This is a genomic window from Sphingomonas sp. (genome assembly GCF_042095875.1).
GTDB lineage: Bacteria > Pseudomonadota > Alphaproteobacteria > Sphingomonadales > Sphingomonadaceae > Sphingomonas.
Genome location: NZ_JBELMJ010000026.1, coordinates 1 through 42,983 on the forward strand (window position 1 = coordinate 1; position 42,983 = coordinate 42,983).

The following is a 42,983-nucleotide window of genomic DNA, read 5'->3' on the forward strand; positions in this document are numbered from 1 at the left end:
CATAGTCGGTGCCGTCGAGCGCGATCCTGGCAAGCTTGTTCTTCGAGACCTTGTATACCGCGCCGGCATCCCGCATCCGGTTGCGCAAGTCGGTCGACTGCGCAACCGTCATGCCGAGGTTGCGGGTGACAACCACCACGCCGACCTCGGAGAAGGTGCTGTTCAGCTCGGCAACGGCTGCGCTTTTCTGCGCACGATCCATGCCATTCTCCACGTTCATGAGCGCGCCGCCGAAGCGCCGCGCCCGGTTGCTTGTCCCGCCCGCGCCGAGCGGCGCGAACGGTGTGTCCGACGATGGGGAAGGGAATGCCCGCTGGGAGCGGCACGACGGCGGCGGGTTGCGCGAACCGAGGTGCGTTGAAATCCTGTTTCCCCGTCTCGGCGGGAAATTAAGCCACGGCAGATCCGCGGCACCCACTGTCTTGGACGGATGAGCCGAGCGGGGCGAGCCCGACCGGTTCGAGCGCGCCTTTAGCAGATTTGGCGTGGCACACAATAGCGCCGTCCGGTGTCGCGGAAGTGCAACGCGCGCGTCACCGATCCATCACCGAACTGCCACCGCCGTGTCGCGTGAACCCGTCACAGGGACGCGACGGCGTCGTGGGAGCGGCGCGCACCGGGGGATTTCACATGACCGAGCTCAGCCTCACCACGATCGGCTACGACGACGGCGACGTCGACACCAACGCTAGCCGCAACCCGCACCTGAACCAGATCGTCCAGCAGCGCTACTCGCGCCGCCAGACGCTATTCGGCGGCCTGTCGGCGATGACCACCGCGGCGTTCGGCTCCGTGCTGCTGTCGGCGTGCGGCGGCGACGAGCTCGACGATCCGGGCGTGGTGGTGAGCGCGGGCGATTCGATCACGACCTCGGCCGGCAAGACGGTGACGCTGAACGGCCTCGCGGGCAACAACGCGACCACGTCGGGCTACACGCAGGTGAGCGGGCCGACGGTGACGCTCAGCACCGCGGGCGGGGTCACCACCTTCGTCGCGCCCGCGGTGGCGGCGGCGACCGCGCTCGTCTTCCGCTTCTCCGCGTCGGGCGCGAGCGGGCAGACCAGCAGCGCGGACACGACCGTCACGGTCAACCCCGCGACGCTCGGCTTCACCGCGGTGGCGAAGAATTTGAACGACGTCGTGACCGTGCCCGAGGGTTACTCGGTCGCGGTGCTCTACCGCCTGGGCGATCCGATCGCGTCGGGCGTCAGCGTCTACGGCAACGACGGGCAGGACACCAATTTCGCGCAGCGCGCGGGCGATCATCACGACGGGATGAGCTTCTTCGGGCTGGGCGCGACCGCCGGCGCGCCCGACGCGGCGAACAACACGCGCGGCATGCTGGTGCTCAACCACGAGAACATCACGCAAGCCTATCTCCACCCCGCCGGTCCGACCACGGTCGGCGGCCGCCGCCCCGAGGCGGAGGCGATCAAGGAGATCGAGGCGCACGGCGTGTCCGCGATCGAGGTGACCCGCGCGAGCGGTGGAGCGTGGAGCTACGTGCAGGCGTCCGCGCTCAACCGCCGCGTCACCCCCAACACGCCGACCGTCATCAACGGACCCGTGCGCGGCAACGCGCAGCTGCGAACGCTCTACTCGCCCGACGCGACCGCGGGGCGCGGCACGATCAACAATTGCGCCAACGGCCAGATGCCGTGGAACACCTACCTGACCAACGAGGAGAATTGGGCGGGCTATTTCCGCCGCACCGCGGGCGACGCCGCGGTCCGCACCGCCGCGGGTCTCGCCAAGCAGAACGTCTCGCTCGCGCGCTACGGCGTGCGCGAGGGGGCGAGCGGAAATTACGGCTGGTCGACCGTCCAGCCCTCCACCGCGGGCGACACGCGCTTCGCCAAGTGGAACGCGACCGCGACCGCCGGCCTGGCGGCGGACGGCAGCGCCGATTTCCGCAACGAGCCGTTTCAGTACGGCTGGGTGGTCGAGATCGATCCGTTCAACCCCGCGGCCCCGCCGCGCAAGCGAACCGCGCTCGGCCGGATGAACCACGAGGGGTGCTGGCCCGGCCGCACGATCGCGGGCACGCGCCCGGCGTTCTACATGGGCGACGATGCGCAGAACGAATATATCTACAAGTTCGTGTCGAACGTGGCCTGGGCCGAGGCGGACGCGGGCAACGCCGACCGGCTGGCGATCGGCGACAAGTACCTCGACGCGGGCACGCTCTACGTCGCGCGCTTCAACGCCGACGGCACGGGGCAGTGGCTGCCGCTCGTCTTCGGGCAGAACGGACTGACCGCGGCGAACACCACCTATCCCTTCGCCGACCAGGCCGACGTGCTGATCAACACCCGGCTCGCCGCCGACGTGCTGGGCGCTACCCGGATGGACCGGCCCGAGTGGACCGCAGTCAACCCGGTCAACGGCGAGATGTACTGCACGCTGACCAACAATTCGTCGCGCACGCCGGCGACGACCGACGCGCCCAACCCGCGCGCCTACGTCGACCCGAAGCTGCCGCAGGGTGACGTCGTCAACGCCGATCCGCCCACGTCAGCCCAAGCGACGCGCGGCAACGCCAACGGCCACGTCATCCGCGTGCGCGAGAGCGGCGACACGACCGAGGCGACCGCGTTCAGCTGGGACGTCTACGCCTTCGGATCGGGCGCCGACCTCGACCGCGCCAACATCAACCTGTCGGGGCTCGACGCCAGCAACGACTTCTCCTCACCCGACGGGCTGTGGTTCGGGCGCAACACCAACGTGACCGGGCAGGTCGCGCCGGTGCTGTGGATCCAGACCGACGACGGCGCCTATACCGACGTCACCAACTGCATGATGCTCGCCGCGCTGCCGGGCCGCGTCGGCGACGGCGGCACGCGCACCGTCAACAACACGCTGACGACCGCCGCGGGCGTGACCACCACCAGCACGACGACGACGCGGATCGGTGCGGCGCCGGGCGCGAACCTCAAGCGCTTCCTGGTCGGGCCGAAGGAGTGCGAGATCACCGGTATCACCTCGACGCCCGACGGCCGCTCGCTGTTCGTCAATATCCAGCACCCCGGCGAGAATGGCAACGCCGGCAACATCACGTCGAGCTGGCCCGCGTCGCAAGCGGGGCAGGCGGGCACCAGCCGCCCGCGCTCTGCGACGATCGTCATCACCAAGAACGACGGCGGGATCGTCGGTATCTGATCGCGCGAAGGGAGGGCTGATCGCCAGAAGGGGGAGGGCGCCGCCGCGGCGTCCTCCCACCCGTGTTTGTGGCAGTTCCGTGACGATAGTGGCCGGACCGGTCATGCTATGGACTCGGCCGTTCATGTGGCGTACAAATGTGAGACGGACCGGGAGACCCCGGACAGGTGGCCCCGGCTCCATTTAGGAGAGGACGCCACATGAGTACCATCAAGCAAGTCGGACACACGGGCGGGATCGCCGCCGCCGCACTCGGCCTGTCCGCCGCCGCCATCATCTTCGCGCAGGCGACCGCCTCCGCGATGGTGTCGCTGGGCGAATTGCTGCTGCGATGAGGCGCGCGGGCCGGGCGGCGCCTCGCAGCGCTCGCCCGGCCGGCCTCAGTTCCGCTCGATCCACCAGCGCTGCCGCCAGCCGCGCCGCTCGCTGACCGCGACGCCGTTCGCGTCGCGTGCGGGCGCGTAGCGGAAGCGCGCCTCGACCAGCCGGCAGGTGGTGGCATCGAGCGCCGCGTTCCCGCTCGACTGCGCCACGGTGCAGCCGTGCACCCGGCCGTCCGCCGCGACGACGAAGCCGACGGTCACGCTGCCGCTGATTCCTTCTCTCCGCTCTGGCTTGGGATAGTCGCGCGGGCCGATCGTGCCCGACACCAATCGCGCGCGCGTGCCGCCGCCGGCACCGCTGCCGTCTCCGCGCACCCCGCTTCCGCTGCCCGTACCGGTCGACCCGACTCCCGTGCCCGTGCCCAGCGCCGCGGTTCCGCCGACGGGCGCCGCGCGATCGTCGGGAACGAGCGGCGCGGTGATCGTGGGCAGCGGCGGCGCGACGATCGGCAGCGGCGCGACTACCGCGCTGCGCGTCGCGGTCGCACCTGCCCGCCCGCTGGCGGCCGCCGGTCGAGCCGTGCGCTGCCTCGCGGGTGCGGGTGCGGCTGGGGTTGGCAGCGGAGGCGGAACGACGTCGAACGTGGCGAGCGGCGCGGCCGACGTGGGGAGCGGGCGCGGCGGCCGGGCGTGCAGCACCAGCAGCAGGACCGCGGCGTGAAGCGCGATCACGCCGCCGGCACTGATCGCTCGTTCACGTCCGCTCGCCGCCATGCCGCACCATAGCGCAGGCGGACGTCGGAACGTAGCCGGTCATGTCCCGTTGCCGATGTGACCGCACCGCGGCTCCATTCGAAAAGGACGTTTCCATGCCGCTGCCCGCCGATCCCGTCTGGCTGATCACCGGTTGCTCGACCGGCTTCGGGCGCGCGCTCGCCGAGCGCGTGCTGGCGCGCGGCTGGCGCGTCGTCGCGACCGCGCGCGGCGCCGAACGTGTCGCCGACCTGATCGAACCGGCGCCCGACCGCGCGCTGGCGGTCGACCTGGACGTCACCGACGCGGCGCAGGTGTTCGCCGCCGTCCATGCCGCGACCGAGCGGTTCGGCCGCGTCGACGTGCTCGTCAACAACGCGGGCTACGGGTACCAGTCGAGCATCGAGGAGGGCGAGGAGGCGGCGATCCGCGCGCAGTTCGACGCCAACGTCTTCGGGCTGTTCGCGATGACGCGCGCGGTGCTACCGGACATGCGCGCGCGGCGCGGCGGCGCGATCGTCAACGTAACCTCGGTCGCGGGGCTCGTCGGCTTTCCCGCCTCGGGCTATTACGCGGCGTCGAAGCACGCGGTCGAGGGCTTCTCCGACTCGCTCGCCGCCGAGGTCGCGCCGCTCGGCATCGCGGTCACCTGCGTCGAGCCGGGGCCGTTCCGCACCGACTGGGCGGGGCGCTCGCTCAAGCAGACCGAAAGCCGTATCGCCGATTATGCCGACACCGCGGCGGCGCGAATGGCGCAGACCAGCGGCTACTCGGGCCAGCAGCCCGGCGATCCGATCCGCGCCGCCGAGGCGATGATCGACGCGGTCGCGCGCGACCAGCCGCCGCGCCACTTCGTGCTGGGCAAGTTCGGCATCGACGCGGTGACCGACCGGCTGCGCGCGCGCGTCGAGGAGATCGAGGCGCAGCGCGCGGCGAGCCTCGCGACCGACTTCCCTGACGGCGAGGGCTGAGCCCTAGCGATCGGTCCGCGTCGCCCCCGCGGCGCGAACCGCCTCCAGTGACGGCAGGCCGTTGACCGCCATCAGCAGGTCGGCCTCCGCCAGGATCGCGCGCAGCACGTGCGCGCAGCCGTCCGCGCCGCCCAGTGCCAAGCCGTAGCTGTACGGCCGGCCGACCCCGACCAGGTCGGCGCCGAGCGCGATCGCCTTGACCACGTCGGTGCCCGAGCGAATGCCGCTGTCGAACAGCACGGGCACGCGCCCCGCCACCGCCTCCGCGACGGGGCTCAGCATGTCGATCGCGGCGATCCCGCCGTTCGCCTGCCGCCCGCCGTGGTTGGACACGTAGATGCCGTCCGCGCCCGCGTCGATCGCGCGGCGCGCGTCGTCGGGGTGGCAGATGCCCTTCAGCACGATCGGCAGCGTCGTCAGCGACTTCAGCCACGCCATGTCGTCCCACGTCAGCACCTTGCCGAAGGTCGCGCCCCAGGTACCGATCGCGGCGCGCAGATCCTCCTCGGGCGGTTTGGCGAGCAGCCGGCGAAACGCGGGATCGCTGAAGTAGTTCTGCAGCACGTGGCCGCGCAGCTGCGGGAAGTTCGACACGTTCAGGTCGCGCGGGCGCCAGCCGGTCACCCAGGTGTCGAGCGTGACGACGATCGCCTTGTACCCCGCGGCCTCCGCGCGCGCGACCAGGCTGGCGGCGACGTCCGGGTCGCGCGGGGTGTAGAGCTGGAACATCGCGGGCGTGTCCCCGCACGCGGCGTGGACGTCCTCCAGCGTGTCGTTCGACAGCGTCGACGCGGTCAACGGCACGCCGGCCGCCGCACTCGCGCGCGCGGCGGCGAGATCGCCGTGGCCGTCCTGCGCGCAGATGCCGGTCACCCCGATCGGCGCCATGAACAAGGGCGAGGCGAGCCGCATCCCGAATGCCTCCACCGACATGTCGCGCTGCGTGCAATCGACCATCATGCGCGGCACCATGCCCCAGTGGCGGAACGCGCGCGCATTCTCATCCTGCGTCCACTCGTCGCCGCAGCCGCCCTGGACATAGTTGAGCACCGACGGCGGCATCGCCGCCTCCGCGCGTGCCTTCAGCGTCGCGTAATCGACCGGCCATGTCGGCTGCACGCCCGACAGGCCGGCGTAGTAGATCGCGTTCTGGAAATCGCCGAAATGCGCCATGCGCGCCTCTCCTGTTTATCGAGCGGCAGCATGGCGCATCGGTGGCGGTGTTGTCGAGGCGGGTCGCCCGCTCGCGTCAGAAGGTTAAGCGTCCCCCGAGCGACAGCACGACCGCGTGCGCGTCCTCCAGGCGACCGTCGGTCAGGATCGGCGTCTGCGCCGCCGTGCCGGCATAGGCCGCGGTGACGCGGTCGATCGTCTCGTCCTTGAAGTCGACGTAATTGGCTGCGGCGTCGATGCCGAAGCGCGGGGAGAGCTGGAAGGATAGCCCGCCGCCGTAGTTCCAGCGGTTCGCGTCGGGCACGCGCGGGTCGCGCTCGCCGTCGCGCGTCGGGGTGATCGCGCGCTGCACGCCCGCGCGCAGCGTCAGCTTGGGCGAGACCGCGTAATCGAGCCCGCCCGCGTAGCTCCAGCTGTTCCGGTAATTCTCCGGGATCGCGGTGTTGAGCGGCGCGCCGAGGCGGATCGCGTCGAACTTGTCCCAGGTAAAGCGCACCACCTGCGCGTTGAGCGTCAGCGCGGACCCGGCGCGCTGGCGCAGGCCCAGGATGATCTGCGCCGGCGTGTAGAAGCGCGCCTTGACTCCCGACAGCTCGACGTTCGAGCCCGCGAGCGGCCCGACCAGCCCGCTGATCGTCAGCTCACCCTTCAGCGTGTGCTTGATCGCCGACTTGTAGCTGAACCCGACCGTGGTGTTGTCGTTGTGCATCTGGAAACCCGCGCTCCAGCCCAGGTCCCAGCCGTCACCCTCCAGCTTCTGGCGACCGTCGGGCAACGCGGCGAGCACGTTGGGCAGCGCGTTGCTGAGGCTCGCGTCGGTGTACTCGACGTTGGCCGCGCCGCCGACGCGCAGCCAGTCGGTCACCGCCACCGCGATGCCGGGCTGGATGTCGATCGTCAGCAGGTGCGTGCGGTCGGCGCCGTAGCGCGCCCAGCTGTCCGTCTCGTAATTGGTGGTGAAGCTGTACGGCGAGGAGACCGCCACGCCCAGCGCGACGCTGTCGTTCAGCGGCAGCGCGAACGCGCCCGACGGCAGCACGCCGTTGTTAATCGGATCGCGCGACACCGCGTTGCCGCCCACGGGTGCGAACGGCTGACCGGGGCGCTGGATCAGGGTGCGGTTGTCGATCACCTTGCCCTTGGGCAGGATCGCGGCGGCGTTGGCGGTCGCCTCCGCATCGGTGCTGCCCGCGATCGCGGCGGGGTTCCACCACAGCGATTGCGCGCCGGTATCGGCGACCTCCCCCGAGAAGGCGCGTCCGGCGCCGCGCGCCGACTGTTCCTGCAGGTAGAAGGCCTGCGCGTGCGCCGCGCCGGCGACGGTGGACGAGGCGAGGATGGCCGCGGCGGCGGCGGAAACACGATAACGCGAGAACATGCGCGCTTACTCTCCAGATTATGCGGCGCGACGCGGTCGCTGCCGGGGCTGGTCGGCTAGCGAGAAAGGGTCAGTGTTACAAACCTTTTCCGCGCGTGAGCGTGGCGGGTGAGGTCGGTTGCCGTACGATCGGTGGCGCATTGTGACGCGCGGACCACAGGCGAGGAGTCTCGATGCGTTTCTCTCTCGTACGTCACCCCGGACTTGATCCGAAGTCCCGCTCCTTTGCACGCGCCGACAGGAAGCGGGATCCCGGCTCGAGGCCGGGATGACGGAGTGTAGAGGACCGGGCGCATGACGCCGCTGCGGCAGCCAGCTCGAGCGCTGCGTCGACATCATCACCCATGAGAAAGGGGCCGGAAGCGCGTGCCTCCGACCCCTCTCGTCGTCTCGGTGGTGCGTCGTGCTTACGCGCCCGCGATCTCGGCCACGTCGACCTTGATCCCCGGGCCCATCGACGAGCTGACCGCGACCTTGCGGACGTACTTGCCCTTGGCGCCCGACGGCTTCGCGCGCACCACGGCCTCGACCAGCGCGTCGAAGTTGCGGCGCAGGTCTTCCTGCGCGAACGACGCCTTGCCGATGCCCGAGTGGATGATGCCGGCCTTCTCGACGCGGTACTCGACCTGGCCGCCCTTGGCCGCCTTGACGGCTTCCGCGACGTTCATGGTGACGGTGCCCAGCTTCGGGTTCGGCATCAGGCCCTTGGGACCCAGCACCTTGCCCAGGCGACCGACGACGCCCATCATGTCGGGGGTCGCGATGCAGCGATCGAACTCGATCTTGCCGCCCTGGATCTCCTCCATCAGGTCCTCGGCACCGACGACGTCCGCGCCCGCGGCACGCGCCTCGTCAGCCTTGGGCCCGCGCGCGAACACGCCGACGCGCACCGTCTTGCCGGTGCCCGCGGGCAGGGTCACGACACCGCGCACCATCTGGTCGGCGTGACGCGGGTCGACGCCCAGGTTCAGCGCGACCTCGATCGTCTCGTCGAACTTCGACGTGGCGTTGGTCTTGGCCAGGCCGATCGCCTCGTCGACGCCGTGCAGCTTCTCGGCGTCGATCGTCCAGGTCTTCTGCTTCTTGGTCAGCTTGGTCACGTGCTCAGCCCTCCACCACTTCGAGGCCCATCGCGCGGGCCGAGCCTTCGATGATCTTGGTCGCCGCCTCGATGTCGTTGGCGTTCAGATCCTTCATCTTGGTCTGCGCGACCTCGACCAGCGCCGAGCGCTTGATCTGTCCCGCCGACACCTTGCCCGGCTCCTTCGAGCCCGACTTCAGGTTCGCCGCCTTCTTGATCAGGAAGGTCGCCGGCGGCGTCTTCGTGATGAACGAGAACGAGCGGTCGGCGTAAACGGTGATGACGGTGGGGAGGGGCGAGCCCTTCTCCATGTCGCCGGTCTGCGCGTTGAACGCCTTGCAGAATTCCATGATGTTGACGCCGCGCTGACCCAGCGCCGGGCCGATCGGCGGCGACGGGTTCGCGGAGCCCGCGGGCACCTGCAGCTTGATGTATCCTGTGATCTTTTTCGCCATGTCACTCTCTTCAGTTTAGCGGTGATAGCGGCGCCTGAAAGGTGCCTCCCGCGGCTTGTCACTGGCCGACTGGGTCGACCGGGTGATTTCTTGGTGGCCTCCCAGATGTGGGAAGCCGACACGTGAGTTAATCCCGTGTCGTCAGTCCTCGGCGGTGCCGAGGCTGGCCGGTCGAGCGCTGATCGCGAGCAAGCCTTGGCTTACTTGCTGCGCTCGACCTGATCAAACTCCAGCTCGACCGGCGTGGATCGACCGAAGATCGACACCGACACCTTGACGCGGCTGCGGTCGAAATCGAGTTCCTCGACCGTGCCGTTGAAGCTCGCGAACGGGCCTTCCAGCACCTTGACCGCGTCGCCGATCTCGTAATCGACCTTGACCTTCTGCTTCGGCGCGGCGGCTGCCTCCTCCTTAGAGTTGAGCATGCGCGCGGCCTCCGCCTCGGAGATCGCCTGCGGCTTGCCCGACGAACCCAGGAAGCCGGTCACCTTGGGCGTGTTGCGCACCAAGTGATAGACGTCGTCGGTCATCGCCAGCTTGGCGAGCACGTAGCCGGGCATGAACTTGCGCTCGACCGCGATCTTCTTGCCGCGGCGCGCCTCGGTCACCGTCTCGGTCGGTACCTCGATCTGCTCGACAAGTTGCTCCAGGCCGAGGCGCTGCGCCTCCGCCATGATCGAGTCGCGAACCTTGCCCTCGAAGCCCGAGTAAGCGTGGATGATGTACCAGCGTGACATCGTGTTGTGTGTTCCGCCCTTTACTTGGCCAGGCTCAACAGCGCTTTGACGACCGCGTTGAACACCGAATCCACCGCGAGGAAGAAGAGCGCCAGGATCGTGGTCATGATGACGACCATGACGCCGGTCATCACCGTTTCACGCCCCGTGGGCCAGACCACCTTCGCGGTCTCGGCGCGAACCTGGTTGATGAATTCGATCGGGGTCGTCTTCGCCACGCGTGTTGAACCTTCGATAACGCCCGGCATAAGCTTTCCATCGCTACCCTCGTTCAAGGTAGCGATGCAGGCCGTCCGTGCTGTCGGATGGGTGCGGGACTTAGCGAATGGCCCGCGCGAACACAAGGGTTGCGTGACAGGCGGCAGGCTAGGCGAACGTCGCGCGGCCGCGGCCGCGGCCGCGGCCGATAAGATTGGCTATCCCCCGGCGCGCACCTATATGTAACGCGTGACGAACGCCGCCCCCCATCGCTTCCCGGTCGGCATCGATCCGGCCGACATCGACTTCATGGGGCACGTCAACAACGCCAGCTACCTAAAATGGGTACAGGCGGCGGTGATCGACCATTGGCGCGCGCTCGCGCCGGCCGAGGCGGTGGCGCAGCACCTGTGGGTCGCGCTCAAGCACGAGATCACCTACCTCAAACCGACCTTCCTCGGCGACGATGTGGTCGCTACCGTGCTGCTGGAAAAGGTGCAGGGCGCGCGCGCCTTCTACGAGACGGTGATCCGCCGCGGCGAGGACGTGCTGGCGGAGGTCAAGTCGAGCTGGTGCTGCCTCGACGCCGATACCCTGCGCCCGGCACGGCTGGCGCGCGAGATCGTGCAGCACTTCTTTCCTGCCGACAACAGAAGCTGACCCTGGGGCTGACGCCAGCGGCTGACGGCACCATCGCAGGCCGCGAACGTTACGCCTCCAGATCATTCAGGAGGTCGCCGTGCACGTCATCCGCCTGCCACGAGGGACATCGGCGCCGCCCGAGGCCGATTGCATCACGATCGAGCGCCGCGGCGACGGCAAGTTCGTGCTGAACGCCACCGCACTGATGACGTGCGGCGACACCGACGAGGCCGAGTCGATCTCGATGATTGGCAGCCAGCCCTACGACAGCTACGACGAAGCGGAGGCAGCCGGGCTCGCCTGGGCCTCGGAGCATTGCGCGGGCGAGGTCCACGTCAGCACGACCGTCTAGTCGCGCGCGAGCCGTGAAGGATGGCGATGAGGCTGGCAGGGGAGCTCGGACTCGAACCGAGGGCCTTCGGTTTTGGAGACCGACGCTCTAACCAACTGAGCTACACCCCTGTGCGGCTGCGGCTATTGTCGCAAGGGTGATGGTTCGTCAAGCGGTTGATCGCCGCGCCGCGCGCTCCGTCACGCCGCGCGCGCGCTGTCGCGGCTGCGGCGGATGATCTCGCGCGCTTCGCCGACGGGCAGGGGGCGGCCGAAATAATAGCCCTGGATGTTGGTGCAGCCGAGCTCGCGCACCATCGCGAGTTCCGCCTCGGTCTCGACGCCTTCCGCGGTGGTCGCCATGCCCAGGCTGCGCGCGAGCGCGACGACCGCGTGGATGATCGCGAGCGACTCCGCCACGCCCCTCGCCGCCGACATAACGAAGCTGCGGTCGATCTTGATCGAGGAGAAGCGCGTGCGGCTGAGATAGCCGAGCGAGGAATAGCCGGTGCCGAAATCGTCGAGGCTCAGGCGGACGCCGAGGTCGAGCACCTGTTCGAGCACGCGCGTGGCGCCGGTGCCCTCCCGCATGAACACGCCCTCGGTCACCTCCAGCTCCAGCCGCTCCGCAGGGAGCCGACTCTGCGCCAGGGCGGACGCGATCACCGTCACGAAATTGGGGTTGGTGAGCTGCTCGGGCGAGACGTTGACCGCGACCCGAAGGTCGCCAGGCCAGCGCGACGCTTCCTCGCAGGCGGTGCGCGCGACCCACTCGCCGATCGGGGAGATCAGGCGCGTTTCCTCGGCGATGGCGACGAACCTGTCGGGTCCGATCGGCCCAAGCCGCGGATGATTCCAGCGCAGCAGGGCCTCGAAACCGCGCAGCGCACCGGTCGCCGCCTCTACGACGGGCTGGTAATGCAGCGCCAGCTGCCCCCGCTCGAGCGCCTGCCGCAACTCGAGTTCGAGCACGCGGCGCTCCTCCGCGTCGGCGTGGAGCTGCGGTTCGTAAGCATGAAACACACCGCCGCCGCGGTCCTTTGAGCGGTACAGCGCGAGATCGGCGGAGCGGATCAGCGTTTCGGCGGTACGCCCGTCGCGCGGGCTGGTGGCGACACCGACCGAGGCACCGATGTAGAGTGTGTGCTGGTCGACCTCGTAGGGGCGCGACAGCGTGTCGATGATGGTGCGGGCGAGCCGCTCGACGCGCTGCGGGTCGGACGCGTCGCGCACCACGACGGCGAACTCGTCGCCGCCGAGCCGGCCGATCAGCTCGTTGTCGCTCATCAACTGGCTCAACCGCTCGGACACACGACCGAGCAGGCGGTCGCCGATCGGGTGGCCGAGCGTGTCGTTCACCGCCTTGAAGCGGTCGAGGTCGATCATCATGAACGCCGCGCGCGAACGCCAGCGCTCGGCATCGCTCAGCGCGCGCGACAGCGCCTCGTTGACGTGGAGACGGTTCGGCAGGCCGGTCAGTGTGTCGAAACGTGCCATGCGGTTGATGCGGTCGGCAGAGGCGCGCTGCTCGGTCACGTCCGAGCCGACGCCGCGGAAACCGAGAAAGGTGCCGGCGGGATCGTAGCGCGGGCTGGCGGCGATTTCCCACCAGCGCTCCTCCCCATCGACCACGATCGGGAGCGCGAGGTCGCGGAAGCTCTCGCGCTGCTTCAGCTTCTCGGCGAGCTGGCGCAGCCCGGCGGCGAAGTTGCCCGCTTCCCAGGTCGGCCCGGCGAGCACCTGGAGGAACGGCATGCCGTTGATCGCCGCGGGCGACAGGCGACAGGCGTTTGCGAACCGGCTGCTGGCGCGCACGATGCGGCGCGCGGCGTCGATCTCCCACAGCCAGTCGGCGCGTGATTCCTCGAACTCGCGCAGCAGCAGGCTGACGGTCTCGTCGCGCTCGGTCAGCGTCAGCGCCGACAGGTGCAGCGCCGCGAAGCCGCGCGCGCGGATGGCCGAGGCGTAGATCAGCAGCCCCGCGAACATCGTGGTTGCCGCCGCGGCGACGTAGGCGTGCGAGAAGATCAGCGGGATGGCGACCGCGACGGCGAGCAGGCCGATGAAGGCGAGCGTCGCGAGCATCAGCGGCGCGAGCGCCAGCGCAGCGGCGGTCATCAGGACCGACAGGACCATCCATAACCCTAGCTCGGTCGGCGGCGCGGTGTAGCGCGCGAACAGCAGCGGTGCGGCGCCCCAGGCCATTGCGAGCGCGAGTCCGTCGAACAAGGTGGTGCGGACGTCGCCGAGCGTCGCGGTGCCGCCCGCGCGCTCGGGGATCCGCAACCGTCGGAAGGCGACACCCACCGCCGCTGCGGCGAGAAAGGCGGCCCAGGCCAGCAGCTGCCACAAGGCGACCGCGGGTGAGAGCATCATCACCACGAGCGCGGCGCCGATCAGATTGGCGGCGAGCAGGAACAGCGCGAGTTCACGGCCGGCGAACAGCTGCGCCGCACGGATTCGGCCCCAAACCTGCGCATCCTCGCCCTCACGCAGCGCGAGCAGGGTGGCGACCGGGATCGGCGGCAGCGAGGATGGGATCGGCGGCGTCACCCTTTCGGATTAAGCCGTCGCAGGTTGATTAATGGTTTAACCGGCCGCCGATTGTACGAATGCTGCGACGCGCGGCGGGGTCAGGCCGCGATATCGTACGGCTTGATCTCTCCGGCGAGATAAAGATTGCGTGCCTTCGCGCGGCTGAGCTTGCCCGAGCTGGTGCGCGGCAGGGTACGCGGCGGGATCAGTTCAACGACGCAGTTCATGCCGGTGACCGAGCGGACACGGTCGCGGATCTCGTCGCGCAGCCGCGTCCGCTCGCCGTCGTCGGAGCTGCGGCACTGCACCAGAACCGCGGGCGTTTCCTCGCCACCGGGCGTCGTGATCGCGAAGGCGGCGATGTCGCCGGCCTTGAAACCGGGAAGCTGTTCCACCGCCCATTCAATGTCTTGCGGCCAATGGTTACGACCATTAATGATGATCATGTCCTTGGCGCGGCCGACGATGTAGATGTAGCCGTCCGACATGTACGCCATGTCGCCGGTGTCGAGCCAACCGTCGACCATGCACGCGGCGGTCGCCTCGGGATCGCGGAAATAGCCGACCATGACGGAAGGGCCGCGGCACCACAATTTGCCGATCGCGCCGTCGGGCAGCGGCGTGCCGTCCTCCTCGCGCACCTCGACCTCCATGTCGCGCACCGGCTTGCCGCAATTGACGATCGCGCGGTAGCGTTGCGGGCGATCCTCGCCGTGGCTCATGCCCGACAGCTCGGTTTCCTCGACCAGCTCGACGCGGATGCCCTCGCCCGGCGGCATCAGCGACACCGCGAGCGTCGCCTCGGCGAGGCCGTAGCTCGGCAGGAACGCGCTCGCCTTGAACCCGGCGCTGTCGAAGGCGTCGACGAACGCCTGCATGACGTCGGGGCGGATCATGTCCGCGCCGTTGCCCGCGATCCGCCAGCGCGACAGGTCGAAGCGGTCGGACGCCTTGGTCTGGCTGGAGATCCGGCGCGCGCAGATGTCGTAGCCGAACGTCGGCGAGTAGGAGAGGGTGGTACCCGTGTTGCGGCTGATGAGGTCGAGCCACGACAGCGGGCGGCGCGCGAAATCCTCGGTCTTCAGGTAATCGGTCGAGACCTGGTTCGCCATCGGCGACAGGAAGCAGCCGACCAGACCCATGTCGTGGTACCACGGCAACCAGGAGATGCAGCGATCGTCTGCCGCGATCTGCATCCCGTGCGCGTGCGCGGCGAGATTGCTCAACAGCGCGCGGTGGGTGATCGCGACGCCGTGCGGGAACCGCGTCGAACCGCTGGAATATTGCAGGTAGCAGATGTCGTCCGCGCGCATCGTCGGAAGCGGGACCGCCGGGGCGGGCCGTGCGAGCAGCTCGCTCCAGTCGACCGCCGCGACGCCCTGCGCCTGCGCCGCGGCGCCGGCCATCTGATCGAGCTCGCTCGGGTAGATCAGCATGCGCGGATCGCAGCTCGACAGCTGGTTGCGCAGCTGGTCGATGTACGAGTCGCGCCCGCCGAACGAGGTCGGCAGCGGCAGCGGTACCGGCCACGCGCCCGCGAGCACCGTGCCGAAGAACAATTGCGCGAATTCCGCGCTCGTCTCCGCGACCAACGCGACGCGATCGCCAGGTTCGATCCCGGCGGCGATCAGGCGATGGGCAGCGGCGCGCGCGTCGTCGCGGAGCTGCGCATAGGGGTAGACGCGGACCAGGGTCGCGCGCGCGTCGTGGAAGTTCAGGCCGCGCTCGCCGCTCGCCGCATAGTCGAGCGCTTCGCCCAGTGTGCCGAAATCGGAGAAGCGGCGCGGCAAGGCGTCGGTCGTCGGCGTCGGCAGGAGCGGGGCGGGGTCACTGGTCATTCACATTGGTCCTGTCGCGGCGCATGGGCGCACGTGCATGGATCATGAGCGGGGTTCATGAGCGGGCGGCTAAACCCAGGCGTTCAAAATCCTTCTTTACTGTGGCACAAACAAGGCGTGGACAGGTCATCGCGAGTCAGCCGGGCACGCGGCGCCGGGGCAAAAGACGGCGAGGCCGCGCGCGGTCGCGCACCGCGTGAGCGCCGCGTCGTGCCGCCGCTGAACGCGGTCGCGCTGGAGGGGCTGGCGCTACGCTACGTCGAGCGGTTCGCGACCACGCGCGGGAAGTTGGCCGATTACCTGAGGCGCAAGATTCGCGAGCGGGGATGGGAGGGCGAGCCCGCCGACGTGGCGGCGCTCGCGGAGCGGTTCGCCGAGAAGGGCTACGTCGACGATCGCGGCTTCGCGGAGATGAAGGCGGCCTCGCTCGCGCGGCGCGGCTACGGCGAGCGCCGCATCAGCGCCGCGCTGCACGCCGCGCACGTCGGGGCGGACGATGCCGCCGAGGTCGTGGAGCAGGCCCGCGACGGCGCGCACGAGCAGGCGATGGCGTTCGCGCGGCGCAAGCGGATCGGCCCCTTCGCGCGCCAACCCGCCGACGAGAACCAGCGGCGCAAGCAATTGGCGGCCATGATGCGCGCGGGGCATTCTTTCGCGCTGTCATCGCAAATCGTACGATCTTGTGTCACGGGTGACGGGAACGACGATTGACGCGAGCAGTATAACGCGAAATCATTGTGCGGCGCATGATTGTCGCTGCGCGCGCGAACGGGAGCTTGGATAAACGGTGCCGGAACGGACGCCCTTGGCCGATGGCAGGGACGAGCACGCACGCGTCCACGACGATGCGGGCCAGGCTGTTGCCGTGTCGGGCGCGCTGAAATGGTTCGACGCGACGCGCGGTTTCGGTTTCCTGGTCGCGGACGAGCGCGCGATCGGCGACGTGCTGATCCACTTCTCCGTGTTGCAGCAGCATGGTCGGCGTACCCTGCCCGAGGGAACGCGGATGAACGTCTCGGCGGTGCAGCGCGCGCGCGGGTATCAGGCGGTCGCGGTCCACGACATCGACGTCGACGCGGCGGCGAGCGTGGTGCGCGACCGCGACCGCGACCGGATCGATCCGCAGATCGCGCTCGACGAGGCGGGCGACTGGCAGGACGTGCTGGTCAAGTGGTTTAACCGTTTGAAGGGGTACGGGTTTCTCGTGCGCTCCGACGCGCCGGGCGACATCTTCGTCCACATGGAGACATTGCGCCGGGCCGGCGTGGCGGAGGTCGAGCCCGAACAGCCGTTGCGCGCGCGGATCATCGACGGTCGCAAGGGGCCGCTGGCGGTCGCCGTGGCGGCGATCGGTCCCGACCAGCCGGTTTACCCCGTTGAAGCGGAGCGGCGTGGGGGGTAAGCGGGCGAACGATGGGTATCAATCTCAATCCGTTCACCTGGTGGAACGGCGCAACGATCGGCACGATGATCTACGGCCTGCGCGGCAAGCGCCAGGTCGGCGAGGACGCGCTGGGCAACACCTATTGGGAAGGCGGCACGACGCCGCAGGGTACGACGCGCCGCTGGGTGATCTACGAGGGTGCGAACGACACCAGCCGCGTCCCGCCCGACTGGTTCAGCTGGCTGCACCACCAGATCGCCGACGTGCCCGACCAGTCGCTGCCAGCGCCGCGCCAGTGGCAGAAGCCCGCGGTGCCCAACATGACGGGTACGGCGCTCGCCTATCGCCCATCGGGCGCGCTGGAGAAGGGTGGCAATCGCGCGTCCGCCACCGGCGACTATGAAGCGTGGAGCCCGGACGCGTGAAGCGCGCGGCCGCGATCGGCGGCCTGGTTCTGCTGGCAGGCGGGGTCGGCGCGACGTGGTACGGCATCGATCGTGGCATGATCGGTGCGCCCCAGAGCGCGCGGGCGACGGTGACCCGCGCGGTGCCCAGCGCAGCGCGCGCGACGCGGGACCAGCCTGCGATCGCCGGGTCCGAGGTCGTCGACGCGACGCAGGACACCGCGGTCGACGCGGGCACCACGCCGATGAAGCAGCGCGTTGCCGTGCTGGGCCTGCTCAACAAGCGCAACGGGGTCAGCCGCGACCTGACGCTCAAGCCCGGTCAGGCGGTGCGCGTCGGCGACGTGGTGGTGCGCCTGTCGGCGTGCGAGCAGACCGCGCCGTGGGAGCAGCAGAGGCTGACGGGCGCGTTCGTCCAGCTCGACGTGCAGAACGTGGAGCGCCGCTGGCAACGCGTCTTCTCGGGCTGGTTGTACAAGGAACGGCCGCAGCTGAACGTCGTGCTGCACCCGATCTACGACGTGTGGACCAAGAGCTGCGCGATGAGCTTTCCGGGCGGCGAGCCTGCCGCCGCGCCATCGCCCACCGCCAAGCGGTCGAACGCGCCGAAGTCGGTGGCGGTGGCCGCGCCGGACGCGTCCGCCCCCGATGAGTCCGATGACGCGCCAAGCGCCGCGGCCAACAACGCCATATAGGCGCCCCGGCTGATCTCCACCGCGCCCAAGGTGGCGAGGTGGTCGGTCATGAACTGGCAGTCGAGCAAGGCGTAGCCGCCCACGCGCAGTCGCGCGACCAGCGCGGCGATCGAGACCTTGGACGCGTTGGTCGCGCGGCTCACCATGCTCTCACCGAAGAAGGCGCGACCGATCGACAAGCCGTAGAGGCCGCCGACGAGCTCGTCGCCCAGCCAGCACTCGATCGAGTGCGCGTGTCCCATGGTGTGCAATTGCTCGAACACCTGCTCGATCGAGGCGTTGATCCACGTCTCGGGTCGGTCGGCGGCGCTCTCGGCGCACAAGCGCACGATCTGCCCGAAGGCGCGGTCGTGCGTCACGCGGAAGCGATCGGCGATGATGACCTTGCGCAGCGAGCGCGAGAGATGGAAACGGTCGAGCGGCAGGATCGCGCGACGGCGCGGCTCGACCCAGTAGACACCCTCAGCATCGCGGCTGTCCGCCATCGGAAACACGCCCACCGAATAGGCGCCGAGCAGCACGGCGGGGTCGAGCCGCTGCGCCATCAGGCGAGCCGCCGCTCGATGGCGGTCCACAAATCGGCGAAGGCGAGCGCGGCCGTCGAGCGCGGCGCGACCTGACCCAGGCAGCGGCGGTCGGTCGCCGCGCGCTCAACCACGCTCGCCATCGGGATCACCGGCCAGTCGGGATGGCGCGCGAGCGCATCGGCGTGGAGCGCGCGGCGGCGATCGACCATGACGTGGACCGGCAAGGTGCGGGTCCGACCGCCCAGGTGCCGGTCGACCTCGCCCCAGGCGCGCTCCGAGAGGGCGGACGGCACGACGGGCACGACGATCAGGTCGGCGGCGCGCGCGACCTGGTCCGCGGTCTCGGTCAGCCCGGGCGGGCAGTCGAGCAGCACGCGGTCGTGATCGCCCAGCTCGCCGAGCAGACGTTGCAGCCGACGCTTCTTGGCCAAGGTGCGGAAGAGATGGTCGAGATCGCGCAGCGAGGCGTCGGCGGGGAGGAGGTCGAGTCGCTCGACCGGCGTGACGCGGATCAGCCGCGCGGGCGGCACGCGGCGCGCGAAAACGGCGTAGGCGAGGTCCCCGCCGCCATCCTCGCCCAGCATCCAGCTGGAGGCGGCCTGCGGATCGAGGTCCCACAGCAGGGTGCGCCGCGACGACAGCGTCGCGGCGCACCAGGCCAGATTGACGGCGAGCGTCGACTTGCCGACGCCGCCCTTCAGGCTGTAGATCGCGACCGTCGCCATCGGAGCGGCAGGCTAGGCCGTGCGCCCCGTGAATACAAGGTCCGGGGCGGTCCTAGTTACGCGTGGCAGGTGAGCGCCGCCTTGCCGGGCTGGTTGAGCGTCACCTCGGTGGTGTTGCCGGTCATCGACCAGCCGCCCTCGGCGGTCAGCGGCTTGCCGGCCTCGTCGCTCTTCAGCAGGGTCGGGGAGCCATCCTTGGCGGTGCGCACGACGGCCTGCTTGTCGCCTTCGAAGAAGGTGACGTAGACGAGGCTGCCGTCCTTGCAGCGCATCGTCTTGTCCGCCTTGATCGCGGGCGGCAGCTCGACCGGGGCCGCGTTGGCGAGGTTGGCGGCGAGCGGATCGGGGTTGGAATCGACCACTTCGGGGCTCGACTGCGAATTGCATGCCGCGAGCGCTAACAATGCGGTGGCGGCGAGCGGGGGGAGGAGGCGGGTTACCATAGCGCGGCGGCGCTTCGCGCATGCGCAAAACCACGTCAAGTCTCTGCTGCGCTGCGATACGACGAGTTGCGCGTCGACGGGGTCCGTCACGATCGTGGCGGGGATGATCGAACTGGGCATGATCGCGCGCGTTGGGCGCCGCGAAGCCGCACTTGCTTGCGGGCGGCGGGGGGGACCCACTATGTCGTCGCGATGGATACCACCCGCGACACGCTCTCGCTCATCGGCAACACGCCGCTCGTTCGCCTGAAGGGGCCGAGCGAGGCGACCGGCTGCGACATCTTCGGCAAGTGCGAGTTCGCCAATCCGGGCGCCAGCGTGAAGGACCGGGCTGCGCTGTCGATCGTCGAGGACGCGGAGGAGCGCGGGTTGCTGACGCCGGGCGGCACGATCGTCGAGGGGACGGCGGGCAATACCGGGATCGGGCTGGCGCTGGTCGCCAACGCCAAGGGATATCGCACGATCATCGTGATGCCCGACACCCAGTCGAAGGAGAAGATGGACACGCTGCGCGCACTGGGCGCGGAGCTGGTCACGGTGCCCGCAGCGCCCTACTCGTCGCCGTGCCATTTCGTGCACACCTCGCGGCGGATCGCGGAGGAAACGCCGGGTGCGATCTGGGCCAACCAATTCGACAATATCGCCAACCGCCGTGCGCACATCACCGGCACCGCGGAGGAGATCTGGGCGCAGATGCACGGCCGGGTCGACGGGTTTACCTGCGCGGCGGGCACCGGCGGCACGATCGCGGGCGTCGGGCTGGGGTTGAAGGCGAAGGACGAGCGCGTGTGCATCGCGCTCAGCGACCCGCACGGCGCGGCGCTGTACGAATATTACGCGCACGGCGAGCTCCGCTCAGAAGGCTCGTCGGTCGCGGAAGGGATCGGCCAGGGGCGGATCACCGCCAATCTCGACGGCGCGCCGATCGACACGCAGTTCCGCATCTCCGATCAGGAGGGGCTCGACTGGGTCGACCGCCTACTGCGCGAGGAGGGGCTGTGCCTGGGCCTGTCGTCGGGCATCAACGTGGCGGGCGCGGTGCGGCTGGCGCGCCACCTGGGTCCGGGCAAGCGCGTCGCGACGATCCTGTGCGACACGGGGTTCCGCTACCTGTCCACCTTGTACGATTCGGCGTGGCTGAGTGCCAAGGGCCTGCACCGCACTGCCTGAACGGGCCGGCGGCGGCGCGTTCGACACGGTCGCGCCGATCTGGTATGAGCGCCAGACGGAATGAAGCACCAACCCAATCCTCGCGACGTGGCGGAGCAGGCGCGCCAACGCATCCGCGTCGGCATGATCGGGCTCGCCGCGGTCGTGCTGCTGATCGGCCTGGCAAGCGCGATCTTCTCCACGGTCACCCGCGATCGGCCGGTCGCCGATAGCACGTTGCGCGGCGCGGTCGTCGCCGAAGCGGGCACGCCAACCGCGGCGCCGTCCCCCGGCAACGAACCGCTCGCGGAACTGGGGGTCGCGCCCAGCATTGGCAACAGCGAGGCGGACGCCGCGGGCGAGTAGCCGGGCGGTTCGCCGAGGCATGTTTCGGACCGCCGCCGATCGTGATCGTGGCCGACTCGCTGAACCTTTTGTACAACAATCAACATACGTTAGCGGGCGCTGCTCGGAACAGATAGTGAACGTCACGCGGGCTGTTGCAGCCTCGTCACGCTATTCCAGCACATTGCACGATTTCCCCTAATTTCCCCGGAAATCCCTTCCGCTCCCACGACGTGTTTGCTACACATCATATGACATTGGGGGCAGCACCAACGTTGTTTGCAGACAGGCATGAGCGCGAGGCGGCGATGGTCGTTTCGCGGGCAGCTTGGTCATGTACCCCGAGCGCGAGGTGGGCGTGGCCGAACGGGTGGATTATCAGGGAAAGGGGCTCGGACTTGTCGATGACAAGGGCCGTGTCGCGATTCCCAACACCCTGCGTGGGGCACTGGCCAAGAACAGCCCGCGCGACGACGGCAAGGACGGCGGCACCGTTATCATCGCCGCACACCCGACCTACCGCTGCCTGATCGCCTACGATCCCGGCTTCGTGCCGATCCACAAGGCGGAGCTGAAGGCGCGCGAGGCCGCCGACGAGGCCAAGGAAGGCCGCACCGACTGGAACATCCTGGACCGCGCGGGCGCGGCCGAACCGCTGCCGTTCGACGGCTCGGGCCGCTTCATTATGCCTGCGTTCGAGCGACGCTACGCGCGGATCGGTGGCGCGGCGGTGTTCCTGGGTTCGTTCAACTGGATCACCATCTGGTCGCCGGCGCTGCTGCTTGAAACGTCGGACGTCGACCCGTTCATCCGCGAGTTCGTGGAGTTCACCTGCGAGGAAAAGGGAATCGCGCTGTGAGCGATGCGTCCCCGCATATCCCCGTCCTGCTGGACGAAGTAATAGCGGCACTCGCGCCCGCGCCGGGGGAGCGCCACGTCGACGCGACCTTCGGCGCGGGCGGCTACACCCGCGCGCTGCTGGCGGCGGGGGCGGAGGTAATCGCGTTCGATCGCGATCCCGACGCGATCCGGGCGGGTCGCGCGCTGGAGGAAGCCGAGCCGCGGCTGACGCTGGTCGCGGGCGACTTCTCGACGATGGAACAGTCGCTGGCGGAGCGCGGCAAGCTGCCGGTCGACGGCGTAACGATGGACATCGGCGTGTCGTCGATGCAGCTCGACCAGGCCGAGCGCGGCTTCTCGTTCCAGGCCGACGGGCCGCTCGACATGCGGATGAGCCAGGATGGGCCGAGCGCGGCGGACTTCCTCAACACCGCCGACGAGCAGGAGATCGCCGACGTGCTCTACCGCTACGGCGACGAGCCCAAGTCGCGGCGCGTCGCGCGCTTCGTGGTGGCGGCGCGCCCGCTGACGACCACGGCGCAGTTCGCCGGCGTGGTGCGCCGCGCGCTGGGGCATCGCCCGCACGAGAAGAAGGACCCGGCGACGCGCGCCTTCCAGGCGGTCCGCATCCACGTCAACCGCGAGCTGGACGAATTGGCGGACGGACTGGCGGCGGCCGAGCGCGTGCTGGCGCCGGGCGGGCGCTTGGCGGTGGTCAGCTTCCACAGCCTGGAGGATCGCATGGTGAAGCGCTTCCTGCGCGAGCGCGGCGGTGCCGCACCGGCGGGATCGCGCCACCTGCCCATGGTCGCGGCGGCAGCGCCGGCGGCGTTCGAGAATCTGTCCCGCGCGATCCGCGCGGGCGAGGCGGAGCTGGCGGCCAACCCGCGCGCGCGCTCCGCGACCCTTCGTGCCGCTCGGCGTAGCGCGGCATCTGTTCCTGTGGAGGCGTAACCGTGGTGGCATTGTACCGGTTGAAAGGGCTCGGGTGGCTGTCGAGCTGCGCGCTGGTGGCGATTGGCTTCTATCTCGTGTCGTCGCAGGTCGCCGCGGAGCGGAAGCGGTTGCAGACGATCGACGTCAAGATCGCGAGCGCCGAGCGCGACATCCGCGCGCTGGAGACCGAGTTCGACGTCCGCTCCAATCTGGTGCAGCTCGAGCGCTGGAACGGCAACACGCTGGCGCTGACCGTACCCACCACGCGGCAGTTCGTGCGCGACCAGGTCGCGCTTGCCGGGCTGTCGCCGCGCGACATGATGCCGCTGCAGCCGGGTGGCGTCGGTGCGAACGGGGGCGCGGTGCAGACCGCGGCGCTGATCGTGCCGTCGTCGCCGCTGACCGTCGCGCCGCCCGCCGTCGTCCCGACGACCAGCGCGGCGCCCACGATCGTCAAGGCGGTGGTGACCAAGCCGGTCGCCGCCCCGCGCTACGACGCGGTCCGCGTCGCGCACGTCGTCCCGGCCGTGGCGGCTCCGAGCGCGCGTTCCGCGCCCGCGATCGCCAAGGCGCGCGTGCTGATCCGGCAGGCGATCGCCAAGGCCGATGAGCGACCGCGCACGCCCGACCGCAACGTCCGCTCGGTCGCGATGATCGACGGGGCGCTGCTGAGTGCGGGCACGCTGGGTGAGCTGGCGAGCGGCGCGCGCGCGGAACGGAACCGCTTGCGGTGACCACGCTGGTCGCGCGTCCCATTCGCCAGACCCGGAACGTCGATCAACGTCACGCCCTGGTCGCGACGCAGCACATGCGCCTGATGGTGCTGATGCTGGTGTTCGCGGCCGGGGTATTCGCCGTCATCGTCCGGCTCGCGCTGCTCGGTGTGCTGGAGACGGGCGGCGAGAATCTGTCCAACCGGCTGAGCGCGCCGCGCGGCGACATCGTCGACCGCAACGGGCAGCAGCTCGCGCGCACGATCGACGCGTGGACAATCGCGGTCCACCCGCGCAAACTGATCGGCGACCCGACCGAGATCGCGCAGCGACTGGCCGACCTGATGCCCGACCGCGGCAACCAGGCGTGGTTCTATGGGCAGCTCACCAAGTCGTCGAGCTTCGTCTACCTCAACCGCCGCGCGAGCCCGGCGCTGGTCGAGGCGGTCAACGCGATCGGCGAGCCCGGCATCGTGTTCGAGCGCGAGACGCAGCGCCTGTACCCGCAGAGCTCGCTCGCCGCGCACGTGCTGGGCTTCATCAGCAACGGCACCGGCATGAGCGGGATCGAGCGCGCGCTGAACGACCGCCTGACCAATCCCGCGACGCAGAACCAGCCGGTCGCCTTGTCGATCGACACGCGCGCGCAGGCGGCGATGGAGAGCGAGCTGGGCCGCGCGATGACGACCTTCTCCGCGCGAGGCGGCGGCGGCATCGTGCTGGACGTCGCGACCGGCGAGGTGATCGCGATGGTGTCGCTGCCGACGTTCAACCCCAATCGCGTCGGTCGCGCGGGGCTGGACCAGTTGCGCAACGTGACGACGCAGAGCGTGTTCGAGCTCGGCTCGACGTTCAAGCCGATCACCATGGCGACCGCGATCGACAACGGCGTGGTCACCTCGATGCAGCGCCGCTTCGACGCGACGCACCCGTTGCAGGTCGGCCGCTTCACGATCCACGACGAGCGCGGCGACCCGAAGCGCTGGCTCAACATGGCGGAAACGCTGATCTACTCCTCCAACGTCGCCACCGCGCGCGTCGCGGACGAGGTCGGGCCGGCGCGGATGCAGGCGATGTTCAAGAAGCTGGGCTTCGACACGCCGCCCGACATCGAGCTGCGCGAGAAGGGGCGTCCGCTGCTGCCGAGCTACTGGGCGCGCACCACGACGATGACCACCGCCTACGGCCACGGCATCGCGGTGACGCCGCTGCACCTCGCCAGCGCCTACGCCGCGCTGGTGAACGGGGGCACCTGGCGGCCGGCGACGCTGCTGAAGGTCGCGCCGGGCCATCAGGTCGCGGGTCGCCGCGTCATCAGCGAGCAGACCAGCGCGCGGATGCGGCAGATGCTGCGCCTGGTCGTGCTGCGCGGCACGGGGCGCAAGGGCGACGCGCCGGGCTACCGCGTCGGCGGCAAGACCGGTACGGCCGAGGCCGCGGTCGCGGGCGGATACGACCGGTCGCGCAACGTCGCGACCTTCGCCGCCGCCTTTCCGATGGACGCGCCGCGCTACGTCGTGGTCGCGATGCTCGACTCGCCGCTGGGTACGAAGGAGACCTACGGCTGGAAGACCGCGGCGTGGAATGCGGCACCGGTGGTCGGGCGCACGATCGCGCGGATCGGCGCGATGCTGGGCGTCACACCCGACGACACGCGCGACGTTGACGTGTCTGACATTCTGCCGACATTGTGGCAGGACCCCTCGCGCGCGCCGACGAGTGGCGGACAGTGAGGACGGGAGCCGCGGGTGGCTGGAATACGGACGATTGATGGGGCCGGTTGAATGAGATTGTCGGCGCTGACCGACACTGCCCTGAGTGACAAGGGCGGCACCGCGGAGGACGCGACCGTCACGGGCTTCGCGATCGATCACCGCAAGGTCGCGCCGGGCACGATCTTCGGCGCGTTCGAGGGCGCGCGCGTGAACGGCGAGGACTTCATCCCCGCCGCGATCGAGGCGGGCGCGGTCGCGGTCGTCGCGCGCCCCGAGGCACGCGTCGAGGGCGCGCTGCACATCGCCGATCATTCCCCGCGCGAGCATTTCGCCAAACTCGCGGCGCGCTTCTTCGCGCCGTTTCCCGCCACGACGGTCGCGATAACCGGCACCAACGGCAAGACATCGTGCGTCGAGATGACGCGGCAATTGTGGCGGATGGCGGGGTGTCACGCCGCCTCGATCGGGACGCTGGGCGTCACCACCGCGGACGAGCGCGTCGTGACCGGCCTCACGACGCCCGATGTCGTCACCTTCCTGTCGAATGTCGCCGGGCTGGCGCGCGAGGGCGTGACGCACCTGGCGTTCGAGGCGTCGAGCCACGGGCTCAGCCAGTATCGCACCGAGGGATTGCGCGTCGCGGCCGCCGCCTTCACCAACCTCAGCCGCGACCACCTCGACTATCACGGCGACATGGCGGCCTATTTCACCGCCAAGCTGCGACTGTTCGCCGAGGTGCTCGCCGACGATGGCACCGCGGTGGTGTGGGCCGACGATCCGCAATCCGAGCGCGTCATCGACTTGGCGCGGGAGCGCGGCAACCGCGTGATGACGGTGGGGGAGCACGGCGACGATTTGCGGCTCGTCTCGCGCGCGCCGACGCTGCTGGGGCAGGGGCTGGTGATCGCGACCGCCGACGGCACCGAGCACCGCGTCAACCTGCCGCTGATCGGCGGCTACCAGGCGGCGAACGCGCTGCTGTCGGCCGCGCTCGTCATCGCGACGGGTGGCGCGCCCGCGGCGACGCTCGCGGGGCTGGCGCGGCTGCAGCCGGTGCGCGGGCGGCTGGAGCGCGCGGCGATCGCCAAGTCGGGCGCGCCGATCTACGTCGATTACGCGCACACGCCCGACGCGCTGGAGGCGGCGATCGCGGCGCTGCGCCCGCACGTCGCGGGCCGGCTGATTCTCGTCTTCGGCGCGGGCGGCGACCGCGACCAGGGCAAGCGCGCGCCGATGGGCAAGGTGGCCGCGGCCCACGCCGACGTCGTGATCGTCACCGACGACAATCCGCGCGGCGAGGATGCCGCCGCGATCCGGCGCGACGTGCTGGAGGGCGCACCCGAGGCGACCGAGGTCGGCGATCGCCGCGCGGCGATCGCGCACGCGGTGGCGATCGCGCGCGCCGAGGACATCGTGCTGGTCGCGGGCAAGGGCCACGAACAGGGGCAGATCGTCGGCGACATGGTGCTGCCGTTCGACGACGTAGCGGTCGCGCGCGAGGTCGCGGCATGAGCTTGTGGACCGCCGCCGAGATCGCCGCCGCGACGGGCGGAACCGCCACCGTCGACTTCGCGGTCGAGGGCGTCGCGTTCGATTCGCGCGAGGTCGGGCCGGGCGACCTGTTCGTCGCGCTGACCGGCGAGTCGACCGACGGTCATCGCTTCCTCGACCAGGCGTTCGCGCAGGGAGCGGCGGGCGCACTCGTCTCGCGCGATGCGCCGCACCCGGCGGTGAAGGTGTCCGACACGTTCGCCGCGCTGGAAGACCTCGGGCGCGCGGCGCGGGCGCGGGTCACGGGCAAGGTGATCGGCGTCACCGGGTCGGTCGGCAAGACCTCGACCAAGGAAGCGCTGTTCGCCGCGCTCGACCGCTCGCCGTCCGCTCGCGCGCACCGCTCGGTCAAGAGCTACAACAACCATACCGGCGTGCCGCTGAGCCTCGCGCGCATGCCGCAGCGTAGCGACTATTCGGTGCTCGAGATGGGGATGAACCATCCCGGCGAGCTCGCGCACCTGACCTCGCTGGTGCGCCCGCACGTCGCGCTGGTCACCGCGATCGCGCCCGCGCACACCGAATTCTTCCCGCACGAGGCCGCGATCGCCGACGCCAAGGGCGAGATCTTCCGCGGGCTGGAGCCGGGCGGCGTCGCGATCGTGCCGTACGACAGCCCGCACCGCGACCGCCTGATCGCCGCGGCCGAGCCCTATGCGGCGCGGATCGTCACCTTCGGGCTCGACCGCGCGGCGGACGTCCACGCGATCGAGATGGCGCGCGCGAGCCACGGCGGCACCTTCGTCACCGCGCGCGTCGGCGAGCACGAGCTGAGCCTGACCGTCGCGCAGGCGGGCGCACACTGGGTGTCGAACGCGCTGGCGGTGCTCGCCGCGGTCGATGCGGTCGGCGGCGACCTGGCGCTCGCCGGGCTCGCGCTGGCGGAGCTCGGCGGGTTGGCGGGGCGCGGTGCGCGCAGCGAGATCGCGGTGGGCGACGGCCGCGCGCTGCTGATCGACGAGAGCTACAACGCCAATCCCGCCTCGGTCGCGGCGACGCTCGCGGTGCTCGCCGACCAGCCGGGCCGCCACGTCGCGGTGCTGGGCGAGATGCGCGAGCTGGGGACCAAGAGCGCCGACTATCACGCCGGGCTGGCGCCCGCGGTGATCGCCGCGCGCGTCGAGACGGCCGTGCTGGTCGGCGAAGCGATGGGTGCGCTCGCGCAAGCGCTTGAGGGACGGGTCGATTTCGTCCATGTGCCCGACGCCGCCGCCGCGCTAACCCACGTACAACGCGTGATCGCGCCGGGCGACGCGGTGCTCGTAAAGGGTTCGAACGGGGTGGGGCTCGCGCGGGTCGTCGCGGGCCTCTCGGGCGGGAAAAGATAAGTGCTCTACTGGATCGCGCAGTACCTCGGCTTCCCGGGCCTGCTCAACCTCATCCGCTACCAGTCGTTCCGCACCGGGGCGGCGGTCGCGACCGCGCTGCTGATCGGGCTGATCATCGGGCCGAAGTTCATCGGCTGGCTGCGCGTGCGCCAGGGCAAGGGTCAACCGATCCGCGCCGACGGCCCGCAGACGCACCTCGCCAAGCGGGGCACGCCGACGATGGGCGGGTTGATGATCCTGACCAGCGTGTCGCTCGCCATGCTACTGTGGATGGACCTGCGTAACCCGTTCGTCTGGGCGTGCGCGTTCGTGACGCTCAGCTTCGGCGCGATCGGTTTCCTCGACGACTACGACAAGGTGCGAAAGGCGAGCACCGCTGGCGTGCCGGGGCGCGTGCGGCTGCTGCTCGAATTCATCATCGCGGGAATCGCGGCGTGGATCATCATGCAGGAGAACGGCTCCGGCCTCTTCCTGCCGTTCACCAACCGCTATTACATCGACCTCGGCTATTTCTACCCGATCTTCGCCGCCTTCGTGATCGTGTCGTTCGGCAATGCGGTGAACCTGACCGACGGGCTAGACGGGCTGGCGACGATGCCGGTCATCATCGCCTCAGTCGCGTTCATGGTGATCGTGTACCTCGCCGGGAACGTGCGCTTTGCCGACTATCTCGGCATCCCGCACGTGCCGCGCGCGGGCGAGCTCGCGATCTTCTGCGGCGCGGTGGTGGGCGCGGGGCTCGCCTTCCTGTGGTACAATGCGCCGCCCGCCGCGGTGTTCATGGGCGATACCGGCAGCCTCGCGCTCGGCGGCGCGCTCGGCACGATGGCGGTGGTCGCGCACCACGAGATCGTGCTCGGCATCATCGGCGGGCTGTTCGTGGTCGAGGCGCTCTCCGTCATCATCCAGGTCTTCGTCTACAAGCGGACGGGCAAGCGCGTGTTCCGCATGGCGCCGATCCACCACCATTTCGAGCAGCTCGGCTGGAGCGAGCCGACGGTCGTGATCCGCTTCTGGATCATCAGCCTGGTGCTGGCACTCGCCGGCCTGTCGACGCTGAAGCTCCGGTGATCGTCGCGCACGCCTGGGCGGGGAAGCGCTACGCGGTGCTCGGGCTCGCGCGCTCGGGCGCGGCGACGGTGCGCGCGCTGGCGGCTTCGGGTGCGCAGGTCGTGGCGTGGGACAGCGACAAGGCGCGGCGGCAGGGCTTCGACGGGGTCGCGATGACCGACCTCGACAGGCTCGACCTCGCCGGCTTCGATGCGCTGGTCGTCTCGCCGGGCGTGCCGCTCAACACGCACCCGCTCGCGGCCAAGGCACGCATGGCGCGGTTGCCGATCATCGGCGACATCGAACTGTTCGCGCAGGCGCGCGGCGAGCTGCCGCGCCACGAGGTCGTCGGCATCACCGGCACCAACGGCAAGTCGACCACGACCGCACTCGTCCGCCACATCTGCGACGTGGCCGGGCTGCCGGTGCTGATGGGCGGCAACATCGGGCTGCCTATCCTGGCGCAGGACTCGCTGGTGGAAGGCGGCGTCTACGTGCTGGAGCTGTCGAGCTACCAGATCGACCTGACGCAGACGCTCGACTGCGACGTCGCGGTGCTGCTGAATGTTACGCCCGACCATCTCGACCGCTACGACGGGTTCGAGGCGTACGCGGCGTCGAAGGCGCGGTTGTTCGCGATGCAGTCGGCGCGGCGCGTCGCGGTGGTCGGCACGGGCGACGACGCGTCGGCGCGCATCGCGGCGACGCTGGGCAAGCGCGCGATCCGCCTCGACGGCAGCGGCCTCGACCAGTCCGGCTGGCCGGCGCTGCAGGGACCGCACAACGCGCAGAACGCCGCCGCCGCGATCGCGACCGCGCGCGCGCTCGGCATCGCGGAGGAGGTGATCGCGCAGGCGCTCGCCAGCTTCGCCGGCCTGCCGCACCGGATGGAGCGGGTGGCGACGCTGGGCGGGGTGACCTGGTACAACGACAGCAAGGCGACTAATCCGGAGAGCACCGCCCCCGCGCTCGCCGCTTTCCCGCGCGTCCACTGGATCCTGGGCGGGCGCGCCAAGGGCGACGACCTCGACGCCTGCCTGCCGAGTCTCGGCCACGTCGCGCGCGCCTACACGATCGGCGAGGCGGGGCCGCGCTTCGCCGAAGTCTTGCGCCCGCACGTGCCCGTCGCCGAGGTGGAGACGCTGGAGCGTGCGGTGAAGCTCGCCGCGCAGGAGGCGGTGCGTGGCGAGGCGGTGCTGCTGTCACCCGCCGCTGCCTCGTTCGATCAGTTCCGCGACTACGAGCATCGAGGCCGCGCCTTCCGCGAAGCGGTCGAGGCGCTGGCATGACCGGTGCACGGATCAGGGTGTATGGCGTAGGATCAGCAGCATGAACGACATGGGGGCGATCAGGCGAGGGCGGTTGCAGGGGCGTGGTGGGCGCGGCGATCCGTCGCCGCTCGGCACGTGGTTCTGGGACATCGACCGCGTGCTGCTGCTGCTCGCCTTGTTCTTGATCGCGATCGGGCTGATCGCGGTTGCCGCCGGATCGCCCGCGACCGCGGTGCGCTACTCGGGCGAGCATGTGAAGTTCGCGCCGCTGCATTATTTCTGGCGTCAGGTGATGTGGGTCGCGGTCGCGCTGCCGGTGCTGTTCGGGGTGTCGATGCTGCCGGTCACGCTGGCCAGGCGCATGTCGCTGGTCGGGGCGGGGGTGTGCGTCGCGCTGCTGACCGTCACGCCGTTCCTGGGCGTCACGGTGAACGGCGCGCGGCGCTGGATCGGCTTCGGCATCGCGCAGTTCCAACCGTCGGAGTTCCTCAAACCCTTCTTCGTCGTGACGGTGGCGTATCTGCTGTCGCTGAAGGCGCGCGACGAGGAACTGCCAGCGACGATCATCACCGCCGGCATCACGGGCGTCATCGCGGTGCTGCTGATGCTGCAGCCCGATTTCGGGCAGACGATCATCTTCTGCTCGATCTGGCTCGCGCTGATCGTCATCGCGGGCACGCCGACGCGCACGATCGTCGCCCTGCTCGCGATGGTGCCGGTCGGGCTGGTCGCGGCCTATCTGTTCTACGGCACCGCGCGCAATCGCATCGACGCGTTCCTGTTCCCCGGCGTGGAGGGCGAGGGCGCTAGCGACCATTTCCAGACCAACGCCGCGCACAACACGCTGACCGCGGGCGGCTGGTTCGGCACCGGGCCGGGCGGCGGCAGCGCCAAGTTCGGGCTGCCCGAGGCGCATACCGATTATATCTTCTCGGTCATCGGCGAGGAGTTCGGGCTGATCGCGTGCATGATCGTGGCGCTCGTCTTCCTGGCGATCGTCGTGCGCGTGTTCGTCAAGCTGCTGGACGAACAGGACAGTTTCAAGCTGCTGGCGGGCGCCGGGTTGGCGGTGCAGTTCGGCGCGCAGGCGCTGGTCTCGATGGCGGTCAACACCGGGCTCGCGCCGTCGAAGGGCATGACCCTGCCGTTCATCAGCTACGGTGGATCGTCGATGATCGCACTATCGATCGGGATGGGCTTGCTCCTGGCGTTCACCCGTCGCAACCCGTTCCTGATGCGTAGCCCCTATCTCAACCGCTGGAACGCCGCGTGACCCGCGCGCGCTCGTTCGTCCTCGCCGCCGGCGGTACCGGCGGCCACATGGTACCCGCAGCCGCGCTCGCCACCGAACTCGGGCGGCGCGGCCACCGCGTCGCCTTGGTCAGCGACGCGCGCGGCGTCCGCTTTCCCGGCCTGTTCGACGGAGTCGAGACGCACGTGATACCCGCCGGACGCTTCGCCGGCGGTCCGCTCGGCTGGGCGAAGGCGGCGCGGCAGATGGTCGAGGGCCGCCGCACCGCGCGCGACCTGTATCGCACGCTCAAGCCCGCCGCGGTGATCGGCTTCGGTGGTTATCCCGCGTTTCCGGCGCTGTCGGCCGCGTTCGCCGCCGGCATCCCGACCGCGGTGCACGAGCAGAACGCCGTGCTCGGCCGCGTCAATCGCCTGGTCGCGCGCCGCGTCGACGCGATCGCGACCAGCTACCCCAACACAGAGCGCCTGAAGCCCGGCCACGCGAACAAGGTCCACCTGGTGGGCAATCCGGTGCGCGAGGCGGTGCTGGCGTTGCGCAGCCGCCCCTACCCACTGCTGGAGGAGGACGGCATCTTTCGCGTGCTCGTCACCGGCGGCAGCCAGGGCGCGAGCGTGCTGAGCCAGGTCGTGCCCGACGGGCTCGCGATGCTGCCGGTCGCGTTTCGCCGCCGCTTGCAGGTGACGCACCAGGCGCGTATCGAGGACATCGACGCCGCGCGCGAGAAATATGCCGCGCTCGACATCGCCGCCGACCTCGCCACCTATCTGCCCGACATGCCCGAGCAGCTCGCCTGGGCGCACGTCGTCATCGCGCGCGCGGGCGCGTCGACGATCGCGGAGCTGACCGCCGCCGGGCGCCCTGCGATCCTGGTGCCGCTGCCCGGCGCGACCGACGACCATCAGACCGCCAACGCGCGCGCGATCACCGAGGCAGGCGGCGCGCGCACGATCCCGCAGCCGCAATTCACCCCGACCGAGCTCGCCAAGCAGATGCAGAAACTCGGGCTCGACCCGGCCGCGCTCGAGAACGCTGCCGGTCGCGCGCGCGCCTGCGGCATGCCCGACGCGGTCAGCGACCTCGCCGACCTGGTCGAGAGCCTCGACGCGCCGCGCGCGCCGGTCCACGTCGGGCGCGTCCAGCCGAAGGAAGCGTTCGCGTGAAGGAGATTGGCGCGTGAAGGGCGTCGCGACCGATATCGGCACGATCCATTTCGTCGGCGTGGGCGGCATCGGCATGTCGGGCATCGCCGAGGTTATGCACAACCTCGGCTACTCGGTTCAGGGCAGCGATGTAGCGGAGGGTTACGTCATCGAGGGGCTGCGCCGTCGCGGCATACCGGTCACGATTGGTCACTCGGCGGAGAACGTCGCGGACGCGGCAGTCGTGGTCACCTCGACCGCGGTGAAGCGCGGCAACCCCGAGGTCGAGGCCGCGCTCGACCGGCGCGTGCCCGTGGTACGCCGCGCGGAGATGCTCGCCGAGCTGATGCGGCTGAAATCGACGGTCGCGGTCGCGGGGACGCACGGCAAGACGACGACGACCTCGATGGTCGCGGCGCTGCTCGACGCGGGCGGGGTCGACCCGACCGTCATCAACGGCGGGATCATCAACAGCTACGGCTCGAACGCGCGGCTCGGCGCGTCCGACTGGATGGTGGTCGAGGCGGACGAGAGCGACGGCAGCTTCCTGCGGCTGGACGGTACGATCGCGGTCGTCACCAACATCGATCCCGAGCATCTCGACCATTACGGCAGCTTCGAGCGCGCGAAGGACGCCTATGTCGAGTTCGTCGAGAACGTGCCCTTCTACGGCGCGGCGTTGCTGTGCCTCGATCACCCGGAGGTGCAGGCGCTGATCCCGCGCGTGCGCGACCGGCGGATCGTCACCTACGGCTTCGCGGCATCGGCCGACGTGCGCGGCGTCAACGTGTCGCCTTATCCCGGCGGCAACCGGTTCGAGGCGCTGATCCGCGCGCGCGACGGCACGACGCGCTCGATCGAAGGGATCGACCTGCCGATGGCCGGCCGTCACAACGTGCAGAACGCGCTCGCCGCGATCGGCGTTGCGCTCGAACTCGGCATCGACGACGCGACCATACAGCGCGGGTTCGAGAAGTTCGGCGGGGTCAAGCGGCGCTTCACCAAGGTGGGTGAAGCGAACGGTGCGACGATCATCGACGATTACGGCCATCATCCGGTCGAGATCCGCGCGGTGCTCGCCGCCGCGCGCGAGTCGGCGCAGGGCCGCGTGATCGCGGTGGTGCAGCCGCACCGCTACTCGCGGCTCGGCAATCTGATGGAGGATTTCCAGGGCGCCTTCAACGACGCCGACGCGGTCTACGTCACCCCGGTCTACGCCGCGGGCGAGGCACCGATCGAGGGCGTCGACGCCGAGGCCTTGGTCGCCGGCCTGCGCCGCCGCGGGCACCGCGACGTGCACACGGTCGCCGACGCCGACGCGCTCGCCGGCGTGCTGGCGGGCGAGGTGCGCCAGGGCGATCAGGTGATCTGCCTGGGTGCGGGCGACATCACGAAGTGGGCCGCCGGGCTCGCGCCCGCGATCGAGGCGCGCCGGTGAGCGTGACGGACGATATCCTCCCCGGCACGGGGAGGGGGACCAGCGAAGCTGGTGGAGGGGGATCTGCGCAGGCGGTGTCGCTTGAGGCGCTCCCCCTCCACCACCAGCCGATGGCTGGCGGTCCCCCTCCCCAAATTGGGGAGGATAGCAAGGTCCGCGGCCGGCTGACCCCGCGCGCGCCACTCGCGCCGCTGGTCTGGTTCAAGGCTGGCGGCGCAGCGGAGTGGCTGTTCGAGCCCGTCGACGCCGACGATCTCGCCGCCTTCCTGCGCGACCTCGACCCGGCGGTGCCGGTGATGGCGCTGGGGCTCGGCAGCAACCTCATCGTGCGCGACGGCGGGGTGCCGGGCGTCGTGATCCGCCTCGGCAAGCCGTTCGCGCGCGTCGAGGCCCTTGACGCAACGACGCTGCGCTGCGGCGGCGGGGCGAGCGGCATTCTCGTGTCCTCGACCGCGCGCGATGCGGGCATCGCGGGCGTCGAGTTCCTCCGCTCGATTCCCGGTACCGTCGGCGGCTTCGTGCGGATGAACGGCGGCGCCTACGGTCGCGAGGTCAGCGACGTGCTGGTCGAGGCGGAGGTCATGCTGCGCTCGGGCGAGCGTCGGACGCTGTCACTGCACGAACTGGGCTACACCTATCGCCACAGCGCGCTGCCAGACGGTGCAGTGGTGATTGCCGCGACCTTCCGCGGGCAACCGGGCGAACCGGCGGCGATCCAGGCCGAGATGGACCGCATCGCCGCCGCGCGCGAGGCGTCGCAGCCGCTCAGGTCGAAGACCGGCGGCTCGACCTTCAAGAACCCCGACGGGCACAAGGCTTGGGCGCTGGTCGACCAGGCGGGCTGTCGCGGCAAACGCCTGGGCGACGCGCAGGTCAGCGACAAGCACACCAACTTCCTCCTGAACGTCGGGCAGGCGACCAGCGCCGATATCGAGGCGCTGGGCGAGGAAGTACGCGCGGCGGTGAAAGCGAACAGCGGCGTGACGCTCGAGTGGGAGATACAGAGAGTGGGCGTTGGCGTGGGCGGGCAGGCATGAGCGGAACGTTGCACATCGCGGTCCTGATGGGCGGCTGGTCGGCGGAGCGCGAGGTGTCGCTGTCCTCCGGCGCGGGGGTTGCCGAGGCGCTCGAGTCGCTCGGCCACCGCGTCACCCGCATCGACATGGCGCGCGACGTCGCCGCGCGATTGGCGGAGGCGAACGCCGATCTCGTGTTCAATGCGCTCCACGGCACGCCCGGCGAGGACGGCAGCGTGCAGGGCCTGATGGACCTGATGGGCCTTGCCTACACGCACAGCGGGATGGCGACCTCGGTGATCGCGATCGACAAGGTGCTGACCAAGCAGGCGCTGGTGCCGCACGGCATCCCGATGCCGGGCGGGCGCATCGTCAGGTCGGCCGAGGTGTTCGACGCCGACCCGCTCGCGCGGCCCTACGTGCTCAAGCCCGTCAACGAGGGTTCGTCGGTCGGCGTCGCGATCGTCACAGATCAGGGAAACTACGGCAACCCGATCGCGCGCGACGCGAAGGGACCCTGGGCCGAGTTCGACGAGCTGCTCGCCGAGCCGTACGTCCGCGGGCGCGAGCTGACGACGGCGGTGCTGGGCGGCGCGGACGGCCCGCGTGCGCTCGGCGTCACTGAGCTCAGGCCCAAGTCGGGCTGGTACGACTATGACGCCAAATACACCGACGGCATGACCGAGCATCTGTTCCCCGCGCCGATCCCCGACGAGATCACGAGCGCGTGCATGGCGCTGGCTGTCGACGCTCATCGCCTGCTCGGCTGCCGCGGGGCGAGCCGATCCGACTTCCGCTGGGACGACGAGCGCGGCGTCGACGGGCTGTTCCTGCTAGAGGTCAACACGCAGCCGGGCATGACGCCGCTCAGCCTCGTGCCCGAACAGGCGCGCCACACCGGGATGAGCTACCCCCAGCTCGTCCAGGCGATCGTCGACGAGGCGCTGCGCGATGCTGCCGAGCGGCAGCAAAAGCGCGCGCCATGAGCCGCACGATCCGCCGCGAGCCCGCGGGCGGTCCGCGCCGCACCGTCAACCGCCGCAAGCCCGCGCCGAAGAAGACCTTCGCGCAGCGGATGGTGGCTAAACTGCCATTCAACGAGGCGTTGCTGCGCCGCGCGGTGACGTGGACGCTGCTCGGCGCGGGCGGCGCGGCGGCGATCGCGGTCGCGTCGTGGATCGGCATCCCATCGGCGATCGGCATCGGCATCGCCGAGACCGCAGCGGACGCGGGTCTGCGCGTCGAGCAGGTCGACATCACCGGGTTGAAGCGAATGGACCGCGAGACTGTCTACGCGGTCGCGCTCGAACAACCCTCGCGCGCGATGCTGCGGCTCGACCTTGAGGCGGTGCGTCAGCGGCTGCTCGACTATGGCTGGATAGAGGACGCCTACGTTTCGCGCCGGCTGCCCGACCGGCTGCTGATCCACGTCACCGAGCGCGAGCCCGCCGCGGTGTGGCAGGACAACGGCCAGCTCACGCTGATCGACGCCGGCGGGCGCCTGCTCGCGCCGGTCGACCGCGCCAACATGCCTAATCTGCCGCTGGTGATCGGCCCCGGCGCCGACCGGCAGGAGCCGGCCTACCAGGCGCTGCTCGCCGCGACGCCGGGCCTGCGCCGCCGGATCAAGGCCGCCGCCTGGGTCGGCAACCGGCGCTGGGACCTGACCTTCGACACGGGCGAGACGCTGGCGCTGCCGCAGGACGGCGCGCGCGAGGCGTTGGTCAAGTTCGCCTCGATGGAGCGTGCGAGCCCGCTGCTCGGCAAGGGCTGGCTGCGTTTCGACATGCGCGATCCGGCCAAGCTGGTCGCGCGCAAGCCGGGTCAGGACGCGCGCGCGGCCGAGCCGAGCGGATCGCCCGAAACGTCGGAGGCGCGCACCGCGCGCGCGCTCGGCGCCGGCGACGTCTGAGGCGGGAACAGGGGGGCAGGGCAGATGGCCAAGGCGGCACCGGAAGGACTGATCACCGCGCTCGACATCGGGTCGTCGAAGGTATCGGCGATGATCGCGCAGAAGGGCGACGGCGGCGAGCTGGTCGTGCTCGGCACCGGGCAGCGCGAGAGCCGCGGCGTCAAGCGCGGCTATATCGCCGACATGCAGGCGACCGAGGTCGCGGTGCGCGAGGCGGTGGAGCAGGCGGAGCGGATCGCCGGCGTGTCGATCGAGAACGTCTGGGCCGGCTTCTCGGCCGGCGGGCTGGTCAGCGACGAGGCGTTCATCGAGGCGGAACTGGGCGGCACCCGCATCGAGCAGGCGGACATCGATGCGCTGCTGCAGGAAGGGCGGCAGGCGATCGACCCGCAGGGCCGCATGGTGCTCCACGCGCAGCCCGCGCTCTACACGCTCGACGGGTTGAACGGCGTCAAGAAGCCGCTCGGGCTCCACGCCGACCGACTGGGCGTCCACATCCACGTCATCGCCGCCGACGGCTCGCCGGTCCGCAACCTCGACTTGTGCGTCCGCTCCGCGCACCTGGAGGTCAAGTCGATCATCGCGGCGCCGGTCGCGACCGGGCTCGCGTGCCTGACGCAGGAGGAGCGCGACCTGGGCGTCGCGCTGGTCGAGATCGGCGCGGGCATCACCAACGTGTCGCTGTTCGCAGGCGAGATGCTGGTCGGCTTGAAGTCGATTCCGATCGGCGGCGCGGACATCACCGACGATATCGCCTCCGCGTTCGGCACCACGCGGTTGCAGGCCGAGCGGATCAAATGCTTCCACGGCTCCGCCAACGCGTCCCCGCGCGACAATCACGAGATGGTGACGATTCGTGAACGCAGCGAGGCGGAGGACAATGACTCGCTCCAGATCACCAAGGCGGCGCTGATCGCGGTCATCCGACAGCGGCTGGAAGTGCTGATGAACGAGGTGCAGACCGCGCTCAAGGAACTGCGCTTCGAGGGGCCGGTCGGGCGGCAGGTCGTGATCACCGGCGGCGGAGCGGAGCTCAAAGGCATCGCCGACTACGCGCAGCAATTGCTCGGCCGGTCGGTGCGCGTCGGGCGGCCGCGCGGGCTCACCAACCTGCCGGACGCGCACTCGGGGCCGGGGTTCGCGACGCTCGCCGGGCTCGCCTATTTCGCCGCGGCCGATCCGATCGACCTGCGCGGCGTCGCGCCCCGGCAGCAGACGGTCCACCGCAGCAGGGGCTGGCGGGGATTGCGCCGGCTGATCCAGGCCGCGAAAGCGAATTATTAGATCATTTCCCGATTCGGGTTGGTTTTCGCTGGTGCGTTGACCATCCATGTGAAAAATACACCAACGCCCCGTTCACAATCAAATAAGCGGGGGCTTGTGACCGGAGTAAACAGGCGATGAGCATCGAATTCATTGCGCCCGACGTCGACGATCTGACGCCGCGCATCACCGTCGTCGGCGTGGGCGGCGCGGGCGGCAACGCGATCGCGAACATGATGCGCGCGGACGTGCAGGGCGTGAACTTCCTCGTCGCCAACACCGACGCGCAGGCGCTGCGCTCGTCGGAGGCGGAGCAGAAGATCCAGCTCGGCACCAAGATCACCGGCGGCCTGGGCGCGGGTGCGCGTCCCGAGATCGGTCGCGCCGCGGCCGAGGAATCGATCGACGAACTGTCGCGGCTGCTCGAGGGCAGCCACATGTGCTTCATCGCCGCCGGTATGGGCGGCGGCACCGGCACGGGTGCGGCCCCCGTCATCGCCAAGGCGGCGCGCGACATGGGCATCCTGACCGTCGGCGTCGTGACCAAGCCGTTCAGCTTCGAGGGCAATCGCCGCGGCAAGTCGGCTGACGCGGGCATCGAGGAACTGCAGAAGTTCGTCGACACGCTGATCGTCATCCCCAACCAGAATTTGTTCCTGGTCGCCAACGCCAACACGACGTTCAAGCAGGCGTTCGAGATGGCGGACGAGGTGCTGCAGCAGGGCGTGCGCGGTATCACCGACCTGATGGTCATGCCCGGCCTCATCAACCTCGACTTCGCCGACGTCCGCTCGGTGATGCAGGAGATGGGCAAGGCGATGATGGGCACGGGCGAGGCCGACGGCGACGACCGCGCGATCATCGCCGCGCAGAAGGCGATCGCCAACCCGCTGCTCGACGGCGTGTCGATGCAGGGCGCGAAGGGCGTTATCGTGTCGATCACCGGCGGCGAGGACATGCGCCTGCTCGAGGTCGACGAGGCTGCGAACCACATCCGCGAGCTGGTCGATCCCGACGCCAACATCATCTGGGGCTCGGCGTTCAACCCCGACCTGGAAGGCAAGATCCGCGTGTCGGTCGTCGCGACCGGCATCGAGAGCGCCGGCGCGCCCGAGAAGCCCGGCAGCACCGCCGCGACCACCAGCCAGAGTGAGCCCGTGCGCCCGTTCAGCTTCTCCGCGCCGCGCCGCGCCGATCCGACCCCCGCGCCGGCCGCTTCCGCGCCGCAGCAGAGCTACCAGCCGACACCGCAACCGGCCGCGCCGCAGCCGAGCTACGCTGCGCCCGCCCCGACACCCGCACCGTCCGCGCCCGCCGCACCGCGCGGCCATGCCGGCTACGATCAGGCGCAGCCCGCCGCACCCGCCCCGGCCAGCGACGCGCTGGCGCAGGGTGTCGTGCCGCAGAGCCAGGTCGACACCGCGACCAACGCCAGCGACGACGAACTGCTGCTCGGCTCGGAAGCGATGCTGCCCGAGCAGGGCGGTGCGGCGCAGGCCGCTCCCGCGCAACCCGCCGCGCCCAATGCGGGCGAGCAGGGTGCCGAGCCGCGGCGCCGCTTTCTCGCGCCGGAAGCCAACGAGGAGGCGCCGCCGCAGCCGCGCGTCAAGCTGGGCGGTACCTTGTTCGAGCGCATGCAGAACGCGACGCGCGGCGCGCCGCGTACTGGCGAAGCGTCGGGCGATGCGCCGGCCGGCGACCTGCCGCGCTTCCTGCACCGTCAGAACAACCAGTAACACCGGCGGCGGGCGCGGCCGTGAACGTCGCGTCCGCCATGATCCGCCACCCACCGATGTTCGTCGCCGCTGCGGCTCGCTTCGCCGCAGCGGTTGACCCGCGTCATTGCCGGTTCGGTCCGCACCGGCTTTAGCATTGCTCCACATGCGTTTTCCGATGCTTATTCCCGCGTCGCTGCTGCTGGCCGGCGCCGCGATGCCGCTGCCGCTCGCCGCGCAGGCGATGGTGCAACCGCTGCCGGGTACCACCGACGCCGACAAGCTGGCCGATCTCGTGCGCCAGATCGGCCGCAATCCCCGCGACGTGCGCGCGCTGGTCGACGCGGGCGACTTGTCGGCCAAGCTCGGCGACACCACGGCCGCGGCCTCGCTCTACAAGCGCGCGTCGCAGGTCGATCCCAACAACGCGCGCGTGCAGGCCGGGATCGCGCGGATCCTCGTCAACGGCGAGCACCCGGGCGAGGCGCTGCGCTACTTCAACCAGGCCGAGCGCGCGGGCCTGTCGCCCGCCACGTTCGCGGGCGACCGCGGGCTCGCCTTCGACCTGATCGGCGAGCAGGAGCGCGCGCAGCGCGACTACCGCGTCGCGCTCGCGCGCACAGGGCAGGACGACGAGGACGAGGTCCGCCGTCGCTACGCGCTGTCGCTCGGCATCTCGGGGCGTAAGGACGAGGCGTTGCAGCAGATCGACGCGCTGCTGCGCAAGAGCGACCGCGGCGCGTGGCGCGCGCGCGCGTTCATCCTGGCGATGAACGGCGACGCGAGCGGTGCGAACCGGATCGCGACCACGATGATGCCCGCAGGGATGGGGGCGGGGCTCGCCGCGTTCTTCGCGCGCCTGCCGACGCTGTCGCCCGCCGACCGCGCGTTCGCGGTGCATTTCGGCGAGGTGACGCCGACGCCCGAGCGGATCGCCGACGCGCGGCTGGTCCCGCCGCTGCCCGCGCTCGCGCCCGATCCGTACGCGCGCCCGGTCGGCGTGCAGGTCGCGGCGCAGACGGCCGCGACGCCGGCGCCGATCGCGCGCGACAATCGTCGCGGCCGCGAAGCCCGCCAGCGCGAGCGTATTGCCTCGCGCGCCGGGTCGACTCGCGCGGAGCAGGTCGCGAGCGCGGCGGCACCGCCCGCCCGCGCCGTCGCGCAAGCGCCGGCCGCGACGTCGCCGACGCAGGTCGCGCAGGCGCTCGTCCCCGTGCGTCCGACCGCTGCACCGCAACCCGTTCCGAGCCAGCCCACGCCCGCCACCGCGCAGGTGCTGGCCGCGGTCCCGGCGGGTACGGCGGCACGGGTGACGCAGTCGCCGCTCACCACGACACCTGGCTACACGCCGCAGTCCAGTGTGCCGGCTTCTACCCTGGCGGCGGCAGCCGAGACGCGCACCATCGTGCCGACCCAGGCCGCAGCGCTCGCCAGCGCGGCACCGGCGGCGAGTGCCGCGGCGCAGGCCAACAGTGCGATCAGCCGCCAGAGCCCCGCCACGTCGCTCGCCGCAGGAGCACCGGCCGGTCAGGCGACGAGCGCCGCGGCGCAGCCGACCGTGGCGCTCGCCGAGAGCGGCGCGGCCACGTCGGCGACCCCTACGGCCGCGTCGCCCGCGAACAGCTCGCCGGTACCGTCCGAGCCCGTGCAGCTCGCCGCGGCGACCAGTCCGGCGCCCTCGTTCACCCCGCCGCCCAGCACCGCCGCGCCGCCGCGCGTCGAGAGCGAGGACACGATTCTGGCGCGGATCGTCGCCAACATCTCCATCCCCGCGTCCGAGCTCGGCGTCGCGCCGATGCCGGGGGCCGCGCCGCAGCCGGGCTCGCCCACGACGATCGACGAGGCCGCACTCGCCGCCGAGCGCAACGCCGCCGCGGTCGAGCGTCGCCGCGAACGCGAGGCGACCGCCGCCGCCGAGTCGCGCGCGCGTGCGGCGGCACCGACCAAGACGGCGACGGCGCAGACCGAGCCTGCCGCCGCGAAGGAGCGGGCCGACGACGCGACCCCGTCCAGGTCGCGTCGCGCGATCGCGCGCAAGGAGCAACTCGCGCAGGCCGACGCCGACGAGGCGCCCGCGACCAAGCGCCGCGGCGCGCGCGCGAGCGACAGGAAGGCGGAGGCGGACGAGCCCAAGCTGACGCCGAAACAGGCGGCGGCCAAGGCGAAGGCGGACGCCAAGGCGCTCGCCGACGCGAAGGCGGCTGCCGCGGAGAAGAAGGCGGCGCGCGCCGAGCCGGAACGTTACTGGGTCCAGGTCGCGGGCGGCGCAACGCAGGGCGACCTCGCCAAGGCGTGGAAGAACGTGCGCGCCAAATCCTCGCTACTCGCCAATCGCGCGGGCTACACCACGCCGCTGCGCGCGACCAATCGTGTGGTGACCGGTCCGTTCAAGACGCAGGACGAGGCGCAGGCGATGGTCAACAAATTGTCGAAGGATGGCGTCTCCGCCTTCACCTTCGCCAGCGAGGCGGGGCAGAAGATGACCAAGCTGGGCGGCAAGTGATCCGCCGGGTCGCGCCGTGTTCCACCACGACATCCACCGCGTGACCGCACTAGCCCCCTGGGCGTCGCGGCCCGAGCGGAGCCGCGGGCGGCT

General features: G+C 70.4%; 40 protein-coding genes, 1 tRNA gene and 1 pseudogene. 28 read left to right on the top strand and 14 right to left on the bottom strand.

Annotated elements, in window-relative coordinates:
* On the bottom strand, window positions 1–202 hold a 202-nt coding region (gene rplJ, locus ACFDS6_RS10370), incomplete at its 3' end, for a 50S ribosomal protein L10 (RefSeq protein ID WP_375272092.1).
* A gap of 428 nt (window positions 203–630) precedes the next feature.
* Between rplJ and ACFDS6_RS10375 the strand changes: the two genes are divergently transcribed.
* Together ACFDS6_RS10375 and ACFDS6_RS10380 are read left to right on the top strand one after the other, a co-directional pair.
* Window positions 631–3,159 (top strand): alkaline phosphatase PhoX, encoded by a 2,529-nt coding sequence (locus ACFDS6_RS10375; RefSeq protein ID WP_375272093.1) that lies wholly within the window; start codon window positions 631–633, stop codon window positions 3,157–3,159.
* A gap of 200 nt (window positions 3,160–3,359) precedes the next feature.
* On the top strand, window positions 3,360–3,494 hold the full coding sequence (locus tag ACFDS6_RS10380; protein WP_375272094.1) for a hypothetical protein: 135 nt from the start codon (window positions 3,360–3,362) through the stop codon (window positions 3,492–3,494).
* A 45-nt stretch (window positions 3,495–3,539) separates the two neighbouring features.
* On the opposite strand, the gene ACFDS6_RS10385 is transcribed toward ACFDS6_RS10380, so the two are convergent.
* Complete coding sequence (locus ACFDS6_RS10385; RefSeq protein ID WP_375272095.1) at window positions 3,540–4,214, bottom strand: energy transducer TonB; 675 nt, start codon at window positions 4,212–4,214, stop codon at window positions 3,540–3,542.
* A 137-nt stretch (window positions 4,215–4,351) separates the two neighbouring features.
* Between ACFDS6_RS10385 and ACFDS6_RS10390 the strand changes: the two genes are divergently transcribed.
* Window positions 4,352–5,206: an oxidoreductase gene (locus tag ACFDS6_RS10390; RefSeq protein WP_375272096.1), complete on the top strand. Its 855-nt coding sequence runs from the start codon at window positions 4,352–4,354 to the stop codon at window positions 5,204–5,206.
* Between the two features lie 3 nt (window positions 5,207–5,209).
* Here ACFDS6_RS10390 and ACFDS6_RS10395 read toward each other — a convergent pair whose 3' ends face one another.
* The 6 genes from ACFDS6_RS10395 to secE form a co-directional block, all read right to left on the bottom strand.
* Window positions 5,210–6,379: an alpha-hydroxy-acid oxidizing protein gene (locus ACFDS6_RS10395; protein ID WP_375272097.1), complete on the bottom strand. Its 1,170-nt coding sequence runs from the start codon at window positions 6,377–6,379 to the stop codon at window positions 5,210–5,212.
* A 76-nt stretch (window positions 6,380–6,455) separates the two neighbouring features.
* Window positions 6,456–7,757 (bottom strand): OmpP1/FadL family transporter, encoded by a 1,302-nt coding sequence (locus ACFDS6_RS10400; RefSeq protein ID WP_375272098.1) that lies wholly within the window; start codon window positions 7,755–7,757, stop codon window positions 6,456–6,458.
* A gap of 407 nt (window positions 7,758–8,164) precedes the next feature.
* Complete coding sequence (gene rplA, locus ACFDS6_RS10405; protein ID WP_375272099.1) at window positions 8,165–8,857, bottom strand: 50S ribosomal protein L1; 693 nt, start codon at window positions 8,855–8,857, stop codon at window positions 8,165–8,167.
* Window positions 8,858–8,861: 4 nt separating this feature from the next.
* Window positions 8,862–9,293, bottom strand: a complete 432-nt coding sequence (gene rplK, locus ACFDS6_RS10410) for a 50S ribosomal protein L11 (RefSeq protein WP_375272100.1) — start codon at window positions 9,291–9,293, stop codon at window positions 8,862–8,864.
* A 200-nt stretch (window positions 9,294–9,493) separates the two neighbouring features.
* A complete protein-coding gene (gene nusG / locus ACFDS6_RS10415) occupies window positions 9,494–10,030 on the bottom strand; it encodes a transcription termination/antitermination protein NusG (RefSeq protein ID WP_019516099.1) in 537 nt (178 codons plus the stop codon).
* Window positions 10,031–10,050: 20 nt separating this feature from the next.
* Window positions 10,051–10,248: a preprotein translocase subunit SecE gene (gene secE / locus ACFDS6_RS10420; RefSeq protein WP_375272101.1), complete on the bottom strand. Its 198-nt coding sequence runs from the start codon at window positions 10,246–10,248 to the stop codon at window positions 10,051–10,053.
* Window positions 10,249–10,477: 229 nt separating this feature from the next.
* On the opposite strand from secE, the gene ACFDS6_RS10425 reads away from it, so the two are divergent.
* Window positions 10,478–10,888 (top strand): acyl-CoA thioesterase, encoded by a 411-nt coding sequence (locus ACFDS6_RS10425; RefSeq protein WP_375272102.1) that lies wholly within the window; start codon window positions 10,478–10,480, stop codon window positions 10,886–10,888.
* 79 nt (window positions 10,889–10,967) lie between these two features.
* Window positions 10,968–11,222, top strand: coding sequence for a hypothetical protein (locus tag ACFDS6_RS10430; RefSeq protein WP_375272103.1), 255 nt, complete (start codon window positions 10,968–10,970; stop codon window positions 11,220–11,222).
* 33 nt (window positions 11,223–11,255) lie between these two features.
* Here the strand turns inward: ACFDS6_RS10430 and ACFDS6_RS10435 are convergent.
* The 3 genes from ACFDS6_RS10435 to ACFDS6_RS10445 form a co-directional block, all read right to left on the bottom strand.
* Window positions 11,256–11,332, bottom strand: a tRNA-Trp gene (locus tag ACFDS6_RS10435).
* A gap of 69 nt (window positions 11,333–11,401) precedes the next feature.
* A complete protein-coding gene (locus ACFDS6_RS10440) occupies window positions 11,402–13,753 on the bottom strand; it encodes a putative bifunctional diguanylate cyclase/phosphodiesterase (protein WP_375272104.1) in 2,352 nt (783 codons plus the stop codon).
* An 80-nt stretch (window positions 13,754–13,833) separates the two neighbouring features.
* The gene (locus ACFDS6_RS10445; protein WP_375272105.1) at window positions 13,834–15,573 is read right to left on the bottom strand and encodes a fatty acyl-AMP ligase; all 1,740 of its coding nucleotides are present in this window, start codon (window positions 15,571–15,573) and stop codon (window positions 13,834–13,836) included.
* A gap of 210 nt (window positions 15,574–15,783) precedes the next feature.
* Between ACFDS6_RS10445 and ACFDS6_RS10450 the strand changes: the two genes are divergently transcribed.
* The 4 genes and pseudogenes from ACFDS6_RS10450 to ACFDS6_RS10465 all read left to right on the top strand — a co-directional run.
* Window positions 15,784–16,284: a regulatory protein RecX gene (locus tag ACFDS6_RS10450; protein ID WP_375272106.1), complete on the top strand. Its 501-nt coding sequence runs from the start codon at window positions 15,784–15,786 to the stop codon at window positions 16,282–16,284.
* Window positions 16,285–16,378: 94 nt separating this feature from the next.
* On the top strand, window positions 16,379–16,975 hold the full coding sequence (locus ACFDS6_RS10455; RefSeq protein WP_375272107.1) for a cold-shock protein: 597 nt from the start codon (window positions 16,379–16,381) through the stop codon (window positions 16,973–16,975).
* 11 nt (window positions 16,976–16,986) lie between these two features.
* A complete protein-coding gene (locus ACFDS6_RS10460) occupies window positions 16,987–17,382 on the top strand; it encodes an NADH:ubiquinone oxidoreductase subunit NDUFA12 (RefSeq protein WP_375272108.1) in 396 nt (131 codons plus the stop codon).
* 224 nt (window positions 17,383–17,606) lie between these two features.
* A pseudogene (locus ACFDS6_RS10465) lies at window positions 17,607–17,840 on the top strand (DUF2155 domain-containing protein); the annotation flags it as partial.
* 35 nt (window positions 17,841–17,875) lie between these two features.
* Here ACFDS6_RS10465 and aat read toward each other — a convergent pair.
* Genes aat through ACFDS6_RS10480 form a run of 3 tightly spaced genes read right to left on the bottom strand, consistent with a single transcriptional unit; the run spans window position 17,876 to window position 19,751 of the window.
* Window positions 17,876–18,601 (bottom strand): leucyl/phenylalanyl-tRNA--protein transferase, encoded by a 726-nt coding sequence (gene aat, locus ACFDS6_RS10470; protein ID WP_375272109.1) that lies wholly within the window; start codon window positions 18,599–18,601, stop codon window positions 17,876–17,878.
* Window positions 18,601–19,308 (bottom strand): ParA family protein, encoded by a 708-nt coding sequence (locus ACFDS6_RS10475; RefSeq protein WP_375272110.1) that lies wholly within the window; start codon window positions 19,306–19,308, stop codon window positions 18,601–18,603. Before ACFDS6_RS10475 ends, aat begins: the two co-directional genes overlap by 1 nt.
* Window positions 19,309–19,364: 56 nt before the next feature.
* Window positions 19,365–19,751: a hypothetical protein gene (locus tag ACFDS6_RS10480; RefSeq protein WP_375272111.1), complete on the bottom strand. Its 387-nt coding sequence runs from the start codon at window positions 19,749–19,751 to the stop codon at window positions 19,365–19,367.
* A 192-nt stretch (window positions 19,752–19,943) separates the two neighbouring features.
* Here ACFDS6_RS10480 and ACFDS6_RS10485 point away from each other — a divergent pair, with 192 nt between their 5' ends.
* The 19 genes from ACFDS6_RS10485 to ACFDS6_RS10575 all read left to right on the top strand — a co-directional run bounded on the left by ACFDS6_RS10485 (window position 19,944) and on the right by ACFDS6_RS10575 (window position 42,890).
* Complete coding sequence (locus ACFDS6_RS10485) at window positions 19,944–20,921, top strand: cysteine synthase A (protein WP_375272112.1); 978 nt, start codon at window positions 19,944–19,946, stop codon at window positions 20,919–20,921.
* A gap of 60 nt (window positions 20,922–20,981) precedes the next feature.
* The gene (locus tag ACFDS6_RS10490; protein WP_375272113.1) at window positions 20,982–21,266 is read left to right on the top strand and encodes a hypothetical protein; all 285 of its coding nucleotides are present in this window, start codon (window positions 20,982–20,984) and stop codon (window positions 21,264–21,266) included.
* A 313-nt stretch (window positions 21,267–21,579) separates the two neighbouring features.
* Window positions 21,580–22,104, top strand: coding sequence for a division/cell wall cluster transcriptional repressor MraZ (locus ACFDS6_RS10495; RefSeq protein ID WP_375272114.1), 525 nt, complete (start codon window positions 21,580–21,582; stop codon window positions 22,102–22,104).
* Window positions 22,101–23,039 carry a 16S rRNA (cytosine(1402)-N(4))-methyltransferase RsmH gene (gene rsmH, locus ACFDS6_RS10500; RefSeq protein ID WP_375272115.1) on the top strand — a complete coding sequence of 313 codons (939 nt, stop codon included), beginning with the start codon at window positions 22,101–22,103 and terminating at the stop codon, window positions 23,037–23,039. The genes ACFDS6_RS10495 and rsmH overlap by 4 nt, the downstream gene beginning before the upstream one ends.
* 2 nt (window positions 23,040–23,041) lie before the next feature.
* Window positions 23,042–23,755 carry a hypothetical protein gene (locus ACFDS6_RS10505; RefSeq protein WP_375272116.1) on the top strand — a complete coding sequence of 238 codons (714 nt, stop codon included), beginning with the start codon at window positions 23,042–23,044 and terminating at the stop codon, window positions 23,753–23,755.
* Window positions 23,752–25,467, top strand: coding sequence for a peptidoglycan D,D-transpeptidase FtsI family protein (locus ACFDS6_RS10510; protein ID WP_375272117.1), 1,716 nt, complete (start codon window positions 23,752–23,754; stop codon window positions 25,465–25,467). The genes ACFDS6_RS10505 and ACFDS6_RS10510 overlap by 4 nt, the downstream gene beginning before the upstream one ends.
* Before the next feature lie 51 nt (window positions 25,468–25,518).
* Window positions 25,519–26,961, top strand: a complete 1,443-nt coding sequence (locus tag ACFDS6_RS10515; RefSeq protein ID WP_375272118.1) for a UDP-N-acetylmuramoyl-L-alanyl-D-glutamate--2,6-diaminopimelate ligase — start codon at window positions 25,519–25,521, stop codon at window positions 26,959–26,961.
* On the top strand, window positions 26,958–28,328 hold the full coding sequence (gene murF / locus ACFDS6_RS10520; RefSeq protein WP_375272119.1) for a UDP-N-acetylmuramoyl-tripeptide--D-alanyl-D-alanine ligase: 1,371 nt from the start codon (window positions 26,958–26,960) through the stop codon (window positions 28,326–28,328). The genes ACFDS6_RS10515 and murF overlap by 4 nt, the downstream gene beginning before the upstream one ends.
* Complete coding sequence (mraY, locus tag ACFDS6_RS10525; protein ID WP_375272120.1) at window positions 28,329–29,399, top strand: phospho-N-acetylmuramoyl-pentapeptide-transferase; 1,071 nt, start codon at window positions 28,329–28,331, stop codon at window positions 29,397–29,399.
* Window positions 29,396–30,667 (top strand): UDP-N-acetylmuramoyl-L-alanine--D-glutamate ligase, encoded by a 1,272-nt coding sequence (murD, locus tag ACFDS6_RS10530; RefSeq protein ID WP_375272121.1) that lies wholly within the window; start codon window positions 29,396–29,398, stop codon window positions 30,665–30,667. Before mraY ends, murD begins: the two co-directional genes overlap by 4 nt.
* Before the next feature lie 40 nt (window positions 30,668–30,707).
* On the top strand, window positions 30,708–31,922 hold the full coding sequence (locus ACFDS6_RS10535; protein WP_375272122.1) for an FtsW/RodA/SpoVE family cell cycle protein: 1,215 nt from the start codon (window positions 30,708–30,710) through the stop codon (window positions 31,920–31,922).
* The gene (gene murG / locus ACFDS6_RS10540; RefSeq protein WP_375272123.1) at window positions 31,919–33,064 is read left to right on the top strand and encodes an undecaprenyldiphospho-muramoylpentapeptide beta-N-acetylglucosaminyltransferase; all 1,146 of its coding nucleotides are present in this window, start codon (window positions 31,919–31,921) and stop codon (window positions 33,062–33,064) included. The genes ACFDS6_RS10535 and murG overlap by 4 nt, the downstream gene beginning before the upstream one ends.
* Before the next feature lie 13 nt (window positions 33,065–33,077).
* On the top strand, window positions 33,078–34,481 hold the full coding sequence (gene murC / locus ACFDS6_RS10545; RefSeq protein WP_375272124.1) for a UDP-N-acetylmuramate--L-alanine ligase: 1,404 nt from the start codon (window positions 33,078–33,080) through the stop codon (window positions 34,479–34,481).
* 110 nt (window positions 34,482–34,591) lie between these two features.
* The gene (gene murB, locus ACFDS6_RS10550) at window positions 34,592–35,518 is read left to right on the top strand and encodes a UDP-N-acetylmuramate dehydrogenase (RefSeq protein WP_375272125.1); all 927 of its coding nucleotides are present in this window, start codon (window positions 34,592–34,594) and stop codon (window positions 35,516–35,518) included.
* On the top strand, window positions 35,515–36,483 hold the full coding sequence (locus tag ACFDS6_RS10555) for a D-alanine--D-alanine ligase (RefSeq protein ID WP_375272126.1): 969 nt from the start codon (window positions 35,515–35,517) through the stop codon (window positions 36,481–36,483). The genes murB and ACFDS6_RS10555 overlap by 4 nt, the downstream gene beginning before the upstream one ends.
* Complete coding sequence (locus tag ACFDS6_RS10560; RefSeq protein WP_375272127.1) at window positions 36,480–37,409, top strand: cell division protein FtsQ/DivIB; 930 nt, start codon at window positions 36,480–36,482, stop codon at window positions 37,407–37,409. The genes ACFDS6_RS10555 and ACFDS6_RS10560 overlap by 4 nt, the downstream gene beginning before the upstream one ends.
* Window positions 37,410–37,433: 24 nt before the next feature.
* Window positions 37,434–38,693: a cell division protein FtsA gene (gene ftsA / locus ACFDS6_RS10565; protein WP_375272128.1), complete on the top strand. Its 1,260-nt coding sequence runs from the start codon at window positions 37,434–37,436 to the stop codon at window positions 38,691–38,693.
* Between the two features lie 116 nt (window positions 38,694–38,809).
* Window positions 38,810–40,408, top strand: a complete 1,599-nt coding sequence (gene ftsZ / locus ACFDS6_RS10570) for a cell division protein FtsZ (RefSeq protein WP_375272129.1) — start codon at window positions 38,810–38,812, stop codon at window positions 40,406–40,408.
* Window positions 40,409–40,553: 145 nt separating this feature from the next.
* Complete coding sequence (locus tag ACFDS6_RS10575; RefSeq protein ID WP_375272130.1) at window positions 40,554–42,890, top strand: SPOR domain-containing protein; 2,337 nt, start codon at window positions 40,554–40,556, stop codon at window positions 42,888–42,890.
* Window positions 42,891–42,983 lie beyond the last annotated feature (93 nt).

Excerpts from the sequence above, each read along its gene's own strand:
- ACFDS6_RS10375 (WP_375272093.1), top strand. The coding sequence starts at position 631 with ATGACCGAGCTCAGCCTCACCACGATCGGCTACGACGACGGCGACGTC.
- ACFDS6_RS10380 (WP_375272094.1), top strand. The coding sequence starts at position 3,360 with ATGAGTACCATCAAGCAAGTCGGACACACGGGCGGGATCGCCGCCGCC.
- ACFDS6_RS10390 (WP_375272096.1), top strand. The coding sequence starts at position 4,352 with ATGCCGCTGCCCGCCGATCCCGTCTGGCTGATCACCGGTTGCTCGACC.
- ACFDS6_RS10395 (WP_375272097.1), bottom strand. The coding sequence starts at position 6,379 with ATGGCGCATTTCGGCGATTTCCAGAACGCGATCTACTACGCCGGCCTG.
- ACFDS6_RS10400 (WP_375272098.1), bottom strand. The coding sequence starts at position 7,757 with ATGTTCTCGCGTTATCGTGTTTCCGCCGCCGCCGCGGCCATCCTCGCC.
- rplK (WP_375272100.1), bottom strand. The coding sequence starts at position 9,293 with ATGGCGAAAAAGATCACAGGATACATCAAGCTGCAGGTGCCCGCGGGC.
- nusG (WP_019516099.1), bottom strand. The coding sequence starts at position 10,030 with ATGTCACGCTGGTACATCATCCACGCTTACTCGGGCTTCGAGGGCAAG.
- ACFDS6_RS10445 (WP_375272105.1), bottom strand. The coding sequence starts at position 15,573 with ATGACCAGTGACCCCGCCCCGCTCCTGCCGACGCCGACGACCGACGCC.
- ACFDS6_RS10460 (WP_375272108.1), top strand. The coding sequence starts at position 16,987 with ATGGGTATCAATCTCAATCCGTTCACCTGGTGGAACGGCGCAACGATC.
- aat (WP_375272109.1), bottom strand. The coding sequence starts at position 18,601 with ATGGCGCAGCGGCTCGACCCCGCCGTGCTGCTCGGCGCCTATTCGGTG.
- ACFDS6_RS10475 (WP_375272110.1), bottom strand. The coding sequence starts at position 19,308 with ATGGCGACGGTCGCGATCTACAGCCTGAAGGGCGGCGTCGGCAAGTCG.
- ACFDS6_RS10480 (WP_375272111.1), bottom strand. The coding sequence starts at position 19,751 with ATGGTAACCCGCCTCCTCCCCCCGCTCGCCGCCACCGCATTGTTAGCG.
- ACFDS6_RS10485 (WP_375272112.1), top strand. The coding sequence starts at position 19,944 with ATGGATACCACCCGCGACACGCTCTCGCTCATCGGCAACACGCCGCTC.
- ACFDS6_RS10490 (WP_375272113.1), top strand. The coding sequence starts at position 20,982 with ATGAAGCACCAACCCAATCCTCGCGACGTGGCGGAGCAGGCGCGCCAA.
- ACFDS6_RS10495 (WP_375272114.1), top strand. The coding sequence starts at position 21,580 with ATGTACCCCGAGCGCGAGGTGGGCGTGGCCGAACGGGTGGATTATCAG.
- ACFDS6_RS10515 (WP_375272118.1), top strand. The coding sequence starts at position 25,519 with ATGAGATTGTCGGCGCTGACCGACACTGCCCTGAGTGACAAGGGCGGC.
- murF (WP_375272119.1), top strand. The coding sequence starts at position 26,958 with ATGAGCTTGTGGACCGCCGCCGAGATCGCCGCCGCGACGGGCGGAACC.
- ACFDS6_RS10535 (WP_375272122.1), top strand. The coding sequence starts at position 30,708 with ATGAACGACATGGGGGCGATCAGGCGAGGGCGGTTGCAGGGGCGTGGT.
- murB (WP_375272125.1), top strand. The coding sequence starts at position 34,592 with ATGGCTGGCGGTCCCCCTCCCCAAATTGGGGAGGATAGCAAGGTCCGC.
- ACFDS6_RS10555 (WP_375272126.1), top strand. The coding sequence starts at position 35,515 with ATGAGCGGAACGTTGCACATCGCGGTCCTGATGGGCGGCTGGTCGGCG.
- ACFDS6_RS10560 (WP_375272127.1), top strand. The coding sequence starts at position 36,480 with ATGAGCCGCACGATCCGCCGCGAGCCCGCGGGCGGTCCGCGCCGCACC.
- ftsA (WP_375272128.1), top strand. The coding sequence starts at position 37,434 with ATGGCCAAGGCGGCACCGGAAGGACTGATCACCGCGCTCGACATCGGG.
- ftsZ (WP_375272129.1), top strand. The coding sequence starts at position 38,810 with ATGAGCATCGAATTCATTGCGCCCGACGTCGACGATCTGACGCCGCGC.
- ACFDS6_RS10575 (WP_375272130.1), top strand. The coding sequence starts at position 40,554 with ATGCGTTTTCCGATGCTTATTCCCGCGTCGCTGCTGCTGGCCGGCGCC.